The 55,476-nt window shown below is 64.3% G+C and carries 54 protein-coding genes, 1 tRNA gene and 2 pseudogenes (1 of these 57 only partly in view); 35 read left to right on the forward strand and 22 right to left on the reverse strand.

Annotated features, from left to right (window positions below):
* Nucleotides 1–482: 482 nt before the first annotated feature.
* Entirely contained in the window at nt 483–1,004 is a 522-nt protein-coding gene (locus tag E3T35_RS09325) for an HIRAN domain-containing protein (protein WP_166789898.1), read from the reverse strand.
* Between the two features lie 249 nt (nt 1,005–1,253).
* Nucleotides 1,254–1,327: transfer RNA gene (locus E3T35_RS09330), tRNA-Pro, on the reverse strand.
* Between the two features lie 180 nt (nt 1,328–1,507).
* Here E3T35_RS09330 and E3T35_RS09335 point away from each other — a divergent pair.
* Complete coding sequence (locus tag E3T35_RS09335) at nt 1,508–2,260, forward strand: MOSC domain-containing protein (protein WP_134378721.1); 753 nt, start codon at nt 1,508–1,510, stop codon at nt 2,258–2,260.
* A gap of 42 nt (nt 2,261–2,302) precedes the next feature.
* Here the strand turns inward: E3T35_RS09335 and E3T35_RS09340 are convergent, their stop codons facing one another.
* Nucleotides 2,303–3,289 (reverse strand): NYN domain-containing protein, encoded by a 987-nt coding sequence (locus E3T35_RS09340; protein ID WP_104090943.1) that lies wholly within the window; start codon nt 3,287–3,289, stop codon nt 2,303–2,305.
* A 189-nt stretch (nt 3,290–3,478) separates the two neighbouring features.
* On the opposite strand from E3T35_RS09340, the gene E3T35_RS09345 reads away from it, so the two are divergent.
* A complete protein-coding gene (locus E3T35_RS09345) occupies nt 3,479–4,177 on the forward strand; it encodes a bifunctional 2-polyprenyl-6-hydroxyphenol methylase/3-demethylubiquinol 3-O-methyltransferase UbiG (protein ID WP_134378723.1) in 699 nt (232 codons plus the stop codon).
* A gap of 162 nt (nt 4,178–4,339) precedes the next feature.
* Nucleotides 4,340–5,218, forward strand: coding sequence for a helix-turn-helix transcriptional regulator (locus tag E3T35_RS09350; protein WP_134378725.1), 879 nt, complete (start codon nt 4,340–4,342; stop codon nt 5,216–5,218).
* Nucleotides 5,219–5,222: 4 nt separating this feature from the next.
* On the opposite strand, the gene E3T35_RS09355 is transcribed toward E3T35_RS09350, so the two are convergent.
* Both E3T35_RS09355 and E3T35_RS09360 read right to left on the reverse strand, forming a co-directional pair.
* Complete coding sequence (locus E3T35_RS09355; protein WP_134378727.1) at nt 5,223–6,200, reverse strand: aldo/keto reductase; 978 nt, start codon at nt 6,198–6,200, stop codon at nt 5,223–5,225.
* A gap of 113 nt (nt 6,201–6,313) precedes the next feature.
* Nucleotides 6,314–7,381 carry an NAD(P)-dependent alcohol dehydrogenase gene (locus E3T35_RS09360; protein ID WP_134378728.1) on the reverse strand — a complete coding sequence of 356 codons (1,068 nt, stop codon included), beginning with the start codon at nt 7,379–7,381 and terminating at the stop codon, nt 6,314–6,316.
* Between the two features lie 312 nt (nt 7,382–7,693).
* Between E3T35_RS09360 and E3T35_RS09365 the strand changes: the two genes are divergently transcribed.
* From E3T35_RS09365 to E3T35_RS09435, 15 genes and pseudogenes are all read left to right on the forward strand, one after another.
* Complete coding sequence (locus E3T35_RS09365; protein WP_134378730.1) at nt 7,694–8,722, forward strand: LacI family DNA-binding transcriptional regulator; 1,029 nt, start codon at nt 7,694–7,696, stop codon at nt 8,720–8,722.
* A gap of 1 nt (nt 8,723) precedes the next feature.
* Entirely contained in the window at nt 8,724–10,238 is a 1,515-nt protein-coding gene (locus E3T35_RS09370; RefSeq protein WP_134378732.1) for a sugar ABC transporter ATP-binding protein, read from the forward strand.
* Between the two features lie 10 nt (nt 10,239–10,248).
* The gene (locus E3T35_RS09375) at nt 10,249–11,220 is read left to right on the forward strand and encodes an ABC transporter permease (protein WP_134347022.1); all 972 of its coding nucleotides are present in this window, start codon (nt 10,249–10,251) and stop codon (nt 11,218–11,220) included.
* 55 nt (nt 11,221–11,275) lie between these two features.
* Complete coding sequence (locus tag E3T35_RS09380; protein ID WP_134378734.1) at nt 11,276–12,220, forward strand: substrate-binding domain-containing protein; 945 nt, start codon at nt 11,276–11,278, stop codon at nt 12,218–12,220.
* The gene (locus E3T35_RS09385) at nt 12,217–13,161 is read left to right on the forward strand and encodes a ribokinase (RefSeq protein ID WP_134378736.1); all 945 of its coding nucleotides are present in this window, start codon (nt 12,217–12,219) and stop codon (nt 13,159–13,161) included. Before E3T35_RS09380 ends, E3T35_RS09385 begins: the two co-directional genes overlap by 4 nt.
* The gene (gene rbsD, locus E3T35_RS09390) at nt 13,158–13,541 is read left to right on the forward strand and encodes a D-ribose pyranase (protein WP_134378738.1); all 384 of its coding nucleotides are present in this window, start codon (nt 13,158–13,160) and stop codon (nt 13,539–13,541) included. Before E3T35_RS09385 ends, rbsD begins: the two co-directional genes overlap by 4 nt.
* A 208-nt stretch (nt 13,542–13,749) precedes the next feature.
* A complete protein-coding gene (locus E3T35_RS09395; protein WP_134347018.1) occupies nt 13,750–13,950 on the forward strand; it encodes a hypothetical protein in 201 nt (66 codons plus the stop codon).
* 43 nt (nt 13,951–13,993) lie between these two features.
* Nucleotides 13,994–14,932: a pseudouridine synthase gene (locus E3T35_RS09400; protein WP_134347017.1), complete on the forward strand. Its 939-nt coding sequence runs from the start codon at nt 13,994–13,996 to the stop codon at nt 14,930–14,932.
* Between the two features lie 9 nt (nt 14,933–14,941).
* Nucleotides 14,942–15,649 (forward strand): MSMEG_4193 family putative phosphomutase, encoded by a 708-nt coding sequence (locus tag E3T35_RS09405; protein ID WP_134347016.1) that lies wholly within the window; start codon nt 14,942–14,944, stop codon nt 15,647–15,649.
* A gap of 9 nt (nt 15,650–15,658) precedes the next feature.
* Nucleotides 15,659–16,195, forward strand: coding sequence for a DUF3090 domain-containing protein (locus tag E3T35_RS09410; RefSeq protein WP_134378740.1), 537 nt, complete (start codon nt 15,659–15,661; stop codon nt 16,193–16,195).
* Nucleotides 16,195–16,560, forward strand: a pseudogene (locus E3T35_RS09415) (phosphatidylinositol kinase); the annotation flags it as partial. The gene E3T35_RS09410 and the pseudogene E3T35_RS09415, both read left to right, overlap by 1 nt.
* A gap of 96 nt (nt 16,561–16,656) precedes the next feature.
* Nucleotides 16,657–17,832, forward strand: a complete 1,176-nt coding sequence (locus E3T35_RS09420; protein WP_134347013.1) for an ABC transporter substrate-binding protein — start codon at nt 16,657–16,659, stop codon at nt 17,830–17,832.
* Nucleotides 17,833–17,921: 89 nt separating this feature from the next.
* On the forward strand, nt 17,922–18,797 hold the full coding sequence (locus E3T35_RS09425) for a branched-chain amino acid ABC transporter permease (protein ID WP_134347012.1): 876 nt from the start codon (nt 17,922–17,924) through the stop codon (nt 18,795–18,797).
* 2 nt (nt 18,798–18,799) lie between these two features.
* Complete coding sequence (locus E3T35_RS09430; protein ID WP_134378742.1) at nt 18,800–20,623, forward strand: ATP-binding cassette domain-containing protein; 1,824 nt, start codon at nt 18,800–18,802, stop codon at nt 20,621–20,623.
* Entirely contained in the window at nt 20,620–21,333 is a 714-nt protein-coding gene (locus E3T35_RS09435; protein ID WP_134347010.1) for an ABC transporter ATP-binding protein, read from the forward strand. Before E3T35_RS09430 ends, E3T35_RS09435 begins: the two co-directional genes overlap by 4 nt.
* A gap of 81 nt (nt 21,334–21,414) precedes the next feature.
* Here the strand turns inward: E3T35_RS09435 and E3T35_RS09440 are convergent, their stop codons facing one another.
* On the reverse strand, nt 21,415–22,098 hold the full coding sequence (locus tag E3T35_RS09440; protein WP_134378744.1) for a hypothetical protein: 684 nt from the start codon (nt 22,096–22,098) through the stop codon (nt 21,415–21,417).
* A 201-nt stretch (nt 22,099–22,299) separates the two neighbouring features.
* Here E3T35_RS09440 and arfB point away from each other — a divergent pair, with 201 nt between their 5' ends.
* Complete coding sequence (gene arfB / locus E3T35_RS09445; RefSeq protein WP_134347008.1) at nt 22,300–22,722, forward strand: alternative ribosome rescue aminoacyl-tRNA hydrolase ArfB; 423 nt, start codon at nt 22,300–22,302, stop codon at nt 22,720–22,722.
* Nucleotides 22,723–22,758: 36 nt separating this feature from the next.
* Here the strand turns inward: arfB and E3T35_RS09450 are convergent, their stop codons facing one another.
* The gene (locus tag E3T35_RS09450; RefSeq protein ID WP_134378746.1) at nt 22,759–24,645 is read right to left on the reverse strand and encodes an FAD-binding monooxygenase; all 1,887 of its coding nucleotides are present in this window, start codon (nt 24,643–24,645) and stop codon (nt 22,759–22,761) included.
* Between the two features lie 163 nt (nt 24,646–24,808).
* Here E3T35_RS09450 and E3T35_RS09455 point away from each other — a divergent pair, with 163 nt between their 5' ends.
* A complete protein-coding gene (locus tag E3T35_RS09455; protein ID WP_370449318.1) occupies nt 24,809–25,048 on the forward strand; it encodes a hypothetical protein in 240 nt (79 codons plus the stop codon).
* Here E3T35_RS09455 and E3T35_RS09460 read toward each other — a convergent pair.
* From E3T35_RS09460 to E3T35_RS09485, 6 genes are read right to left on the reverse strand one after another with little or no spacing between them, the layout of a single operon-like run.
* Nucleotides 25,022–25,951, reverse strand: coding sequence for a cytochrome b/b6 domain-containing protein (locus E3T35_RS09460; protein WP_134378748.1), 930 nt, complete (start codon nt 25,949–25,951; stop codon nt 25,022–25,024). The genes E3T35_RS09455 and E3T35_RS09460 overlap by 27 nt on opposite strands.
* Nucleotides 25,948–26,925: an electron transfer flavoprotein subunit alpha/FixB family protein gene (locus E3T35_RS09465; RefSeq protein ID WP_134378750.1), complete on the reverse strand. Its 978-nt coding sequence runs from the start codon at nt 26,923–26,925 to the stop codon at nt 25,948–25,950. The genes E3T35_RS09460 and E3T35_RS09465 overlap by 4 nt, the downstream gene beginning before the upstream one ends.
* A 10-nt stretch (nt 26,926–26,935) precedes the next feature.
* Nucleotides 26,936–27,706, reverse strand: coding sequence for an electron transfer flavoprotein subunit beta/FixA family protein (locus tag E3T35_RS09470; protein WP_092339565.1), 771 nt, complete (start codon nt 27,704–27,706; stop codon nt 26,936–26,938).
* Between the two features lie 43 nt (nt 27,707–27,749).
* Nucleotides 27,750–28,637: a 1,4-dihydroxy-2-naphthoyl-CoA synthase gene (locus E3T35_RS09475; RefSeq protein ID WP_092339566.1), complete on the reverse strand. Its 888-nt coding sequence runs from the start codon at nt 28,635–28,637 to the stop codon at nt 27,750–27,752.
* A 9-nt stretch (nt 28,638–28,646) separates the two neighbouring features.
* The gene (mmsB, locus tag E3T35_RS09480) at nt 28,647–29,558 is read right to left on the reverse strand and encodes a 3-hydroxyisobutyrate dehydrogenase (protein WP_104090964.1); all 912 of its coding nucleotides are present in this window, start codon (nt 29,556–29,558) and stop codon (nt 28,647–28,649) included.
* Nucleotides 29,559–29,618: 60 nt separating this feature from the next.
* Complete coding sequence (locus E3T35_RS09485) at nt 29,619–30,758, reverse strand: acyl-CoA dehydrogenase family protein (protein ID WP_134347004.1); 1,140 nt, start codon at nt 30,756–30,758, stop codon at nt 29,619–29,621.
* A gap of 200 nt (nt 30,759–30,958) precedes the next feature.
* On the opposite strand from E3T35_RS09485, the gene E3T35_RS09490 reads away from it, so the two are divergent.
* Nucleotides 30,959–31,498 carry a MarR family winged helix-turn-helix transcriptional regulator gene (locus E3T35_RS09490; protein ID WP_092339569.1) on the forward strand — a complete coding sequence of 180 codons (540 nt, stop codon included), beginning with the start codon at nt 30,959–30,961 and terminating at the stop codon, nt 31,496–31,498.
* Nucleotides 31,499–31,587: 89 nt separating this feature from the next.
* On the forward strand, nt 31,588–31,875 hold the full coding sequence (locus E3T35_RS09495) for a hypothetical protein (protein ID WP_174776446.1): 288 nt from the start codon (nt 31,588–31,590) through the stop codon (nt 31,873–31,875).
* On the opposite strand, the gene E3T35_RS09500 is transcribed toward E3T35_RS09495, so the two are convergent.
* Nucleotides 31,872–32,036, reverse strand: coding sequence for a hypothetical protein (locus tag E3T35_RS09500; RefSeq protein WP_198417796.1), 165 nt, complete (start codon nt 32,034–32,036; stop codon nt 31,872–31,874). The genes E3T35_RS09495 and E3T35_RS09500 overlap by 4 nt on opposite strands.
* A 96-nt stretch (nt 32,037–32,132) precedes the next feature.
* Here E3T35_RS09500 and E3T35_RS09505 point away from each other — a divergent pair, with 96 nt between their 5' ends.
* Entirely contained in the window at nt 32,133–32,411 is a 279-nt protein-coding gene (locus E3T35_RS09505; RefSeq protein ID WP_134378752.1) for a cupin domain-containing protein, read from the forward strand.
* Nucleotides 32,412–32,419: 8 nt separating this feature from the next.
* Here E3T35_RS09505 and E3T35_RS09510 read toward each other — a convergent pair whose 3' ends face one another.
* On the reverse strand, nt 32,420–34,000 hold the full coding sequence (locus E3T35_RS09510) for a PucR family transcriptional regulator (RefSeq protein WP_241987913.1): 1,581 nt from the start codon (nt 33,998–34,000) through the stop codon (nt 32,420–32,422).
* Nucleotides 34,001–34,187: 187 nt separating this feature from the next.
* Between E3T35_RS09510 and E3T35_RS09515 the strand changes: the two genes are divergently transcribed.
* From E3T35_RS09515 to E3T35_RS09525, 3 genes are all read left to right on the forward strand, one after another.
* Nucleotides 34,188–36,224: a hydantoinase/oxoprolinase family protein gene (locus E3T35_RS09515; RefSeq protein WP_134347001.1), complete on the forward strand. Its 2,037-nt coding sequence runs from the start codon at nt 34,188–34,190 to the stop codon at nt 36,222–36,224.
* A complete protein-coding gene (locus E3T35_RS09520; protein ID WP_134378754.1) occupies nt 36,225–38,219 on the forward strand; it encodes a hydantoinase B/oxoprolinase family protein in 1,995 nt (664 codons plus the stop codon).
* A 260-nt stretch (nt 38,220–38,479) separates the two neighbouring features.
* A complete protein-coding gene (locus tag E3T35_RS09525; RefSeq protein WP_134346999.1) occupies nt 38,480–39,868 on the forward strand; it encodes a cytosine permease in 1,389 nt (462 codons plus the stop codon).
* Between the two features lie 65 nt (nt 39,869–39,933).
* Here E3T35_RS09525 and E3T35_RS09530 read toward each other — a convergent pair whose 3' ends face one another.
* A complete protein-coding gene (locus E3T35_RS09530) occupies nt 39,934–41,400 on the reverse strand; it encodes a PucR family transcriptional regulator (protein ID WP_206750658.1) in 1,467 nt (488 codons plus the stop codon).
* 98 nt (nt 41,401–41,498) lie between these two features.
* On the opposite strand from E3T35_RS09530, the gene pxpA reads away from it, so the two are divergent.
* From pxpA to E3T35_RS09560, 6 genes and pseudogenes are all read left to right on the forward strand, one after another.
* Entirely contained in the window at nt 41,499–42,236 is a 738-nt protein-coding gene (gene pxpA, locus E3T35_RS09535) for a 5-oxoprolinase subunit PxpA (protein WP_134346997.1), read from the forward strand.
* 43 nt (nt 42,237–42,279) lie between these two features.
* A complete protein-coding gene (locus E3T35_RS09540) occupies nt 42,280–42,516 on the forward strand; it encodes an acetyl-CoA carboxylase (RefSeq protein WP_134346996.1) in 237 nt (78 codons plus the stop codon).
* Between the two features lie 37 nt (nt 42,517–42,553).
* Nucleotides 42,554–43,957, forward strand: a complete 1,404-nt coding sequence (locus E3T35_RS09545) for an acetyl/propionyl/methylcrotonyl-CoA carboxylase subunit alpha (RefSeq protein ID WP_241988801.1) — start codon at nt 42,554–42,556, stop codon at nt 43,955–43,957.
* On the forward strand, nt 43,954–44,847 hold the full coding sequence (locus E3T35_RS09550; RefSeq protein WP_134346995.1) for an allophanate hydrolase subunit 1: 894 nt from the start codon (nt 43,954–43,956) through the stop codon (nt 44,845–44,847). The genes E3T35_RS09545 and E3T35_RS09550 overlap by 4 nt, the downstream gene beginning before the upstream one ends.
* Nucleotides 44,837–45,802 carry a biotin-dependent carboxyltransferase family protein gene (locus tag E3T35_RS09555; protein ID WP_134346994.1) on the forward strand — a complete coding sequence of 322 codons (966 nt, stop codon included), beginning with the start codon at nt 44,837–44,839 and terminating at the stop codon, nt 45,800–45,802. Before E3T35_RS09550 ends, E3T35_RS09555 begins: the two co-directional genes overlap by 11 nt.
* Nucleotides 45,803–45,933: 131 nt before the next feature.
* A pseudogene (locus E3T35_RS09560) lies at nt 45,934–46,939 on the forward strand (pirin family protein).
* Nucleotides 46,940–47,112: 173 nt separating this feature from the next.
* Here E3T35_RS09560 and E3T35_RS09565 read toward each other — a convergent pair.
* The 4 genes from E3T35_RS09565 to E3T35_RS09580 form a co-directional block, all read right to left on the reverse strand.
* On the reverse strand, nt 47,113–49,026 hold the full coding sequence (locus E3T35_RS09565) for an HNH endonuclease signature motif containing protein (RefSeq protein ID WP_134378756.1): 1,914 nt from the start codon (nt 49,024–49,026) through the stop codon (nt 47,113–47,115).
* A 492-nt stretch (nt 49,027–49,518) separates the two neighbouring features.
* Complete coding sequence (locus tag E3T35_RS09570; RefSeq protein WP_134346064.1) at nt 49,519–50,007, reverse strand: FBP domain-containing protein; 489 nt, start codon at nt 50,005–50,007, stop codon at nt 49,519–49,521.
* A gap of 84 nt (nt 50,008–50,091) precedes the next feature.
* Nucleotides 50,092–50,382, reverse strand: coding sequence for a hypothetical protein (locus tag E3T35_RS09575; RefSeq protein WP_134378758.1), 291 nt, complete (start codon nt 50,380–50,382; stop codon nt 50,092–50,094).
* Between the two features lie 18 nt (nt 50,383–50,400).
* On the reverse strand, nt 50,401–51,024 hold the full coding sequence (locus E3T35_RS09580; RefSeq protein ID WP_134378760.1) for a hypothetical protein: 624 nt from the start codon (nt 51,022–51,024) through the stop codon (nt 50,401–50,403).
* Nucleotides 51,025–51,270: 246 nt separating this feature from the next.
* Between E3T35_RS09580 and E3T35_RS09585 the strand changes: the two genes are divergently transcribed.
* Entirely contained in the window at nt 51,271–52,239 is a 969-nt protein-coding gene (locus tag E3T35_RS09585) for an NAD(P)-dependent alcohol dehydrogenase (protein ID WP_134378762.1), read from the forward strand.
* Here E3T35_RS09585 and E3T35_RS09590 read toward each other — a convergent pair.
* Nucleotides 52,217–52,762 (reverse strand): CGNR zinc finger domain-containing protein, encoded by a 546-nt coding sequence (locus tag E3T35_RS09590; protein WP_134378836.1) that lies wholly within the window; start codon nt 52,760–52,762, stop codon nt 52,217–52,219. The two genes, E3T35_RS09585 and E3T35_RS09590, sit on opposite strands and share 23 nt — an antisense overlap.
* 124 nt (nt 52,763–52,886) lie before the next feature.
* Here E3T35_RS09590 and E3T35_RS09595 point away from each other — a divergent pair, with 124 nt between their 5' ends.
* Nucleotides 52,887–53,906, forward strand: a complete 1,020-nt coding sequence (locus E3T35_RS09595) for a DMT family transporter (RefSeq protein ID WP_134346072.1) — start codon at nt 52,887–52,889, stop codon at nt 53,904–53,906.
* On the opposite strand, the gene E3T35_RS09600 is transcribed toward E3T35_RS09595, so the two are convergent.
* Nucleotides 53,903–54,541 carry a hypothetical protein gene (locus tag E3T35_RS09600; RefSeq protein WP_134378764.1) on the reverse strand — a complete coding sequence of 213 codons (639 nt, stop codon included), beginning with the start codon at nt 54,539–54,541 and terminating at the stop codon, nt 53,903–53,905. The two genes, E3T35_RS09595 and E3T35_RS09600, sit on opposite strands and share 4 nt — an antisense overlap.
* 570 nt (nt 54,542–55,111) lie before the next feature.
* Here E3T35_RS09600 and E3T35_RS09605 point away from each other — a divergent pair.
* Nucleotides 55,112–55,476, forward strand: partial view of a DUF1992 domain-containing protein gene (locus tag E3T35_RS09605; RefSeq protein ID WP_134378766.1) — the 5' portion only. It continues 244 nt past the right edge of the window; the window shows 365 of its 609 coding nt (coding positions 1–365); its start codon is at nt 55,112–55,114; its stop codon lies beyond the right edge, outside the window.

Below are 55,476 nucleotides of genomic sequence, written 5' to 3' on the forward strand. Positions count from 1 at the left end.
GTGTTGATCACGAGCTTTACGGCCTCGTCTTTGTACTCAGGAGTGAACTCCCTGCGTGTCTTTCCCATGTGAACATTCTCTCTTGTGAGGTGTCCACGCAACGGGGGCAAGGCCAGGGCAAGCCACGATTCGCCATGGTCACGTCCCGCTGAGTGGATGCTCCTATATGAACGATATATGCGAGATTGACAACTGCCCCGGCACACTATCCCTGACGCGGAATAATGATCGGAGCATGATCTCACCCGCCTCTGCAATGAAGTACCAGTGCAGCGCCGATCCCGCTCACGAGTTTGAAGACCCGCGCACCATGCCGGTTGACACGTCACGCTCTATCTAGAGCGCGAGACCAGCGCGGAGCGCTATGCCGACGGCCTGGTTCATCGTGCGGGCTGCGCGACCGCGCAATACCGCCACTCCCCAGGAATCCCGAGGAGGGGCGTAACTTGTCGTTTGGCAGGCTGTCTATGGCCGCAACGGGGTCACGCTTCTGTGCCTTGGGGTTCACTTTCGCCCAAGCCCGCCACGAAGAGACGGAGAGCGGCGACCTTGGGAACGTCAACCCAGAGTCGAATGGAATTACCCAAAACGGATGTTCCCCCTACCTGGAACGCATCGAAGTCGAGTCCGTCCAAGAGCTCTGCAAGTGAAGCGGCCTTTGCCGCCGAAAGGTACCCAACCTTCCGACCTTGGCCGAAGACTGCAACGGCGTTGGCGTCACTCCCGTTGTCCGGTTCGCGCTTGAGTAGGTAGTCGGTCCCGCCGTACAAGGCACGCTCATCTTCAGTCACGCAGTATGAGGAGCCGACGATGCGAAATCTCGTAGACGGAAGGTCTCGTAAGTCGAGAGCCCTCAGCGCCGTGGTGTCAATGGTGACCTTCTCCAATGCCGGAATCAGTTCCTCCGGCCCGAGTTTTGCCTCCATCTCGGCGACCCAGTCGTCGAATGTCCCGGTCCACCGATCTGTATAGCGCGTCTCGACGACTCCTCCCGGCAGCTTCACCGTATAGCTCCGACGCGGCGGACGTGCAGGCACGGTTTCAGGTGGCTTGGCAGGCGTGATAACTGCAGGTTTAGACGGCCTGCGTCCGAATAGTCGTGCGAGAATCCCCATTCTCGGAGTCTAGGTGCTGGTTACCGAGCTCTGAGTCCAAAGCTAATTGGCGTAACCGTTGGCGTAACTGCCCGATAGACGCAGAAAAGGCCAGCCCCGCGAAGTGCGGAACTGGCCTCTGACCTGCTATTTCATCTGTCGGGCTGACAGGATTCGAACCTGCGACCCCTTGACCCCCAGTCAAGTGCGCTACCAAGCTGCGCCACAGCCCGCCGCTTCCACAACGCGATTTCAACGATCAAAACCTGCGGAAGACAACTGTAAGAGCTTACCGCCTTATGAGCGGTCGCATGAACACAACGGCACCGGCTCGAGATCGTGCCGGGTTCAGCGGATGACCGGGCCGGCTCGCCCCGTGCGGCCCACGGCTCCTCGCTAGGGTAGACAGCATCATGCATATTCGAGACATCGGCGTGTCAACGCTGAAAAGCTGCCGGCACCAGCCGCGGGACGGCATCCGTCTCACCGCAGACGGACCGGTCGGGGATCGAGACTTCGCCGTCGTCGATCTGAACAACGGACAGATCCTGAGAACGGTCGAGAACCCCGCGCTGGTGGCGTGCGAGGCCGACTGGGTTGATGGGGTGCTCTCGGCGACGATCGACGGACATCGAGTCGCGGCGGTTCCCATGCCGAGCGGCGGCACCGTCGACTTCGACTATTGGGGTCGCCAGACGCCCATGCAGGTGCTCGACGGCCCGTGGGCGAGCGAATTCTCCCGCCTGCTGGGCCGGAGCGTCGTGCTCGCCCGCAGTCTCGTCACCGGGGGAGCGGTCTACGCCGATTCGGTGACAATCGTCACGACGAGCTCGCTCGACCGGCTCGCGCGCGAGAGCGGAATCGAGGTTGACACGCGGCGCTTTCGCTCCACCTTCACCCTCGACAGCGGCGATACCCCGGCGCACCTTGAGGACGAGTGGGCCGGCCGCGAGCTTCAAGTGGGCGGAGTCCGCCTGCTCGTGAAGGGCGGCATTCCTCGGTGTGCGGTCATCGACATCGACCCCGACACGGGTGAGCGTGGAACGAATTTGCTGAAAACCCTCGGCGGATATCGGCTGCACGGCAGCGACATCATGTTCGGCGTCTATGCCGAGGTCATCAGCCCCGGTTTCGTGTCGGTCGGCGACGACGTCGCGCTGGTCTAGCTCAAGACCGGGCGAGTCCTACAGCGCAGGCTCGTGCCGGAACTAAGGCCGCAGCCGGATGAGTCGCTGCGGGCCATCCTCTTTCAGCTCGGCCTGGTCGCTGCGCGACGCGAGAAAATCGGTGAAGGAACGAAAGCCGAGCGGCTTCTCATTGAACGAGGGGTCCATGCGGCGCATCTGGTTCTTGATCGTGCCGGTGTTGAGCCACTCGTCGGCATCGCCCTTGGCGTGACCGATCTGCAGCGCCCGAACCAACAGCTCCGTGGCGAGGGTCTGCGGGTCGATGTCCTCGGCCTCCGGCTCGTCGAATTGCGCATCCTCGGTGTGCGAGAACATGGGAATCGTGGTGAGCAGACGAGCGCGGCTGGGAGCTGCCTCGGGCACAGCGGCGACGGGTTCGGCCGCCTTCCTGCTCGCCTTCGGTGCCTCGACGACGGCGATCGCGGCGGCCTTGCCGATTCCGGGCAGCGAGTCGTAGTCCTCGAACTCGTCGCAGGCTGCCGCCAGCGAGGTGCTCGTCGAGCCCGCTACCCCGATGCCGACCACGAAACGACCCAGCCGCTTCGACTTCTGGGCGAGCGCGATGTAGTCGGAGTCGCCGGCGATGATGATCACGTGGGTGAGGTCGGGCAGGCGAAAGAGGTCTTCGACCACGTCGACGGCCAAACGGATGTCCGCGCCATTTTTGGTTCCGCGGGTAGTCGTGGTGAATAGCTGGGTCAGGTCCACCGCGCGCGACATCAGCTGCCGCTGGTAGCTCGCGTTGACCGGAACCGACCAGTCGGCGTAGGCACGGTTCACCACCAGGGTGCCAAAGGACGCGGCAAAGTCGATGATGGCGTTGAAATCTACGGTCGCGGAGGCGAGCCGTGCGGCGATCTCGGGGTCGGCATCCGGGCTCTTTTTATTGAAATCGCGGATGCCGTCGCGCTGAAAGGCGTTGCGCCCGTGCAGCTGCTGGTAGCGCGAGATGACGATGTTGTCGAAGTCGATATAGAGGCCGACGCGAGCATCGTTCGGTTCAGTCATGGTGAGCTCCTTAGCCACAGGCGGAAGACTCAGTCGCGATCCGGTAGGTCTAGTTTGCGCCGTGCGATGCGGCCGAGGCAACTCAGCCGGCTCTATGCACGCTGTCGTGCGCTGCCTTCGGGCTGCGGGGGGTGCACATCGGGGTCCGCAGCATTTGTCGTGCAGTCGCGAAAGTCGGATGCTTGAACCATGGAGCACACGCACGAGAACTCACACGCCCAGTCCGATGCCGCCCCCGGGGCTGGGGAGGCAGCATCCGCTGAACATGCGCCGCGCGATCCGGGCGCGGTCGAGGAATTCTGGGACGACCGCTACGCCGACATGTCGCAGCTGTGGAGCGGGCAGGCCAATGCCACGCTGGTGACCGAGGTGCAGGATCTCCCCGCCGGGCGCGCGCTGGACGTCGGCTGCGGCGAGGGAGCGGATGCCCTCTGGCTGGCGGAACGCGGGTGGGATGTCACGGCGCTGGACGTGTCGCGGGTGGCCCTGGATCGAGCTGCCGCCCAGGCTGAGCTTCGCGGAGTGAGCGTGCACTGGCTGCATGCCGGCCTGGTAGAGGCGGCGCTGCCGGCGGCATCCTTCGATCTCGTCTCGGCGCAATACCCCGCACTGCTGCGCACCGCCGAGAATGTTGCCGAGCACGCGCTATTGTCAGCGGTCGCCCCGGGCGGCGTGCTTGTGATCGTGCACCACCCGGCTCCGACGACGGATGAGGCCAAGTCCCACGGGTGCAATCCCGACGACTACGTGAGTCCGGCCCGGGTCGCTGCCCTGCTGGACGACGGCTGGCAGATCGAGGTGGACGAGACGAGGCCGCGCTACGTGGCGACCGGCGCCGGGGCGCACCACACCCACGACGTCGTGGTGCGGGCGCGACGCTTGCGCTGAGCGCTGACGGCACGTGGTTGGGAAGTTAGCCCGTGTTGCAACCAGTGCCAGCTTCCCAAACACGTGCGGCGAGGCCCGACCGGTGCCTCAGTTGGTGACGCTGCATGTCGCTGTCGGTGGCGGCCCACCTGCGAAGGCGCCTCGTCGGGCGATACTGGAGGGATGGACGATAAAGATACCCTCGCTGATTTTTTGCGCTCAGCCCGGGCCCGCCTGACGCCAGCCGATATCGGCCTGCCGGTAAACCCGCACGCGGCCGCCCGGCGGGTACCCGGACTGCGCCGTGACGAAGTAGCCGGGCTGGCCGGTGTGAGCGTGGACTACTACGCGCGGATGGAACAGGGCCGAGTGACGCAGGCATCCGATGCCGTTGTCAACGCGCTCGCCGGGGTACTGCACCTGAATGAGGCGGAGCGAAGCTACCTGTTCTCGCTGTTATCTGCCTCGACCGGCGGCCGCAACCAGCAGCGGCGGCGCACCCACGCCGTTCGGCCGTCGGTGCGCACCATCATGGATTCCTTCACCGTGCAGCCCGCGTTCGTGCTCGGCGTCGGCATGGACGTGCTGGCCATGAACGACCTCGCCAAGCTGCTGCTGAAGGACTTCACGAAGGGCTCGGGACTCGGGCGCAGCATGGCCAGATGGACCTTCCTCGACCCGTCGGCGCGCACGCTGTACCTGGACTGGGACATTGTGGCGTGCGACGTGGCGGCCATGCTCCGCCACGACGCGCGATCCCACCCCAACGATCGGGCGCTCAACGAGCTGATCGGCGAACTGACCGTCAAGAGCGACGAATTTCGCGCCTGGTGGAGCCAGCACCGGGTGTGGGAGTGCACGTTCGGTGTGAAGCGCTTCGTGCACCCGATCGTGGGGCGCGTTGACGTGGACTACGAGACCTTCCCGGTTCCGGGCGAACCAGACCAGCAACTCTTCGTCTACAGCACCCAACCGGCGTCGGCCTCAAACGACGCGCTACGCATTCTGGCCTCCTGGCGCACAGATCAGACGGATGCCGCCGCGCTCGAGTCCTTGCGCTGACGCTCTAGAACCCTTCAGGCAGACGCGGAACGTACGATGCCTCAAGCCACCCGCGCTCGTCGGCGCTGAGCTCAAGGTCGAGCGAGGCGATGGCATCGCTGAGGTGCTGCGGCTTCGTTGCGCCCACGATCGGCGCCGTCACAGCGGGGTTGCCCGACACCCAAGCCAGGGCTACCTGAGCGCGCGGAACTTCGCGTTCAGCGGCAATGTCAGCGACAACTGCAGCAACAGCGCGATCGCCGTCCTCCGCCTGTGCGTACAAGGCCTGGCTGACCAGATCCGTCTCGGTGCGGGCGGTCGTCTGGTCCCAGTCCCGGGTCAGCTTTCCACGCGCGAGGGGGCTCCACGGGGTGAGACCGATGCCGGCGTCGGCGGCGAGGGGGAACATTTCACGCTCCTCTTCCCGGCTGATCAGGTTGTACTGGCTCTGCATCGAAACGAACGGCGTCCAGCCGTTCACCTGTTGCAGGCGCAAGGCCTTCGCAAACTGCCAGGCAAACATTGAGGAGGCGCCCAGGTAGCGGGCCTTGCCCGAGCGCACCACATCGTGCAGGGCTTCAAGCGTCTCCTCGAGAGGAGTGAATGGGTCGAAGCGGTGCACGATGTAGAGGTCCACGTAGTCGAGGTCGAGGCGACGCAGGCTGTTGTCGATTTCCTGCAGCACCGCCTTGCGTGAGAGGCCGCGCTGGTTGGGACCTTCACCGACCGGTGAGTAGACCTTGGTGGCCACAACGATCTCGTCGCGGTTGGTGTACTCCGCGAGTGCGCGGCCGAGGATCTCCTCGCTCGACCCGGCCGAGTAAGCATTTGCGGTGTCGAAGAAGTTGATGCCGGCCTCAACGGCTTGCCGGATGAAGGGCCGACTGGTGGCCTCGGTCAGTGTCCAGGCGTGGTTTCCACGCTCCGGCTCGCCGTAGCTCATGCAGCCCAGGGCGAGCGCCGAGACATCCAGACCGGTGGTTCCGAGCTTCACGTACTTCATGGGACTCCTTTAATGACGGATGCCCCGGGCCGCGTTGAAATCTGCGGCCCGGGGCGGTTCGTGCCTGGGTTTATTATCGACCTGGGCGGTGTCTATAGCGCCGGTCGGGGCGCCTACGCGTCGGCGCGGGTCTCGTTGGCAAACGTGGTCACGTCGATAACGAAACGGTAGCGCACGTCGCTGCGGATAACACGCTCGTACGCCTCGTTCACCTGATCGACCGAGATGATCTCAATGTCGGCGCCGATTCCGTGAGCGGCACAGAAGTCGAGCATTTCCTGGGTCTGGCGGATGCCACCGATCTTCGAGGCGGCGATGGAGCGACGCTGGGCGGCGAGCCAGAACATCTTCACGCTGTCAGGCTCGGTGGGGATTCCAACGTGCACGAGCGTGCCGTTGAGGGCGAGCAGCTTGAGGTAGCCCTCCAGGTCGAGGTTCGCAGCCACGGTGTTCACGATGAGGTCGAAGTGGTTCTCGAGCTCGGTGAAGGTAGTCGGGTCGCTGGTGGCGTAGTAGTGGTCTGCGCCGAATCGCAGGCCGTCTTCCTTCTTGCTGAGGGTCTGGCTGAGCACGGTGACCTCGGCGCCGAGCGCGTGGGCGATCTTCACACCCATGTGGCCGAGGCCGCCCATGCCCAGGATGGCAACCTTCTTGCCGGGGCCGGCTTCCCAGTTCACGAGAGGGGAGTAGAGCGTGATGCCGGCGCAGAGCAGGGGAGCGGCCTCGGAGAGCTCGATGCCGTCGGGAATGCCGAGCACGTAGTTCTCGTCGACGACGATCGCGGTGCTGTAGCCGCCGTTGGTGGGGGTGCCATCGTGGTTACGGTCGTTGTAGGTGCCGACCTCGCCTTTCAGGCAGTACTGCTCTTCGCCGGCGAGGCAGTTGGCGCACTCGCGGCAAGAGTCGACAAAGCAGCCAACGCCGACGCGGTCGCCCACCTGGTAACGGGAGACGTCGCTGCCGACGGCGGAGACGATGCCGGCAATCTCGTGGCCGGGAACCATCGGGAACAATCCCACACCCCACTCGTCGCGAGCCTGGTGGATGTCGGAGTGGCAGATGCCGGCGAACTTGATATCGATCGCCACGTCGTGGGCGCCGGGAGTGCGCAACTCGATTGTGGTGCGAACGAGGGGCTGGGTGGCCGCGGGGGCGGCGAGGGCAGGAACGGTGGTCGTCATAGAAAAATCTTTCTGTGCCGGTGGTGGAATGCGGGGGAACCCCGTGCCGTGGCACGTGTCGACGGTGACATCCGCTCACGCAACGTTACGCCGTGCCACGGATCTGGTCGAGGCTGGAACGTGGCACTGTCTGACCTACCCACGGCATCCGCTGATCTCGCGGCCAGGAGCCGGGCGGGTGCAGGTGCGATCCGAAGCCCGGTGCAGGCGTGAGTCCCCGTTACCGGGGCGCATTGACACACGTTCACTTCACGACCTAGTATGGAATCGATTCCATGGAATCGATTCCATGACCACGATGAGGTGAAGAAGATGGCGGACATCACAATCAAGGACGTAGCCGCACTGGCTGGCGTTTCGGCGGCCACCGCTTCCCGCGTTCTCTCTGGCAACCCGGCCACCTCCCCCCAGTCGCGGGACAAGGTCGCCGCGGCAGTCATCGAGCTTGACTATCGGCCCAACGCCCAAGCCAGGGCCCTGCGCTCGACCCGCAGTGATTCCATCGGCCTGCTGGTACCCGACGTACGTAACCCGTTCTTCGCCGATCTCGCCCATACCATCGAGCAAGCAGCCCTGTCCGAGGGCTATGTCACCCTGCTCGGCAACGCCAACGAGCAGAAGGAACAGCAGGACCGGTACCTGGATACGCTGATCTCTCGGCGGGTAGACGGCATCATCGTGGCGCCACTTGGCGACGGTGGCGGCAGCATCCGTTCCCTGATCGAGCGCGAGATTCCAACGGTCTTCGTGGACCGCACCATCGACGGTATCGACGTGCCGAGCGTGACCACCGATAGTGAGGTCGGCATCCGTCAGACTGTCCAACACCTCGCCGCCCTCGGGCACACCCGGATCGGCTACATCTCCGGCCCGCAGGCGACCTCAACCGGCCGCGACCGGTTTGCAGCCTTCACGGCGGCCGTGGCCGACGCCGGTCTCAGCCAGGACCCCGACCTGGTGTACTTCGGAGACTTCCAGGCGGCGAGTGGCTCGGCCGGCCTGCACGCCTTGCTCGAGTTGCACGACCCGCCGACAGCCTTGCTCGCCGCGGACAGCCTGATGGCCGTCGGCGCGATTGCCATTCTGCACAAGTTGGGTCTGCGCATCGGAACGGACCTCGCGCTGGTCGCCTTCGACGATATCGAATGGTTTGCCCTGCTCGACCCGGCACTCAGCGTCATCTCCCACAGCGTTGAGGACATGGGCCGGATCGCCGTCGAAATGCTGCTTGAGGTCATCGCTGGCAACTCACCCCAATCGGTGGTGCTGCCCAGCGAACTCGTCATCCGTGGCTCATCGTCGTTGCCCATCCTGCCCGCATCCAGCCGAAGGAAGAACTGACATGACTCAACAACCACTGCTGACCCTGCAGAATGTGGGGAAGGTCTTTGGACCGGTCACGGTCATCCACGACGTCACGGTCAGTGTCTACCCCGGCCAGGTTCAGGTATTGCTCGGGGAAAACGGTGCCGGAAAGTCCACGCTGATCAAGATGATGGCGGGTGTCTACCAGCCGGACTCGGGCCATATCGTCGTTGATGGCAGAACGGTCACCCTGCCAAACACCCGCGCGGCTGAGGCGCTGGGTATCGCCACGATCCACCAGGAACTGAACCTGGTGGCCACCATGAGCATTGCCGAGAACGTCATGCTCGGGCGGATGCCGACCAGGCACGGTCTCGTAGACCGTCGCGCCCTGCGCCAGCACGCCCGAGCCGCGCTGGCCTTGATCGGCCTGGATATCGACGTCGACATTCTGGTGGGTGAGCTGGGCATCGCCCGGCAGCAGCTGGTCGAGATCGCCAAGGCGCTGAGTATCAACGCCCGCATTCTCATCCTCGACGAGCCCACCGCAGCGCTGACCCGCCACGAAACCGAAAACCTGTTCGCGGTCATGGCCGACCTGCGCCAGCGTGGCGTCGGCATGCTCTTCATCAGCCACCACCTCGACGAGATCGCCGAGGTCGGTGACACCGTCACCGTGCTGCGCGACGGCGAATTCATCGGGGAAGTTCCGGCCTCCACCTCCGAAGACGAACTCGTGAAGCTGATGGTTGGCCGCGGCATTGAGGACCAGTTTCCCCGGGTGCCTGAAAACCTGAGTCAGGCCGCGGAGGTGCTCATCGTGGAGAATCTCACGTCGACCGGGCTGTTCAGTGACATCAGCTTCACCGTCAAGGCGGGCGAAGTGCTCGGCATCGCGGGCCTGGTTGGCGCGGGGCGCACAGAACTTATCCGGGCCATCGCTGGCGCCGACCGATACGCCTCCGGCACGGTCGCCGTGCGCGGCCAGCATCTGCCGAAGGGCAGCATCAAGGCCGCGATCGCGGCGGGTATCGGGCACGTGCCGGAGGACCGCAAGGGACAGGGGCTGGTGCTCGACGCATCCGTCAATAACAACCTCGGCTACGCCACCCTTGCGTCCACCGCGAAGCTGGGACTGGTCGACTTTGCCGGCCAGCGCAGCCGGGCATCCGCGGTCGCGAAGAGACTGCGCATTCGCATGCACACCATCGACCAGCCGATCGGCGCACTCTCCGGCGGTAACCAGCAGAAGGCCGTCTTCGGCCGCTGGATCATCGCCGCCTCGACGATCTTGCTGCTCGACGAGCCAACGCGCGGTGTGGACGTGGGTGCCAAAGTCGAGATCTACGAACTGATGAACACGATCACGGCGGCCGGGGGAGCGATTCTCATGGTGTCCAGTGAACTGCCCGAGATCCTCGGCATGAGCGACCGCATCCTGGTGATGCGCGACGGCCGTATCGCCGGCGAGCTCAGCGCCGCCGAGGCAACCCAAGACGCAGTCATGACACTCGCTGCCCGCGATGTCGACGAGACGCACGAACAGAGATAGGGAAACCATCATGTCCACCACCACCCTGCCGACGCCGCGCCGCGGTATCGACTACAAGAAGTTTCTCGCCAACAACGGCGCCCTGGTCGGTCTCGTCGTTCTCTGCCTCGCCCTGTTCATCGCAACCCCGGACTTTCTGACCGGACCAAACCTGCTCAACATCGGTATCCAGGTATCCACCGTGGCCGTGCTGGCCTTCGGGATGACCTTCGTCATCGTGGCTGGCGGGATCGACCTTTCCGTCGGCAGCGTGGCGGCACTGTCGGCCATGTCCTCCGGCTGGATGTTCGCCAGTGCCGGCCTCCCCGGCTGGCTCGCCCTCGTGGGCGGTCTGGTAGTCGGAGCGCTCGCCGGAGTTATCAACGGTTTGGCCAATGCCTACGGAAAGCTGCCGTCCTTCATCGCCACCCTCGCCATGCTCAGCGTGGCCCGCGGGCTGACCCTGGTGATCTCCGACGGCCGGCCGATTAAGACGGCGCCCGAGGTCTCCTTTCTCGGCGGCAACCTCGGACCGGTGCCGATGCCGATCGTCATTCTCGTGATCGCCGCCCTGGCCGCCTCGTTTGTGCTCAACCGCACGGTGATTGGCCGTTCGATGTATGCCGTCGGCGGCAATGCAGAAGCGGCCCGGCTCTCGGGTCTGCCGGTCAAGCGCATCCTCGTCACCGTCTTCGCCTTGGCCGGCCTGTTCGCCGCACTCGCCGGGCTGCTGCTCGCGGGGCGTCTCGATTCAGCGCAGCCCCAGGCCGCGGCCGGCTACGAACTCGATGCCATTGCGGCTGTCGTGATCGGCGGTGCCTCGCTCTCCGGAGGCCTCGGCAGAATTTCGGGCACCCTCGTGGGAGCCCTGGTTTTGGTCGTCATTCGCAACGGCCTGAACCTGCTCAACGTCACCTCGTTCTGGCAGCAGGTCGTGATCGGCCTCGTGATCGCCCTGGCCGTTGGTATCGACGTGCTGCGCCGCAAGTCCCGCAACAGCTGACCCACCAGCTGTCAGCAAACTTTCCCCTCCATCCGCCTCATCCAAAGGAAAACCAATGAAGTCATCCTCGTTCCTCAAAATCGCGGCAGTGACCGCAACAGCAGCCTTGATCCTGGCGGGAACCACCGCCTGTGGCCGCGGCGGCGGCGCTGAGGCCTCCGGCGATAAAATCGTGATGGCCATTTCCACCCTGAACAACCCGTTCTTCGTGGAACTGCGCGACGGCGCGGAGGCTGCAGCCAAGGAAGCCGGAGTGCAGCTGAGCATCGTTGATGCCCAGAACGACTCGGCTACGCAGGCCAACCAGCTCGCCACTGCTGCCTCGAGCGGTGCCAAGGCCGTCATCGTGAATCCGGTGGACTCGGATGCCGCCGCCTCGGCAGTGGATGCCTTGATCACCGCCGGAATTCCGGTCATCGGAGTCGACCGCACCGTCACCGACGTTGACCTCGCGTCGCTCGTCGCCAGCGACAACGTCGCCGGCGGGCGTCAGGCAGCCGACGAACTGGCCAAGTCCATGGGCGAAACGGGCACCGTCATCCACTTGCAGGGCGTAGCGGGAACGTCAGCCAGCCGGGAGCGCGGCGCCGGCTTCGACGAGGGCCTGAAGGCCTACCCCGACATCACAGTTGTCGCCACGCAGACGGCCAACTTCGACCGCGCCGCCGCGCTGGATGTCACGACCAACCTGCTGCAGGCCAACCCGGGCGTCACTGGTCTCTTCGCTGAAAACGATGAAATGGCCCTCGGCGCCATCCAGGCGCTGGGCGACAAGGCCGGCTCCGAGGTCTTCGTTGTCGGCTTCGACGGCACGACCGACGGACTCGACGCCATCAAGGCGGGCACCATGGTCGCGACCATCGCGCAGCAGCCGGCCGAACTCGGCAAGCTTGCCGTCGAATTCGCCATCAAGGCCATCAAGGGCGAGACGATCGCGAAGACCGTTCCGGTCGAGGTCGTCTCCGTCACCAAGACGAATGTCGGCGACTTCGCCAAGTGAGTCACCTCGTCAATACGGCCCTCACCACGCCCGGTTCGGTCGTTGTCGTGGGATCCATCAACGTCGATCAGCTGATCCGCGTGCAACGCCACCCGAAGCCGGGCGAGACCCTCATCGGAACATCGATGGAGTTCTTGCCCGGCGGTAAGGGGGCCAACCAGGCCGTCGCGGCGGCCCAGCTCGGTGCCAGCGTGCGCCTGGTCGGTGCGGTCGGTCGGGATTCGCAGGCCACTGTCGCCAGTGCGATCCTGACCAGCGCCGGTGTCGACCAGTCGGCCGTGCGAACGGTCGACGAACCCACTGGGCTGGCCCTGGTCAGCGTGGATGATCACGGTGAGAACACGATCGTGGTCATCCCCGGTGCCAATGCACTCATGGGCGCCGAGGCCGTTCAGGCCAGCGCGGGCATCATCGCCGCCGCTGCTGTAGTGGTTTTGCAGGGTGAGATTCCGGCCGACGGAATCGCCGAGGCGGCGCGGCGGGCCACGGGACGGGTGGTACTGAATCTGGCTCCGGTGATCGAACTGGATGCTGACACGATCCGGCGAGCCGACCCGCTGGTCGTCAACGAGCACGAGGCGGCCCTCGTGCTCGCACAACTGGCACCCCACCGCGGTGTCCCCACCGAGGATGCCGAGTTGGTGAGCCGGCTGCTGGAGGTGGGCGTCGCATCCCTTGTTCTGACGCTCGGCGCGAAGGGTGCCATCTGCGCCGACCTGGATGGCACCAACACCGTGGCCTCGCCGACGGTCGTCGCCGTGGACAGCGCCGGCGCTGGCGATGCATTCGTGGGCGCGCTGAGCGCGCAGCTGGCCGCAGGCGTGAGCCTGCTTCAGGCCGTTCGCCTGGCCGTGCGGGTCGGGGCGTTCGCGGTGCAGAGCCGCGGAACGCAGACCTCGTATCCGACACTGGTGGACGTGCTGCCGACGGTGAACGCATGAAGAGGAGGGGCATCCTGAACGCTGAGCTGGCGGGGGCGCTGGCCCGGCTCGGTCACACGGATGTCATTCTGCTCGCGGACTGCGGCATGCCGATTCCGCCTGGGGTTCCCGTGGTCGACCTAGCCTTGGTGCACGGAATTCCGCGGTTCGAACAGGTTCTCGACGCCCTGCTCGATGAGATGGTGTTCCAGGGATGCGTGGCGGCGAAGGAAGCAAAGACCGCTCCCGCTGGGGCATGGCTGTCGGACCGCTTCACCGACATCGAGTACATCAGCCACGCGGAGTTGAAGGCCATCTCCGCGTCGGCGAAGCTCTTCATTCGCACGGGGGAGGCGACGCCGTTCGCCAACGCGGCGCTGGTCTGCGGAGTCTCGTTCTGAGGACCTGCGCCTGCGGAGCCGGCACCGCGCCGGCGGCTCTACGCCGTGCGGGCGCGATCGATGACGCCGCGTGATCCGCCGGGGTGAATCCGGAGCTTTCACACCGGACGCTCGGGGAATCTCCCGCGCGCAGCACTCGTCGTCACCGTTCTGCGGGGCTACTCTCGTGCGTAGCGAGGCACGACGACCTTAAGAAGCGGAGGACCCAATGACCAGGGACAGTCGAGCGCGGGTGATCGTGCGGGAAGGCCCGCTGGGATTCGTCTTCTTCCTGGCCTATCTCGGAGCGGCCATCTATTTCGTCTCGGAATCCAACGGCACATTCTGGGGCGTCATCCTGGGCCTGCTGCAGGCGATCGTTTGGCCCGTCTACGTCATCTATCACGTGCTGCTGTCGATGGGCGCGTGATTGCTGCAGGTCAGTGCGCGGCTGGGCGACGTACCATCAGTGGATGCCCCCGCGTTCGCCACTCCCGCAACGTCACGGGCTCGATGCCGCGTGGGTGTGCACGCCGGAACGGTCGAAGCATCCGCTTTGGGAGACCATGGGTGCCTGGCTCGATGAGCGCCTGTCGGAGTTTGTGGACGTGGTCGGCCTTCTGGCCCAGGGACGTTTTGTCTATGCGACGGGCACCGTCGTCGGCGGCCGCGACCCGTACCGGCCGTACACGTTTGTGTGGTTCCACCGCGATCTGGCCGTGGAGACGTTCGTTCCCGGGCCCATTCATCTGATCTATCGCGACGATCGCATCGTGGTGATCGACAAGCCCGCCTTCCTGTCGACCATTCCCCGCGGGCGCCACGTCGTGCAGAGCGTGGTGGTGCGGCTGCGCGCCGAGCTCGCGCTTCCGGAGCTCTCACCCCTGCATCGGCTGGACCGGGTGACGTCGGGGCTGCTGGTCCTCGCGACTGAGCGGCGCTGGCGCGGGGCGTACCAATCGATGTTCCAGCGCCAGGAGGTCGCGAAGACCTATCGGGCGCTCGCGCCGTTGCTTCCGGGCCTCGACTTGCCCGTGACGGTGCGCAACCACCTCGTGACCCGCCGCGGCCAGTGGCAGGCCGAAGTGCTGCCGGGCGCGCCGGCCAACTCCGAGTCCCTGATCGAACTCGACTCCCCGATCGACGGGCTCGGCAGCTACACGCTGACGCCCCGCACCGGTCGTACCCACCAGTTGCGCCTGCACATGCTCGGCCTTGGCGTTCCGATCAGTGACGACCCGATCTACCCGGTCGTGCGAGAAATCGCTATCGACGATTTCACCCGACCCTTGCAGTTGCTGGCGAACGAGGTGCGCTTCACCGACCCGATCGACGGTCGCCTGCGGGAGTTCGCCAGTTTGCGCACGCTGCCATTGCGCAGCGAGGTCAAGGCTCGTCGAACGGATGCCTAGGCTGGTCCCATGGCTACAGTCATCCTTGTGCGGCACGGCCGCACCACCGCAAATGCCACCGGACTCCTGGCCGGACGGGCCAGAGGCATCCACTTGGATCAGATCGGACAGGACCAGGCAGCGCTGACGGGTCTTCGCCTGGCGGTCGTGCCGCTGGTCGGCGTGGTCTCCAGCCCGCTGGAACGCTGCCAGCAGACCTCCCGGCTGATCCTCGACCACCAGACCGGATCCCCGGTCACCCTGGTCGACGACGATCTGACCGAGTGTGACTACGGCGACTGGCAGGGCAGAAACCTCAGCGAACTGGCCCAGGAGAAACTGTGGTCGGTCGTGCAGAACCAGCCCTCAGCGGTGGTTTTTCCCAGCGGCGAATCGATGGCGGCGATGCAGGCTCGCGCGGTGGCCGCGATTCGACGCCAGGACGCCGCCTTCGAGGCGCAGCACGGGCCAGGTGCGGTGTGGGCGGCGGTGAGCCACGGCGACGTCATCAAGTCGATTCTGGCTGACGCCTTCGGTATACACCTCGACCTGTTCCAACGCATCAGTGTCGGCCCGGCGTCGGCGTCGATCGTGCGGTACGGCTCCGGCCGACCGAGCGTGCACGCCACCAACACCGACGGCGGCGACCTGGCCTGGCTGGCCGACAGCACCCTCTCGGACGACGCGCCGGTGGGCGGCGGAGTGGGGCCTCAGCCACTGCGCACCCGGCACGCCTAGAGTATTTGTATGCCCACAATCGTTCATGAGTTCGACTGGCCGGATCGGGTCGTCGTCGGCACAATCGGCCCGCCCGGGTCGCGTTCGTTCTATCTGCAGGTACGCAGTGGTAGCCGTATCGTGAGTATCGCGCTGGAGAAAGAACAGTCAGCGCTGCTCGCCGAAAATATCGACGAGATTCTCGACCAGCTGATCACTCTCGAGGGCAACCCGTTCAGTATTCCGACTACGACGCCGATCGAGATCGTCGACAACGACCCGCTCGAGCAGCCCGTGGCGGCAGAATTTCGCACCGGTTCGATGAGTCTGGGGTGGGATCCGACCACGGTTCAATTCGTGATCGAGGCCTACCCGGTTGACGAAGACGACGATGTGCGCGATCCGGCGGAAAAGTCCGAGATGCTTCTCGTGCGCATCTCCGTGGGGACCGCGAGGGCTTTCGCGAAGCGCACCCGCGAAATCGTCGGCGCCGGGCGTCCCATGTGTCCCCTCTGTGGTTATCCCGTCGACGCCGACGGGCACACCTGCACCCTGCCCGATGTCTGATGCCAGCCCCCGACCTGGTCAACGGTGAGCTGAAGCTGACCGGCCGAATCAAGACGGCTTCGAACGCGACCTTCCTCGGCAGCATCGGCGGCGCGGTGGTGGTCTATAAACCGGTCGCGGGGGAGCATCCGCTCTGGGATTTTCCCGACGGAAACCTGGCCAATCGTGAGGTGGCCGCCTACCTGGTGTCCCAGGTTTTCGGCTGGAACATCGTGCCGCGCACCTGGCTGCGCGACGGCCCGATGGGTGAGGGCATGGTGCAACTGTGGCAGGAGCCTGACCCGGCGCAGAGCGCCGTCGACCTGGTGGCAGCGGACGCCGTGCCGGCCACGGGGTGGCGACGAGTTCTCGATGGGCGAGACGATCGGCGTGATGGTTCGTGCGGGAAAGATAGGATCGTCCACACGGACCCCGCCTAGCTGGCGGGCACGTTCAGTCGTTTTGGCCATGGAGGTCCACACATGAGAAGAAAACTGCTCTCTACCGCTGTAGTCGGTTCCGCCCTGCTGCTCGCCGTGACAGGCTGCAGCACCCCCGCCGAAACCGATACGACCGCCGGTGGCGGCCTGACCGGAACCGGAACCGGCGCTGACTGCGTTATCGAATCAGCCGTACCCATCGCTGCGGCCTTCAGTCTCACGGGCGCTGCGGCGCAGTACGGTGCGGGACAGAAGAACGCGCTGGAACTCGCAGTTGAGGACCTGAACGCGGTTGGCGGGGTCACCTACGAGCTCACCGTCGAGGACGACGCGACCGACCCGAAGCAGGCCATTCAGGTGTTCGACACCTTCATCGCTTCCGGCGCCAGCATCATCATCGGCCCGACCCTGTCCAACACCGCGAAGCAGACCGACCCGATCGCGCAGGACGCGCAGGTTCCCGTGCTCGGCGTGTCGAACACCGCGGCCGGCATCACCGAAATCGGGGACTACGTCTTTCGCGATTCCCTCACCGAGGATGCCGTGATTCCGCAGACCGTCAAAGCCGCCGTCGACAAGCTCGGCGTGAAGAAGGTCGTTGTCATGTACAGCAATGACGACGCCTTCACCGAGTCGGGTTACCAGGCCTTCGCCGCTGCGCTGGAGGACCAGAATGTGGAAGTGGTCGACACCCTCACCTTCTCCAAGGCGGACACTGACTTTCGCGCCCTGCTCAACAAGGCCAAGCAGTCCGACGCCGACGCCATCGTCGTCTCCGGCCTGATCGACGCGGCCGTGCCGCTCGTCACCCAGGCCCGCGAAATCGGCATTGACACGCCGATCATCGGCGGCAACGGCTTCAACTCACCTGCTCTGCTCACCGGCGCCGGCGCGGCAGCCGAGGGCGTCATCGTGGGTGCCGCATGGAACTCCGCCTCCGACAACGAACAGAACGTGAAGTTCATCGAGGACTACACGGCCGCGTACACCTCGGCTCCCGATCAGTTCTCCGCGCAGGCATACGCCGGCATGCAGATCATCGACCACGCCGTTCGGTCCGGTTGCTCGGCCGAACGCGAGGACATCAAGACGGGCCTCGGCGACATCACCGACGTGCCGACGGTCCTGGGCGATGTCAGCCTGAATGAGAACCGCGACGCCGTGCACGACGCCCTCGTGCAGATCGTTCAGGACGGCAAGTTCGCCATTCTGAAGTAGCGTCACCGCACCAACACACCGCGCCACTCACACCACGCCGGCCGCGTTTCGCCTTGGGCGGTACGCGGCCAAAAACAGGGACATCACCAATGCAGCTCTTCCTGGACGGAATTTTTCTCGGCTCGATCTACGCGCTCTTCGCCATCGGTTTCACCCTCGTGTTCGGTATCCTCGACCGGTTGAACCTGGCTCACGCGGCCGTTTTCACCGCCGGCGCCCTGGTCGGGATCGAGATCGTGACCAGGTTCGGCGTGCCGATCTGGCTGCTCATTCCCCTGGTGCTGGTCTTCGGCGCGGTGCTGGGAATCCTGATTGAACGCGTGGCCTTCCGGCCGCTCGCCGGGCGGCACGATGCGCACTTCGCGGGCCTGATCTCATCGATCGCCTTCGGGGCGATCCTTTTGTCGCTGCTTCAGGCGCTGTATGGCGCCGATACCCGGCGGTTTCCCGCGGACGTGTTCCCGCCCACCCGGGTGGAAATTCTCGGTGCGACCGTCTCGCTCCTGCAGGTCATCATCCTGATCGTCAGCGTGTCGCTGATGGTCATTCTGACCTGGCTCGTGGCCAAGTCGAAGCTCGGCCGAGGCATGCGTACCATCGCCGAAAACCCGCACGCAGCTTCGGTTCTGGGCCTGAACGTCGGCCGGATCAGCAGCACCACCTTCGCTCTCTCCTCGGCGCTGGGCGCTGTGGCCGGCGTGCTGTTCACCCTGAACGTCAACGCCGCCTCCCTCGGTATCGGTCACGCCGTGGAACTCAAGGCCCTCGCCGTGATCGTCGTCGGCGGGATGGGATCGCTTCCGGGCGCCCTGATCGGCGGCCTGATCCTGGGCGTCGCCGAAGTTCTGGCCGTGAATTACATCGGCAGTTCCTGGCGGGACATGGTGGCGTTCGGACTGCTGTTCCTCATCCTCATCCTTCGCCCGCAGGGCCTGTTCGGCGCACGCAAGACGCGGGAGGTCTGAGCATGTTGGCGGAATACTCCTCTCTCATCACGCTGATCGCCCTGACGGCGATCCTCGCCTTCAGCTTCTATGCCGTGCTGATTGCCGGACAGCTGAGCCTGGCCCAGCTCGGGCTGGCCTCCCTGGCGGCCTTCAGTTCCGCGCTCGTTGTTCCCGCCGAGCCGCTGTTCGGCTTCATTCCTCCGCTGGCCGTCGGCATCGTCTTCGGCATGGTCGTTGGCATTATTGCCGCATTCATTCTGGGCCTGCCCGTCATCCGCTTACGCGGTGTTTTTCTGGCCATCGCCACCCTGGCGTTCGGCGAAATGGTGCGCATCTTTTTGATCAACCAGAGTTGGACCAATGGCGCGCAGGGGCTGGGCTTTCCCAAGCTCGTCGGCCTCGAGGTCGCCTGGGTCGCGCTAATCGTGGTGGCCTTCTGGTTCTGGCGTCTCTCCGGCTCCCGGCTGGGACGAGCCTTCGCTGCGATTCGTGAAGACGAATTGGCTGCCACGACCATGGGTATCGACGTTCCTCGCTACCGGATGGCTTCCTTCGTCATCGCGGGCGCCATTGCCGGCCTCTACGGCGTGCTGCTGGCATACTTCTCGCGGTTCGCCGACCCGAACGAGTTCTCGTTCACGGCCGCGGTGGACGGCCTGGTCACGGCCGTTGTCGGCGGGGTCACCCTGTTCGTCGGCCCGATCCTCGGTTCGGCATTCCTCACGGTGCTCCCCGAACTGCAGCGTGTCCTCGGCGTCGACGCCGGCTGGATCCGTCCAACAGTTTCCGGCGTGCTGCTCCTCGTCGTCATCCTCTTTCTGCCCGGTGGGCTGTCCGGTCTCATTCCGCGCAGAAAGTCCGCCAAACGCCTGATTTCCGATCCTGCGCTGCGGCCCACCCTTCCGGCTTTGCCGACGCCGGGCACCGAGCTCGTACGCCTGACCGGGCTCGGCAAGTCCTACGGGGGAGTGCACGCCGTGCGCGCGGTGGACCTCACCGTGAACGCCGGCGAGATTCTTGGCCTGATCGGCCCTAACGGTGCCGGCAAGACCACCCTCGTGAACATGGTGACGGCATTGACGCCCCCGAGCACCGGCGCCGGCAGCGTGCTCGGCGTTCCCCTGGCGGCCACCACAAAGGCGCACCGCCTGGCCCAGGCCGGAGTGGCCCGTACCTTTCAGCAGATCAAGCTGTTCAACCGGCTCTCGGCCCTGGAGAACGTGCTCGTCGGTGGGTACCGCATCACCCACGACACGCTGCTCCGACGGCTGTTCTTCCTTCCTTCGGCCCGTCGGTGGGAACGCGAAGCCGTGGCGATGGCATCCGCGCAACTGATCCGCGTCGGCCTCGGTGACAAGGCGGCTAACGCCGCGGGCGACCTGTCTTACGGCGACCAGCGGCGGCTGGAGATCGCCCGCGCGCTGGCCTCGCATCCGTCCCTTTTGGTCCTGGACGAGCCCGCGGCCGGAATGAACCAGGTGGAGGCCGCACGGTTGTCAGACCTGATTCGCTCGCTTGCCGCCGACGGCATCGCCGTGCTCGTGATCGAGCACAACGTGCGAATGATGCTGGCCACCTGTGACCGGATCATGGTGCTGAACTTCGGAGAGGTCATCGCGGCCGGTCTGCCCTCCGACATCGCCAGGGACCCCAAGGTGCTCGAGGCCTACCTCGGGTCGGTCGGCTCCGACGCTGACGCCGACGCGGCATCCGTGCTGGCCGCCGAGAATCTCGCCCGTATCGCCGCCGACCCGGACAGTGAAGCCCACGGGTACCACGCCGACCCCGCCCAGGGCGGCGCAACAAAGCCCAACGGCACGACGGCCCCGGAGGAGAACCGATGAGCGATCCGATCCTGAGCGTGGAGGGCCTGCAGGTCAATTACGGCCGCGTGGAGGCCGTGCGCAACGTATCCTTCGAGGTGGCGGAGGGGGCACTGGTCACCCTGGTCGGGGCCAACGGCGCCGGTAAGACATCCGTGTTGAACGCCGTATCCGGCCTGCTCCGACCCCGCCAGGGCATCATCAAATTCAAGGGCCAGGACATCACCAGATGGCCGGCGCACCGGCTGGTAAAGGCCGGACTCGTGCAGGTTCCCGAGGGACGCGAGATCCTCGGCACGCTGACCGTTGCCGAGAACCTCAGCCTCGGCGGCTGGCACCGCGGCAGCACCATGCACAAGAACGTGGCCAAGGTCTACGAACGGTTCCCGGTGCTGTTTGAGCGACGCAAGCTTCAGGCCGGTGCGTTGTCCGGCGGCGAGCAGCAAATGCTGTCGATCGCCCGCGCCCTGATCGCCGAGCCGCAGATTCTTCTGCTCGACGAACCCTCGATGGGGTTGGCGCCCAAGATCGTGGACGAGGTGTTTGCGGTGATCGAGGAAATTCGCCAGACCGGGACCACGGTGGTGCTGGTTGAACAGAATGCCCGGCGGGCCCTTGCGGCTGCCGATTTCGGCTATGTATTCGAGACCGGGGAGATATCGCATTCCGGGCCGGCCCACGACTTGCTCTCCGATGAGAAGGTCATCGAGGCCTACCTGGGATTGGACTAGTGGTGTCTTGACTACAGTTGAAGCCGAGGTCCAGGGCTCTGTGCGTGCCCTGGACCTCAGCTTCAATCAAATGACTTGCAGTTAGTCCAGCACTCCGCAGGCGGCCGGGTCAGTGGCCTCGGCGGGGAGGGTCCCGTCAAGCTCGCTGTTACCCGCTTCGAAGTCGTACATCCCGTTGCCGTTGTAGTCGACTCCGTGGATCACGACGACGCCTTCACCGTCGCGGATGGCCTCGGCGATGTCAGCAGCGGTACCGTTGCCTCCATCGTCGCCGGTTCCGGCAACGTCCGTGAAGCGGATGTTGGTCCGGAGATAGCTATAGGAGCCGTTCTTCGAGACGGGGAACCGGGTAACGTCCAGGAAGCTGGCCGGCGTGGTGTCTCCGCTGGTGTTCAGGGACACCACAACGGGCCCGTAGGCCGGGATACCCTCGACGGTGTTCAGGCGTTGGTCACCGTTGGTGTCCAACGCGAGCGTGGGGCACTCGTTCATTGCCTCTTCGCCGTAGTGGATGTGCTGGGCGTGCGGAGCATTGGCGGACAAACCCGTCGCGCGGATCTCGATGGCCCGAATCGTCTCGCCGCGAACGACAGCGATCGCCTTGCCCGAAGCCCCCGAGTCGTTAAGCTCGGTGAGGTTGGCGGTCAGTACCACGTTACCGCGCACCGATTTCGGGACATGCGCTGATGCCGGGGCGGCGCCAATCGACACGGCGATCAGCGCGGCTGCCCCCGCTCCGAGTACCAGTTTAATGTTCTTCTTCACGTTTCACTCCTATGTGACCTCGCCCATCGAGACGATCCCGACGGTTGGATGCGACCGCGTTGGTTCGTAGCCCTCTGCCAAAAGGACTGGCATTTTTTGGGGTTACGACGCAGAGGGTATCCACATATCGAGGATCCTGAAAGTGCTGGCTGCCGATCTGCTCGTTTCTCGACTGGGCCGAGATCGTGCCAGGCTAGGGGCATGGATCTTGAGGTGTCGCCGACGCTCACCATTCCCGAGCGTGAACTGGGCTGGCGATTTTCGCGGTCGTCCGGCCCCGGCGGCCAGCACGTCAACACCTCCGACAGTCGCGTCGAGCTGTCCTGGAATATTGCCGAGTCAAGCGTACTCTCCGACGACGAGCGGATGCTGCTGCTCACCCGGCTCGGGCACCGTCTCGTTTCCGGCGTGGTCACCATCGCAGCCAGCGAGCAGCGCTCCCAGCTGCGCAATCGCGAGATCGCGCTGCGTAAGCTCGCCGACCTGGTGATCGCGGGGCTGGCCGCGGAACCGGCCGTGCGTCGCGCGACCAGACCCACCAAGGGATCGGCCCGGCGGCACCTCGCCGTCAAACAACAGCGCTCGGCCACGAAACGCAACCGGCAGCGTCCCGCGGCCGAATAGCCCAAAGGCTAGCCGGCATCCGTTTAATGGAAGCGGCTACCGAACCAGCAGCATCCGTCGAAAGTAGGCGGCCAGTTCTGCTGTCGCGGGCAGCGGCAGAACATTCGCGACGTACTGGTCCGGTCGAACCACGACCACGGCGCCGTCGCGGCTGATGCCGCGCAGGTCGAAGATGTCCTCGTCGGGGTCGGCGGCGTATACCTTCTCGTAGTCGATGAGTCCGAACGGGCCGGTTCTTGGCAGAAAGGCCTCGTCGACCTGGCCGAGATCCACCTCGGTGTGCGCCTCCTGGTAGATCACCTTCACGTCGAAGACGCTGTCAATGTCGGTGCCGGCCGGAGTGTGGGCGAGCAGGGGGGAATCGTCAGCGGTGCGCATCCACTCGGCCCAGGCGGTGAGCGCGGAGCTGTTGGCGGCGTCAGCGAACGCGTAGAGGCGCCAGCGGCCGTCGGCGCGGTGGTGGTGGCCGAGCTCGACCGGGTTGGCGTCGGCGACGCGCACCACCGGAGCTGACTTGAAACGCTTTCCGATGGGAAAACCGGTGGCGAGCGCCTGATGGGTTGCTTCACCAATCAGCATCGACGGCGGGTATTGGGTCATGAACCCGGCCGGAAATTCCGCCGTCTGGGTGTAGAAGTCCTCGAGCGGCACCTTGAGGTCTTCGGGCTTGGCGGCCATCAGTGAAGACCACTCCTTGTCGAAGTCGATCAGGTTCTTGGCGATGACCTGGCGCTCCGCGGAATACGTGCTGAGAAGTGTCTCGGGGCTGCGACCGTCGAGCACGTAGCCGAGCTTCCAACCGAGGTTGAAACCGTCCTGCATGGAGACGTTCATGCCCTGGCCCGCCTTGGCGCTGTGCGTGTGGCAGGCGTCACCCATGATGAAGACGCGCGGCGAGCGGATGCCGATCTCCTCGGGCAGTACGTCGTCGAAGCGGTCGGTGAGGCGGTGGGCGACCTCGTAGACGCTGTGCCAGGCCACGTTTTTCACGTCGAGTGTGTACGGGTGCAGAATCTCGTTCGCCTTCAGGATGATCTCGTCGATCGTCGTCGTGCGCACGGCGCCGTTGTCATCGGGGGCGACTTCGCCGAGGTCGACGTACATGCGGAACAGATAGCCGCCCTCGCGCGGAATGTGCAGGATGCTTCCGTTAGCCCCCTGGATGGCGCACTTGGTGCGAATGTCGGGAAAGTCGGTGACGGCCAGCACATCCATGACTCCCCAGGCGTGGAAGGCCTGGTCGCCGGCGAGGGTGCAGCCGATCGAATCGCGCACGCCGCTGCGGGCACCGTCGGCGCCGACCACATACTTGGCGTGAACGATGCGCTCCTGGCCCTTCTTGAGGCCGGTGGTGTGTACGAGCGTCACCGCGACGGGGTAGTCGCTCACGCTGTTGGTTTCACGCGTGGTGTTGGTCAGGCTGACAAACTCGTAGCCGAAGTCCGGCACCATGCGGGTAGGCGAATTCGCCATGACCTCGGCGAAGTAGTCGAGCACGCGCGCCTGGTTGACGATGAGGTGCGGAAACTCGCTGATGCCGGTGGGATCATCGATGGCGCGGGCCGTGCGAATGATGTTAGCCGGGTTGGTGGCGTCTGGTTTCCAGAACGCCATCTCGGTGATGCGGTACGCCTCGGCGATGATGCGCTCGGCAAAGCCGAACGCCTGAAAAGTCTCGACGCTGCGGGCCTGGATCCCGTCGGCCTGCCCGATTGCGAGACGCTCACCGCGGCGCTCCACGATGCGGGTCGTGATACCGGGAAACTGGGAGAGCTGGGCGGCGGTTATCATGCCGGCCGGGCCCGTTCCCACAATGAGAACGTCGACGCTGTCAGGGATTTCATCGGGGCGATCGATGCCGACTCCGGCCGCATCCTGAGTGCGCGGATCGGTGGACACGTATCCGTGGTGGTGAAACTGCACGGCTTCCTCACTTCTCTGTGTGGTTAAAACTTCTGTGTGGTTAAAACGAGTGCGGCTTCTGATCTGATGTTCGATAATAGAACGACGTGTTCTATTATTGTTTCTCAAATCATATACGTTCTAAGCGGCTGCGCAATGCGATAATGCGGGTAACGTGCTGACAATGAAGACCGACCCGAAACTTCTCGAGTCGACGCTTGACTCCGACCCGGCCCTGCGCTGGCGGTTTGAACGGCACCTCGTCGGTGCACCGACCGAAGTCTGGCAGGCCACCAGGGCGCGGGTGAACACGGAGGGATTCGGGGCGCGACTGCTGGCCCTGCACGACGCCGATGGCCGATGGGTGGGCGGCGCGAAGCGTCAGATTATGGCCGGCTCAGCGCGACACGGTGCCGGTGAGTGAGGCGATCGCTCGCAGCACGAACGGCTGGGCGGCGAACGAGGCCGCGATCATCAGGGCGAGGGCGCCGGCGAAAATCCAGAACCCGAGCCATCCGTCAGCGTTTTGCGCGGCATACATGTGGTTCAGGTTGCGCAGCGCACCGGTTGCGAACACGAGAATCACGTGCACCGCGATGAAGGCCACGAAGAAGATCATCACCGGAAAGTGCACTGCACGGGCCAGTGCAATGGGGTAGAGCTTGCTCAGTCGCTTCGAGGTCCACGAGGGCGACATGCGCAGCCCGGTGGCCAGGGCCAGGGGTGCCGCGACGAACACGACGAGAAAATAGCTGATGGTTTGCAGGGCGTTGTAGTTGACCCAGCCGTCTTCGACCGGCCAATTCAGCGACGCGTATTGAAGGCCTGCGGAGAGGGCGTTCGGAAAGATTTCCCAGGTCACCGGGATCAGCCGAAGCCACTGCCCGGTCGCAACGAGCAGAACGTAGAACAGAACCCCGTTCACGACCCACAGGGTGTCAAAGGTGATGTGCAGCCAGAGATTCAGGCTGATCTTGATCGGCGGGGTCTTGGTGCGGATGAGCCCGGTGTTGTTACGTTTCCAGAACATGGTGGGACGCTTGGTGGTGCGGATCTGCCAGCCCGAGCGGATGATGAACAGAATGAAGAAGGCATTCAGACCGTGTTGCCAGGCGAGCCAGGCCGGAATCCCCACCGGGGCGGAGTCGGGCAGGGTCGTCGTTCCTGGATACTCGGTGAGGAAGGACTGCACGTCGGGCAGCGAACGGATGCCCCTGGCTGCGAGCACGATCACGGCCAGCACCACGATGGCCGCCGGAATGATCCAGACCAGCTTGAACCACCGGTTTTCGGCGAGGGTGGCGAGGCGGCTGCCCGATGAGGTCACTGCGCGCTGCTTCGTTTGCCGATCGCGTCGATGAGCTGGGGAACGACGGTGAAGACGTCCCCGACGATTCCGAAGTCGGCAATGTCGAAGATGGGGGCGTCAGCGTCGGTGTTGATGGCGACGATGGTCTTGGCGGTCTGCATGCCGGCCCGGTGCTGGATGGCACCGGAGATTCCCAGCGCGATGTAGAGCTGCGGGGAGACGGTCACACCGGTCTGGCCGACCTGCGAGGTCTGAGCTACGAACCCGGCATCGACGGCCGCGCGGGAGGCGCCGACCGCGGCGCCGAGGGCATCCGCGAGCTGCTCCACCAGCACGAATTTCTCCTGCGACTGCAAACCGCGACCGCCAGACACCACGGTTTTGGCGCCGCGCAGGTCGGGCCGGTCCGCGGCCACCGGGGTGGCCTCGGCGCTGTCGATCAGGGTCGATCGGGAGGTGTCGAGGTCGAGCGTGACGCGCATGACGGTCGCCGTTTTCGCCTCGGCACGGTCGTCGATCGCGCCCTGCCGCACAGTGATGACGGCGGGGCCACCCTGTACCGTCGAATCGACGGTGTACGCGCCGCCGAAGACGGAGTGCGAGGCGACGATCGCGTCGCCGTCCCGGTGCAGGTCCACGGCATCCGTCAGCAGGGCGCCCTGGGTGCGGAGCGCGACATGGGCGGCAATCTCGCGGCCATCGATGGAGTGAGCCACGAGAACGGCGGCCGGTTCGAGCGCGGTGAAGGCGGCGACGAGGGCTTCAACCTGCGGGGTGAGCAGCACGGCCGTGGTCTGGTCGGTTTCGCCGACGTAGACCTGTTCGGCTCCGAGAGCACCGAGCTGTTCGGCGAGGATGGCCGAGATGCCGGGCGCCGCGGCGACGACGGCGACCGGTGTACCCAGACGAGCTGCGGCGGCGAGCAGCATCGCTGCGGTGTTGGCGATGGCGCCGTCGGGCGAGACTTCAATGAGGGCGAGAATATTCGACATCTGTACCTTCCTAGATCAGACGTCCGGCGGCGAGAAACTCCGCGAGTTCAACGCCCGCGTTGCCGTGGTCGACGATCTTGGTGCCGGCCACGCGGGCCGGACGGGGGCTGGTCTGGGTGATCACGGAATGAGCGGATGCCGAGGTCGCTTCCAGCCCGAGGTCGGCCAGAGACCAGACCGTGACGGGCTTTTTCTTGGCGCGCATGATGCCCTTGAAGTTGGGGAACCGGGGTTCGGCGGACTGCTCGGTCACCGATACGACGGCGGGAAGCTGGGCGTGCACGGTCATCGACCCGTTTTCGGTGGCGCGGTGGCCGCTGACGGCATCCGTTGTTATGACGACGGAGTCGAGGTAGGTGGCCTGCGCCACGCCCAGCCGACCGGCGATGAGCGAGGGGAGCGTGCCGCCGCGGCCGTCGGTGGATTCGTTGCCGGCGATGATCAGATCGAACCCGGCCTTGGTGGCTGCGGCGGCAATGACCTCGGAGGTGCGCAGCAGGTCGGCTCCGGCCAGGCCGCCGTCGAGCAGGTGGATGGCTGAGTCGGCTCCCATCGCTAGTGCCTTGCGCAGCATGTCTTTGGCCGAGTCGGGCCCCATAGTGAGCGCGACGACCTCAGCGTCATTGCTGTCCTGATAGCTCAGCGCCACCTCGAGGGCACGCTCATTGATCTCGTCAATGACGCAGTCGCTCGAGACTCGATCGAGCCACCCCGTCCTGAGGTCGAGGGTGCGGTCGCCCCAGGTGTCGGGTACCTGCTTGACCAGAACAATGATTTTCATGATCTACTTCCTGCGAGCGTGTTGGTCTCGCCTGTTGTGCCGGCTAGAACTGCCAGGGAAACGGAGACCAGTCGGGTTCGCGGTGTTCGAGGAACGCTTCTTTGCCTTCGACGGCTTCGTCGGTGCCGTAGGCGAGGCGGGTGGCTTCACCGGCGAAGAGCTGCTGGCCGACCAGTCCGTCATCGATAGCGTTGAAGGAGTACTTGAGCATGCGGATCGCGGTTGGCGACTTCGTGAGGATGGTGTTGGCCCAGTCCAGCGCGGTCGTCTCCAGTTCCGCGTGCGGCACCACCGCGTTGACGGCGCCCATTTCGTAGGCGCGCTGCGCGTCGTACGGGCGGGCGAGAAAGAACACTTCCCTGGCGAACTTCTGCCCAACGTGCTGGGCAAAGTAGGCGCTGCCGTAGCCGCCGTCGAACGACCCGACGTCGGCATCCGTTTGTTTGAACATGCCGTGTTCCTTGCTGGCGATCGACAGGTCGCAGACCGAGTGCAGGGAGTGGCCGCCGCCGGCCGCCCAGCCGGGAATGACGGCTATGACGACCTTCGGCATGAAGCGGATGAGTCGCTGCACCTCGAGAATATGCAACCGGCCGGTGCTCACGGTTCCGTCGCGGTACTGGTAGCCGTCGCGGCCGCGGATTCTCTGGTCGCCACCGGAGCAGAATGCCCAGCCGCCGTCTTTGGGGCTTGGTCCGTTGCCGGTGAGGAGCACGACGCCGATTTTGGTGTTCTGCATGGCGTCGTCGAGCACCCGGTAGAGCTCATCGACCGACTGCGGGCGGAAGGCGTTGCGCACCTCCGGCCGGTTGAAGGCGACGCGGGCGACCCGGCCGGCGTTGTCGTGGTGGTACGTGATGTCGGCCAGCGCGGAGAAGCCGTCGACCGGCTTCCACAGGGACGGATCGAAAATTTCGGAAACCTGAGTCATGGTTTCAGCTTAGGTGTGCTCGGAGTTGGCACGGATCTCGGTGATGATGCCGGAGAAGTCCCGGCCACCGCCATCCGCGTCGGCGAAGCGGCGGTAGATCTGGGCGGCGAGCGGGGCGAGTTCGGCGGCGACGCCGGTGGCTTCGAGGGCGTTCACGGCCAGGCCGAGGTCTTTCGCCATGAGCGCTCCGGCAAAGCCCGGCTGGTAGTCCCGGTTGGCCGGGCTGGTCGGAACCGGTCCGGGCACCGGGCAGTTGGTGGTGAGGGCCCAGCACTGGCCGGAGGCTGCGGAGGCCACGTCGAACAGGGCCTGGTGGCTGAGGCCGAGCTTCTCGCCGAGCACGAATGCCTCGCTCACGGCGATCATGGAGATTCCGAGGATCATGTTGTTGCAGACCTTGGCCGCCTGCCCGGCACCGGACTCGCCGCAGTGCACGATCTTGCCGCCCATAACCTGCAGCACCGGCAGTGCCGACTCGAAGTCCGCGGCGTCGGCCCCGACCATGAAGGTGAGCGTGCCGGCCGTGGCGCCGCCCACTCCGCCGGAGACCGGGGCGTCCAGGCCGCGGTGCCCGGCCGCCACGAGGAGGTCGCGCGCCGCGCGGGCATCGCTCACGTCGATCGTGGAGCATTCGAGAAAGAGCGTGTTCGGCCCAGCGGATGCGATAAGTCCGGCAGCAGACCCGTCGCCCTGGTAGGCGCCGAGCACGTGCCGACCGCTGGGGAGCATGGTGATCACAATCTCGGCGTCGGCCACCGCGGCCGCCGCCGACTCAGCGACGGTGACCCCGTTCGCGGTCGCCTCCAGAAGAGCGGCGGGCACCAGGTCGTAGCCGATGACGGTGTGACCGGCCGCGACCAAGTTGGCGGCCATCGGGCCGCCCATGTGGCCCAGGCCGATGAAGGCGATTCGGTTGCTCATCTGTTTTCCTTCTTCAGGGTGTGGTGGTCAGGACCATCGTCAAACGGTGCGTCGGGCAGGTCAGTGGGCATCCGCCAGGGTACGCCCGATGATGAGGCGCATGATCTCGTTGCTGCCCTCGAGGATCTGGTGCACGCGCAGGTCGCGCACGACCTTTTCGACGCCGTATTCGCTGAGGTAACCGTAGCCGCCGTGCAGTTGGATGGCGCGGTTCGCCACCGAGAATCCGGCGTCGGTGGCGACGCGTTTGGCCATCGCGCAGAGTTTCACGCGGTCGGGGGCGCCGCGGTCCAGGGCATCCGCTGCCCGCCAGATCATGGTGCGGGCGGTTTCGAGCTCGGTGTCCATGTCGGCGAGTTCGAACAAGAGGGCTTGCTGGTCGATCAGCGGTTTGCCGAAGGCTTTGCGTTCTTTGAGGTAGGCCACGGTCTGGTCGAGCGCCCACTGGGCGCCGCCGAGGGAGCAGGCGCCCATGTTGATGCGGCCCCCGTTGAGTCCCTTCATGGCGATGCCGAAGCCGTCGCCCTCGGCGCCGAGCAGGTTGCCCACCGGCACGCGCACGTTGTCGAAGATCACCTGGGCGGTGGGCATGGCGTTCCAGCCCATCTTCTTCTCGTTCGGGCCGAAGGAGAGCCCGGGCGTTTCGGCCGGTACCACGAACGCGGAGATGCCCTGGTTGCCGGTGTCGCTCGTTCGCGCCATGACGACATAGACGCTCGAGGATCCCGCTCCGGAGATGAACTGTTTCACGCCGTTGAGCACGTAGCCATCGCCGTCGCGCACGGCCTTGGTGCGGAGCGCACCCGCGTCGGAGCCGGCATCCGGTTCGGTGAGGCAATAACTGCCGAGTGACGTCATGGCGGCCAGGCTGGGAACCCATTTTTTGCGCTGTTCCGTGTTGCCGAAACTGTCGATCATCCAGGCGACCATGTTGTGAATGGAGATGTAAGCGGCGATGGTGGGGTCGCCCTTGGCGAGTTCCTCGAAGATGTGCGCGGCATCGCTGCGGGTGAGGCCCGAGCCGCCCACATCTTCTTTCACGTAGATGCCGCCCATGCCCAGGCTGCCGGCCTCCTCGAGCACGTCGATCGGAAAATGTTTGGTCTGGTCCCACTCCACGGCGTGCGGGGCGAGCGCGGAGGTCGCGAAATCGCGCACCATTGCCACCAGGTCGCGTTGGTCATCGCTCAGCTGGAACATGCTCTGAACCTGCTTCCCTTGCGACGCTCTCTGTGCGCGACGCGGTAGTTGATCGACGCTGTAGTCGTCTCCGGCCAAGATACTAGGAAGCCCTAGTAATTGCTAGGGCTTCCTAGTATTTTTTGTTGTGGGCCATTTCGGCGCCGCGCTGGCGCGTGAGAACATAGCCGTGGGCATCCGCTCGCCAGTCAGGAGGACCGATGTCGTCAATACCCCCGTTGCAGACCGATCCCATCATCGAGGCGCGCCGCCACTGGGTCGAGCACGGCTGGGAAGACGCAGCCGACGGGATGGCCGCGGTCACCTCGATCATGCGCACCCAGCAGATCATGCTCGCCCGCATCGATACGGTTCTCAAACCGCTCAGCCTCACCTTTGCCCGCTATGAATTGCTCGCGCTGCTGAGTTTCACCCGCAGCAAGGCGCTGCCGATGGCCAAGGCCAGCGCGAGACTGCAAGTGCATCCCACCAGCGTGACCAACACGGTCGACCGGCTTGAAACGGCCGGACTCGTGCGCCGGGTGGCGCACCCGACCGATGGGCGAGCCACGCTGATCGAGCTCACGCCGCTGGGCCAGACCAGCGTGCTCGCCGCCACCGACGAGCTCAACGCTCGAGTGTTCACGCAGCCGGGCCTGGGTGCCGGTGAGGTTCAGAACCTGATCAGCGTGCTGACCGGTTTTCGCCGTGACGCCGGCGATTTCGTGGACCCCGACGTGGATGGTCACCTGCGGGACTGAACTTGTCACTTGAGAGCCTGCGTGTTTGAACAACTATGTTGACAGGACCGTAGGTCGACGGATCGCCTTCGACCGACATAGGAGCCAGCGTGGTTACCAGCATCTTCGTCAACCTCTCCACGAGTGACCTGGACCGGTCGACGACTTTTTTCGAGGCCCTCGGCTGGCACATCAACCCGGTGTTCACCGATGAGAATGCCGCCTGCATCGTGATCGAGGAGAACCTCTACCTCATGGTGCTCACCCGGGACTTCTTCGCCACTTTCACCGACAAGCCCATCGCCGATCCTCGTACGTCTGTGATGACGCTGACCGCTCGCACCGAAACGGCCGGACCCAATGTGGGCCCGGCCGCTACCTTCGCCGTTCAGGTTTAGAGGGAGGCGTCCAAGAGGCGCGGGGTAGCAGCATCCGTCATACCGGCCGTGATCGGGGAGGGCTTGAAGCCCTTCACGACCAGGTAGACGCCCAGCAAGAACTCCCACAGAGCGATCGGAATGACGGTGAGGCCGGACCAGGTCGACTGGGTCGGCATCACGAGCGGATGCCGCCGCTGGCGCCGCGTAGCCCTCGTCGTTCCCGTCTTACCCTGAGTAGGATCGTCGTACTGTCCGCTACACGAGCAAGGGAACTCATGGCCACCGGTGAGACGCAAATCGACAACGGTATTTTTCGCGTGACCAAGTGGACGATTGAACCCGGCGATGCCATTCCCATGCACGTGCACGAATACGAATATGTGGTCGTGCCCCTCGTGAGCGAAACCATGCACGTGATCAACGCCGACGGCTCAGAGATCGTCGCGGAAATTCGCAACGGTCAGAGCTACACGCGGCCACCCGGTGCCGAACACACCGTCGAGAACCGCGGCGCGCGCACCATCGAATTCGTCGAGTGTGAAAAACTCGCCTGACACAGCACCTACTCGGCTTGGTATTCAATCTGGTCCTGCAAGGCCAGCACATCGTCCTGGAACGCCAGGTAGAGGTTGGCAATGGTGGCGGTGCTGCTGATCGACGCGCCCAGAGACTCCTCACATTTGCGTAGCCGGTACCGAACCGTATTGGCGTGCACGTACAGGTGCCGAGCGCTTCGTCCGACATCCTGCTCCAAGGCCAGATAAACGATCAGGGTTTCAACCAGGTCGCTGTCCAGGTTGAGGGTCGCGACAAACTTGCGCAGTTTGTCCTCCAGCTGAGGTGCTTCGCGCCGTGCCAGCAGCCAACTGGCCAGGTCGACTTCGTCTAGTCGCACCACGGTGCGCTGCGCGCCGGGGTGACGGCCCGCCTGGGTGGCGCGGCGTCGCGCTATCTCCAGCGCCGTCTCGGCCTCGCGGAACGCCATCGGGGTGCTGGCCAGTTCGCTGAACGGCTCCGAGGTGCCGACGACGAGTTCGGTTCCGGCCAGGGTCAGCCAATCCACCAGCACGGCAGAGTCAGCGACCAGGGCATGAATGCTCGCCATCGTGCGGGAACCCCCGCCATTCTCATCCAGGAGCAGGCCCAGGCCGCCTAGGGCAGCTTCTTGCAGCAGTCCCTCGATCAGGTGCTTACCGGCAGGATCTCCGGACAGCGTGGAGATGGCGACAGCGCGCAGCGGCTCGTAAGCGGTGAAGCGGAACGGATTCATGCGATTCCAGTAGCGATGTTCGCGGGAGGGCGAGATTCCGTCTTGCAGGGCAACCAGCAGTTGTGCGTTTTCGTAGAGCTCGCGGGAGAGCCCAATCTGGGTGATCCCGTTGATGGCGCCGAGGAGGCGCTGAGTTGTTTGCAGCAGCACATCGCCGAGGTCATTCAGCATCGTGGAATTCCGACTGGCGAGCACGAGCCGGTAGGTCTTTCCGCGCAGGATGAGGGACTTTCCGATCGCATCCCACCGCCCAACGGTAAACCGTTCCTGAGCACCCCCGGATCGCTGCATTTCGGTCCACATGAGGCGGATGGGTCCTTCGCCGGCTGAAGCGACAACGCGACCGGAGTCTTCGTAGAGCACCGCCGATCCGCGGCAGGAGGAGGCCAGCTTGGCGATGAGCGCATCGATCGGCTGGTCGGCTGACATGCTCTGCAGAAGTTCATTCATGAACCAGGCCGCGCGTTTGAGCAGGTAGGCGTCAGCCGACAGTTTGGACTGGTTGACGAAGTTTTCGATGGCATAAAACGGAACGTCGGCGGCCACGGTGTACAGCGGAAATTTCTCCGATCGTGCCGCCGCAACCAGCGCCGTCGGAACCTCCTCGAAGTGCACGCCGACACCGAAGAACATCGCGGTGGTCTGCGCGGCTCGCATGTCCGTGATCAACGCCAGCGCCTGAGCGTCATCTCTTTCGTGGCCGATGAACAGGAGCCCGGTCGTCAGCATGATCGTCCTCGGCTCGACCCAGCGCCCCGGGTCGCCGAGTTCGCTCGTTCGTGCGGCCAGGACGATGCCGTGCGGATCGCCAGCGACCACCGATGTCAGACCCAAGGCCTTCTCGTTGACGACATCCCCGAGTGTTAAAGACAAGGAAACTCCCGATTTCAGGCGGCTCATCGTGTAAACATCCTGTTTCCTGGCGGCGGAAACGGGCGAAAGTCGCGCGTGTTTTGGAGTTTATCCAAAAAACGACGATCAGCGTTGCACACTATCCAGTGACAGGGTCGGAGGCCGTACGCATACTTGACCACAACCTGAACAGTCCGGAGGACACCCCATGTCGCAAGTCCGAGTCGCCGTTGATGTCGGCGGTACTTTTACCGACGTTTGTATTTTTGACGAGGAATCGCACAAAATCCGGGTCACCAAAGTTCCGTCGACGCCGCATGACCCTCTCGTCGCGGTCATGAACGGTGTGGCCCGCGCGAATATCGACCTCGAAGATGTCACGCTCTTCTCGCACGGCACGACCGTGGCCACGAATGCGTTGATCACCCGTAACTTTCCGCCGGCAGCGATGGTGACGACCCGAGGGTTTCGGGACGTCATTGAAATTCGTGACGGAACCAAGGACGACCTGTGGGACGCGTACAAGGATGTCTCCGGACCGTACATTCGCCGACGCGATCGCTTTGAAGTCACTGAGCGCATCGACTACGCGGGCAACACGGTCATGCCCCTCGACGAAGCGGATGCCCGCCGGGTCGCGCAGCTCCTGCGCAAGCGCAACGTCAACACCGTCGCCGTGTGCTTCATGAATTCCTACGCGAATCCGCAGAACGAAATTCGCATGCGGGAAATCCTCGAGGAAGAACTGCCCAACGCGACGGTATCAACCTCGGCCGAAATTCTTCCCGAAATTTTCGAACACGACCGGTTCAACACGACCGTCGCCAACGCCGTTCTCGCTCCGCTGGTGTCTGGGTACGTCAACCGTCTTTCCGACCAGCTCAAGGCCGGCGGCTACAAGGGAGACCTGCTGGTGCTGCACTCGGGCGGAGGGTCGATGACGCCCCGAATGGTCGAGCGCTATCCGGTTCGCCTGGCAGCGTCGGGGATCGCGGCTGGCGCGATCGCAGCCAAGCATGTCGCCCAGCAGTGCGGTTACGAAAACGCGGTGGGCCTCGACATGGGCGGAACCTCCACGGACATCGCGTTGGTCAGCGGAGGCGAACTGCGCATCACCAAGGAATGGCAGGTTGAATACGGGCACCCGATCATCTTTCCCAGCATTGATGTGCTGACGATTGGGGCCGGTGGTGGCTCGCTCGCCTATATCGACATTGCCGGATCCCTGCGGAACGGTCCCCAGTCCGCTGGCGCCGATCCCGGCCCGGCGTGCTACGACACCGGCGGCGACCAGCCGACGAACTCCGACGCCAACGTGGTGCTGAACCGTCTGGGCACGTCGCTCGCGGGAGGCGCGAAGAATCTGAACAAGGCACTCGCGACCGAGGCGATCAAGAAGGTCATCGGAGACCCGCTCAACATGCCGATCGCTGAAGCCGCCCATGCGGTAATCCAGGTTGCCAACGCCAACATGGCCGATGCTGTGCGCTTGGTTTCCATCCGCCGAGGGCACGACCCCCGCGACTTCGCGCTCGTCGCCTTTGGCGGAGCAGGCGCCCTGCACGGGGCAGAGGTGGCTCGTGAATTGAACATACCAACGGTCATCATCCCGCCGAACCCGGGCGTCGCATCCGCTCTGGGCTGTTTGCTCGTGGATATTCGTCACGACCTGTCCAGCATGTTCACCGGAATTGCAGCGGATGCCGACACCGAAGCGCTCGAGGGTATGTACGTCTCGCTCGAGTCCGAAGCGATGGCCCGCTTGCGTCAGGAACGCGTTGCGGACGAGAACGCCCTGCTGCAGCGGCAGATCTCCATGCGCTACCTGGGCCAGTGGCGTTCACTTTCGGTCAGCATCGGCTCGGGGGTGGGCGCCCTCGCCGAGGCGGTCGAAACGTTCCACGAACAGCACGAGCGTGAGTTCGCATTCAGCCAGAAAGATCAGCCGGTCGAGGTCTACCAGCTGCACCTGACTGCCATAGGAAAAACTCCAAAGCCGTCCTTCAAGCCGGCCGTGGAACTTAACGCAGATCCCGGAAGTCCGCGCGAAATTCGCCCCGTGTACTTCGGAGAACTGGGCTGGGTGGACACCCCGGTGTTCGATCGAGACGATATGCCGGCCGGCGCCATGTTCAGCGGCCCCGCCGTCATCGACCAGTTCGACTCCACCACCGTTATTCCGCCGAATACGACCGCAGTTATAGACGAGTGGATGAATATTCTCATCCACCTGGAGGAGATCTAAATGTCTGGAACGATCGCGGTACCGCTCGCGCCCACCACCGCGCTGGATCCGGTGACCTTTGAGGTGCTCAAGAACGCCTTCGCCACCAGCGTCGACCTGATGAGCGAGCAGATTCTGCGTACCTGCTACTCCTTCGTGATCTACTCCCGGGATTTTTCATCGGCACTGTGTGATGCCGCTGGGAACACGGTGATGCAGGGCAGCGGGGATATCGCCGTGCACGTGGGCACCCTGCATTTTCAGTGCAAGGCCGTGCTTGAGGAGTTCGGGACCGATATCAATCCCGGTGACGTCTTCGCGATCAACGATCCGTATCGAGGCGGAACCCACTTCAACGACGTGAGCTTTATCCGCCCGATCTTCTCGGGTGGTGAGGTCATCGCTTTCGCCCAGAACAAGGGCCACTGGGCCGATATCGGCGGCAACGTGCCCGGATCATTCGACGTGAACGCTAAGGAGCACTTCGGTGAGGGGCTGCGAATCACTCCCGTACGCATCTGGAGCCGTGGTGTGTTCCTGCACGACGTCGCCCAGTTGCTCGTCTCAAACACCCGTGCACCGCGCCAGGCGATGGGCGATCTTCATGCCCAGTCCGAAGCGACGGCCGTGTGCGAACGGGAGATACTGCGTCTCGTCGACCGGTATTCCCAGGCCACAGTGCAGCACGCTATGCAGGAAACCCAGGACTATGTGGAACGCACCGTTCGCCGCCGCCTGGAGGGCCTGCCTCACGGGGTTTGGGAGACCACGGACTACATGGACAACGACCCGGGCAAGGAGGAAGGGCTGGTACCGATCAAAATCAAGCTGACCATCGATGCCAACGGCATTCACTACGACCTGGCCGGATCGGCCCCGGTCGTGGCGACGTTTTTGAACTCCGGTTACGGCACGACATTTTCGGCAATTTACGCCGGAACGAAAACGTTCTTTCCGGATGTCCCGTTGAACTCTGGCTTCTATGCAGCCGTCACGGCTGACATCGGCCCGGAGGGAACGGTCGTCAACGCGGGCTGGCCGAACGCCGTGACCGGCTTCTGCTCCGGACCGTACGAGAAACTCATGAACGGCATCTTCGAGATCTGGTCCAAGATCATGCCGGAGCGGGCCATGGCCTGCGCGTTCAACCTGGAGTATCTGCTCGTCGGCGGAAAGGACGGCCGAACCGAGGACAGCCCCTACTTCATGTGGTACGACTGGATGGCCGGCGGTTGGGGTGGCCGGGCCAGCAAGGACGGCAGCGGCGCAACGGCGCCGGTCTTCGGAGCCGGCCTCGCCGTTCAGCCGGTCGAGGGTCAGGAACGCCTCTCGCCGGTGCTGACCTCGATGCACCAGATCGGCATGGATTCGGGCGGCCCAGGACGCTTTCGCGGCGGTGTCGGCATTGAGAAGGGTGGCATGCTCACCGACGCTCAGAATGCGGTCATGAGCTATTGCTGCGACCGGGCACGCTCCATCACCTGGGGGATCGAGGGCGGGCTCCCGTCGATTCCGCACGGGGTCTGGCTGAACAAGGGCACCGAGGGCGAACGCTTCCTCGGCTCCAACTTTTCCTCCGTTCCGGTGCAATCCGGCGACTCGTTCGTGCGGCCGTCGGCCGGCGGAGGCGGCTACGGTGACCCACTCGAGCGCACCTATCTGGAGGTGCTCGACGATGTCATCGACGGCTACGTATCCGTCGGGCGAGCAGCCAAAGACTACGGCGTGGTCATTACGGCCGTCGATCCCGATTTGGACGCCTACGAGGTCGACGAAGCGGCGAGCGTGGAGCTTCGACACGACATCGCTGCGCACCGTCTCGGGTGGCTGGCCGAAGACCCAGCAACGGTGTCCGCCCGATACATCAGCGGCGACATCGACATGCTCGACGTCATCCGTCGCTACGGCGTCATTCTCGACTGGGGTACCGGCGAGCTCTTCGCTACGACGACTCGGGAGCACCGGGCGCTGATGGAACGCCGATCCTCGTCGCACTGGCCGATCGTGCAGGCCTAGCCGCCGTCGGGTGGCACTCGAGTACTAGTCCGTAAGCAATTTGTGCATTTGCACACGCATCGCACGATCTCTCTTGCATTTGCCTACTGGTCTGGATCCACAGGGCATTCACATACTTGCAGAAGGGCCATGAGTCACGGGCCCCGTCGGCAGAGACGACGACGGAGCTCATGACTTTTGCTGCACCTGGAATTTCGTATTTTGCAGGACCAATCACGAAACATTTTGCCAGCCGTCACCGGCCCTAATGGAGGTACCTAGTGAACGTGAATTTGACCGGCAGTAACAGCACTGTTGAGGCGACGGATGCCCTCTATCGCGAGGGCAACGACGACGATCAGATGACTAAAGGGTCACTGTCAATGGCATGGTACGGCGTCGCCAGTGCTATGTTCTTCGTCTATATCGGTGCCGCCCTGGCCATGGCCTACGGCACCAAAGACGCACTGATTGGACTGGCGCTCACCATCGTGGCGTACGGCCTGATCAACCGCGTCCTTGCGAAGTACGCCATCAATAACCGCACCACGGTCGCGCTCTTCTCCCGCACAATCCTCGGCACTGCGGGGTCAGCGATCGCGACCATCATCTTCGCTCTCGTCGCCATTTACTACGCCGTGTTCGAAGGCTCGATCGTCGCCTACGCCTTCCAGGTGGCATTCGGCGGTGAGATGTGGATGTGGTACCTGATTGTCGTGGCGTACTCCACACCGCTGATTCTCGGTGGTGCCCGCCGATTCCTCGACAAGCTCAACGGATGGCTCTTGCCGATCTACGTCGGCGGGCTCATCGCAGCCGTCGTATGGGCCGGTGTGCAGTACGGCTTCAGCAGCACCTGGCTCACCCAGCAGCCTGAATCGGGACTGGCCGTGACGATGGGTGGTCCGGGCTGGCTCGCCACCTTTGCCGCCTACATGGGTGTGTGGATCATGATGATGTTCACCATTGATTACGCCGCTCTCGGCAAGCGCCAGGATACGAAATTTCACCAGCGCTGGAGCTTCGGTTGGGCGTTCTACATTCTCGCCTACGGTTTCAGCGCCTGCGTCGGCATCTTTCTCACCTTCACCATCCCCGGACTTGAGGCGTCGGAGACGGGAATCGCCGGCGGCATCGTTTCAATGATGGGGATTCTGGGACTCATCGTCGTTTTCGTCTCCCAGACCCGCATCAATACCGCCAACTACTACCTGGGCGCTGCCAACCTCAAGTCCTTTGGCGAACGGGTCTTTCGGATCAAGCTGCCCAACCTGGTGTGGGTGCTGACCTCATCGGTGATCATCTTTCTCCTGATGCTCCTGCCCATCGTGAAGTACATCCTGCTGGCGTTGGCCTGGCAGGGCGTGCTGGTCACAGCCTGGGTCGCGATCGCCGTGACCCACATTCTGATCACCCGCGGACTCGGCCAGGAACACGGAATGCTTGACGACGTGCACTACCGCAAGTTCAACAACTCGGGACTCATCGCCTGGGTTATCGCGACCGTGACCGGCATCATCATGCTGCAGTTGGGCCTGCTCAACCCCGACCTGGCCGGTGTCGGCGCCACGTGGGGCCCCATCTTGACGGCCGTTGTGGCATCCGCTGTCTATGCCTTGCTGTGGAACACCACGACGGCCAAGTCCGCGCTGGTGACGACGGTCGCCTAGCAGCAGCACCGTCTGCTTGCGCTGCCGACCGGCGGGGGAACGCCCTTGGGCGTTCCCCCGCCGGTTTATTTTTCGCCCAGATCAACCAACCGCAGAGCGATGAGGCACGTCGCCTGGCCCTCGACGGAGCCCAGGTTCAGGCGCAGCAGGGTCTCGATCTTTCGCAGTCGGTAGTTCAGCGAGTTGCGGTGAATGAACAGGGCGCTGCAGGTCTTGGACGGCTGCGCGTCATTGTCGAGATAAGCGCGCAGAGTCTCGACCAACGGGCCGGCACGTTTCAGATCGTGTTCCCAGAGCGGTGCCAGAAACTTGCGTGCCGCTTCTTTCGCTCCGCGCCCAGCGGTGGCGGTGACGACGGCGCTGAGGCCCAGCTCCGGGGCGAGCTGGGGGCGGTCGATCCCTTGCACGAGCTGGAGTGCGTGCACAACAGACAGTCGAAGCTCAAACAGACTCAGTGTCGGCCCCTTCACAACCAGCGGTTGCCGGTCGTGAATGTGCAACAGCCGCTCGACGGCCTCGTCGAAGTCCATGCGTGGGTTCTGCGCAAAGGCGACCAATCGGTCGCCGAACTCGGTAACTCGAAGCGTCTGAAACTTCTCGTGCAGGGCAACTCGCAACTGCCAGGACGTCGACGCCAGCTCCCCACTCATATCCGCGACCAGAACGGATGTTGCCACTCGCGCATCCAGGCCGATGTCGACAAACGCTCGCCTCACGTCAAGGTGGGTAGCTTCCTCCCAGGACTCGCACGCGATCACAAAGTTCTTGATTTCGTGCTGACGGCTGGCATCGACGATCACGGACCTGTTGAGCTGCAGCGCGATGATGGAGGCGACCGGACCCAGGAGGGAGGCGAGCTGACTCTCGCTGTCCTTCTCTCTAATGGCCAGACGGCAGGGATTATTGAGACCCATCGGCAGGGGAATGCTCAGCACCCCCACTTGAGGCTTCGTCCTGATTCCGGTCGTCCAGGTTGCGAGCGCCGGATACTGGGCGATGACCGTGCCGTAGGCGTCGTACACGGCCAGGGGTGACTGGATCACGTTGAAGACGGTGGCCAGCAGGGTGACAACCTCGGCATCCTGGTTAGCCAGACGGGCGCACTCGTCGGCGAGGGTCCAGCCCCGATTGACCACGGCCAGACGCTCCGCTTGCATGAGGCTCTCGATGAAGCGATTCACCTGCAGCGGAGGAACCGCCGCTGGAACCTCCAGCAGCGGGACATCATGCTTGGTGCAGGCGCCGATGAGGCCGGGCGGCAGGGCACGATGGGCCATCCCGGTAGCGAAGACGATGGCCGAGACGGGCACCTCGGCGAGGCGTTCCACGAAAGCATCCCAGGTGCGTTCGTCGGAAAAGTTCATACCGATTCCGCTGGTGAGCAGGAGTGAGTGTGGATCCAGGAACGGTGTGGGATCCATGAGTTCGGTCGGTGCGCATCCGCTGAGCTCGGTGGCCAGGCGCAGTTCCGACGACGGCGTCTGCAACAAGAGCTGCAGGGATCGCTCCAGGAGCAGGTCGACCACGCGCATCTCGAGTTCCATTCTCTAGGCGGTTTGCACAAAGTTTTTCGCAAGCTTAGTGCAGATGCCTACTGGGCCGTGCTGTCTCGGGCCCGTAGCGTGGAGTTATGGACGACGTGAACAGCAACTCGAACATCACCCTGAATTCCGATATGGGGGAATCTCTCGGCATTCACAGCTTTGGCAATGACGAAGCTCTTATGCGGCTGGTCGACGTGGCGAACGTTGCGTGCGGCTTTCATTCCGGAGACCCGGACGCGATGGAAGCCACCGTTCGGCTCGCCAAGGAGCACGGCGTGCGCGTCGGAGCGCACCCTGGGCTGCCCGACCTGGTCGGCTTCGGACGGCGCGAGATGAAGCTCATGCCCTCCGAAGTGGAATCCATGATTCGATACCAGGTTGGCGCGCTCGTCGGTTTTCTGCACAAGTACGACCTGCCCCTCAACCACATCAAGCCGCACGGTTCCCTGTACGGAATGCTTGCCCGTGACGAAGCGCTCATGCAGGGAGCGGTCGCTGTCGCCCAGTCATACGGCGTGCCCATCTTCGGTTTGGCCGGAAGTGCCCATCAGGCGGTAGCCGAGCGGGAGGGCGTCGAATTCGTCGCCGAACTCTACGTGGACCTTGACTACAACGCCGAGGGAGGGCTGATCATTCAGCGGCGCCCCGAGAATACCGACCCACAGAAGGCAGCGGCCCGCGTGCGCCGGGTACTCGAGGACGGCAAGGTGCTCGCTAACGATGAAACGATCCTCGAAATCCCCTTCGGCTCCATTTGTATTCATTCGGACACCTCAAATTCACCGGCTGTTGCCCAGGCCGTGCGCGAGGCGCTCGGCCGGTAAATCCGCGCACCCCACCCCACCCCAGCCCGACGAAAGTGAACCCATGAGCCACCAGATCATCTCCCCCCTTCCCGGCATCTTCTACCGGAAGCCGGGCCCTGGCAAGGAACCCTACGTCAATGAAGGCGACACGGTCTCGGCCGGCCAGACCATTGGCCTCGTCGAGATCATGAAGCAATTCAGTGAGGTTCGCGCCGAATTCGACGGTGTCCTCGAAAAATTCGAACTTGAAGACTTCGGGGTCGTCAACCCCGGTGACGTTATCGCCATTACGTCTTGACTGCCTCCGGGGTGGCGCTGCGGCACCCTCCTTACCTTTGAACGTTTCCCTCGACTCACTGGAAGAGCCAATGAAGAAACTCCTCATCGCCAATCGCGGCGAAATTGCCGTTCGAATCATTCGCACCGCCCGAGAAATGGGCATCGTGACCGTTGCCGTCGTGAGCGAAGCTGACAAGACATCCCTAGCCGCTGATCTCGCGGATGAGGCGATCGTGGTCGGGCCGGCTCCCGCCGGCCTCAGCTATCTCAACCACGACGCCGTGCTCAAAGCAGCCCTCGACAGCGGCGCTGATGCCGTCCATCCCGGCTACGGCTTTCTATCGGAAAATGCTGAATTCGCTCGCAAGGTGATTGCTGCCGGGCTGACGTGGGTTGGCCCATCTCCGGAGTCGATCGAACTGATGGGTGACAAGTCTCGCGCACGCCGAGCCGCAATCGACGCCGGTGTGCCGACCCTTCCAGGCACGGAAACGGCGCTTCGCGACGATGACGACCTTGAAGCGATCGCGGCACGAATCGGTTACCCCCTCGTGGTCAAGGCCTCCGCTGGCGGCGGGGGGCGCGGCATCCGGTTGGTTGAAGACCCAGCACAGTTGCGCGGGACCGTCGAGATCGCGCAGGCCGAGGCGCTGGGCGCTTTCAACTCGGCTGACGTCTACTTCGAAAAATTTGTCACCAGGGCACGCCACGTCGAAGTGCAGATATTGGGGGACGGTGAGACCTTCGTGCATCTTGGAGACCGAGACTGCTCGATGCAGCGCCGGCAGCAGAAAATTCTTGAGGAAGCACCCGCGCCCGGGCTACCAGACGAGGTTCGCGAACGGATGCGAGACTCCTCGGTTGAGCTGGCGCGCAAGGCGAATTACGTCGGCGTGGGTACGGTGGAATTTCTTTATGATCCGTTCAGCCATGAGGTCGCCTTCATCGAGATGAACACCCGTATCCAGGTCGAACACACCATCACAGAGGCCATTACGGGCATGGACCTGGTTCGTGAACAACTGCGAATTGCCGCGGGGGAGAAGCTCGATATTACCCAAAGTGACGTGACGTTCTCTGGCCACGCGCTCGAATTCCGCATCAATGCGGAGGACCCAGACAACAACTTCATGCCCAGCCCCGGCCTCATCAAGACCATGAACCTGCCCGGGGGAGCCGGCGTGAGGGCCGATTTCGGCTTTATCTCCGGCAAGACCGTGGCTCCGTTCTACGACTCCCTCCTGGGCAAGATCATTGTCTGGGCGCCAACCCGTGAATTGGCCATCGCTCGGTCGGCGCGCGCCTTGGACGAAGCACACATTGACGGAGTCAAATCGACGATTGGGCTGCTCAGTTCCCTCGTGACGCTGCCCGATTTCGCGGACGTCAAACACCACACCAAGTACATCGAATCGTTTCTGGACTCAACGATTCCGGACTCAACGGGAGATGCCGAATGACGCAGCAGACCACAGCCCGATACACATGGGGCGGCGATGAGTTTCTCTTCATTGAAATCGCTGAGGGCATGTCGCTCGAAGCAAACTTCATCTCAAACAGCATCGCCAATGCTTTGGAAGCGCGCGAGCTCGCGGGGATCGTGGATATCTGCCCGGCCAACGCCTCGCTACTGGTGCGGTTCGACCCGGATATTCTGCCCTGGCAGGAGCTCGAAAACGTGGTGCACACGCTCGAGGACGAGGTGCGGGCCTCGACCGACAAGGTACTCGAAACACGCATCATCGAGATTCCGGTCTGGTATAACGACCCGTACACGAATGAAACCGGGGCCCGATTCCGTGAGGGTTATCACCAGCGGCCCGAGGGCAACGACCTCGACTATGCCGCCGAGGTCAATGGACTGGCCAATGCCGAGGAGTTCATCAAGCGGCATCACGAATCACCCTGGTTGGTTTCCATGGTGGGTTTTGTCGCCGGTCTCCCTTTTCTCTTCCAGCTAGCCCCGCGCGAGCAACAACTCGAGGTGCCCAAATATCTGAGCCCCCGTACGGACACGCCAGCGCTGACCGTGGGCTATGGCGGCTGCTTCAGCTGCATCTACTCGGTGCGCGGCGCCGGCGGCTACCAGATGTTCGGGATAGCGGCCGCTCCGATCTTTGACCCGTCCCAAACGTTGGGCGATTTCTCCGACTTTATGATTTTCTTCAAACCGGGGGACATCGTGAAATTCAAGCCAATCGACGAAACGGAGTATCGGCGCATCCGCGCCGAGGTCGGCGCCGGAACCTTCCGGTATCGCCAGGCACCAATCGCGTTCGACCTGGGTGAGGCCTTGACCGACCCCGACGGTTACAAGTCGTCACTCTTGGAGGCACTCAATGGCATTTGACATTCTCGAACCCGGCCTCTCCACCACCGTCCAAGACCAGGGACGAATCGGTTACTACCGGTTTGGCATCCCGCAGGGTGGTTCGATGGATCAGTATTCGGCCACCTTGGCCAACCGGCTCGTCGGCAATACGGCGCGCGAGGCAGTGCTTGAGTGCACCTATATCGGCCCCAAACTGATTTCCACGACCGATGCCATCATTGCCGTGACCGGTGCGCCGGTGGACGTCTTCGTCAATGGGGAACTCGTACCCGAATACGAACGACTCGAGCTTCTCGCCGGTAATGAACTGAAGTTCGGTGTGATCAAGGGCGGCACGAAGTATTTCATCGCCGTGCACGGCGGAATCGATGTTCCCGAAGTGCTCGGTTCGCGGTCGACCTATCCGATCGGAGCGATCGGTGGGGTTGACGGGCGTGCGCTCGCCGCGGGTGACCTCGTTCCGGTCGGCGCAGCGATCGACAACGGCTTGCCCGCGCTGCAGTTCATTGAAATCAAGGACCGTCCGGCCTTCTCCAAGGACGTGACTGTGCGGGTTATGCTCGGACTGTACGACCACCTGCTCTCTCACACGGGACTGGACAGCTTGCTAAATAGCGAATGGGTGCTCACTCCGGTGGCCGACCGCATGGGTCTTCGCTACAGCGGACCCGGTGTGGAATGGAAGGACCGCGAACAACCGTTTGGTGCCGGTCAGGACCCGTCCAACATCGTTGACGCCGGGTACGCCGTCGGCTCCATCCAGATTCCCGGAGGCACCCAGCCCATCATTCTGCATCGGGACGCCGTCTCCGGCGGGGGCTACGCCATGGTCGCCACGGTTATCTCCGCGGACATGGACCTGGTGGCCCGCTGTTCTCCAGGCACGAAGACCCACTTTGTGGCCGTGACGATGGAGCAGGCGCTCGCTGCACGGGCGGCAAACACTGTCCGGGCTGCCAGGATCTGGTCCTAGCGGCCCACCGTGAGCTGGGCGCCGGCTGGGTAGCTGGGGGCATGCTCGATCGTGCGCCCGGTTGCGGAACCGGCGCCCGCCCAGGTTCGGCGCGACTTCTGAGGCGATGCCTGCTCGATTAGGCTGACCCCCTGAGCAATTCAGAGGCCAATCCCGACGAGATGCTGTGCGAGTCCGCCGCTCCCAGCGGCAGCGTCGAGATCCTGGCACCACGCGACGTTCCCCTCGGCGGGCTGCGCGCCATGAACGTGCGGCGCACCCTTCCCCAGCGCCAACGTTCCCTGATCGGCGCGTGGTGTTTTCTCGACCATTACGGTCCCGACCCGGGTCAGCGAGATGGGTGGAATGCGCGTGCCGCGGCATCCGCATACCGGCTTGCAGACCGTCAGCTGGTGGTTCACCGGAGAAATCGAGCATCGCGATTCGGTCGGCTTTCACGCAATCGTTCGCCCCGGAGAACTCAATCTGATGACGGCCGGCCGCGGGATCAGCCACTCCGAGTTCTCCACCCCCGACACCACCGTTTTGCACGGTGCCCAATTGTGGGTGGCGCTGCCCAAGGGCGCCCGCCAGATGGAGCCCACCCTCGAGCATTTTCGCCCCGAACCCGCGCACGGCGAGGGCTGGACCATGCGGGTCTTCCTCGGTTCACTGGGCGGCAGCACGTCGCCGGTCGTCACGCACACTCCGCTGCTCGGGGCCGAGATTCTGCTCCAAGCGGATGCCCGCCTCACCCTGCAGACCGACCCGTCGTTTGAGCACGGTGTGCTCGTTGACATGGGAGAGCTCACCGTCGACGGCACTCCGGTAGCGAAGGACCACCTCGTGTACGCCGGCGTCGGTCGGTCGACACTGACGCTGGTCGCTGGCGCCGAGCCTGTGCGCGTTCTGCTCATTGGCGGCGCGCCCCTGGGCGAGCAGATTCTGATGTGGTGGAACTTCGTGGGTCGCAGCCACGAGGAGATCGTCGCCTACCGCGCCCAGTGGCAGACGGAGATCAGCGCTGCTGACGGCGCGGTCGTCGGTCCTGATTGTGGTGGGGCCGCCGAGCCGCGCTTTGGCAGTTTTCCCGCCGGACAACCCGACCCGATTCCGGCCCCGCCTCTTCCCACGGTGCGCCTGCGCCCGCGCGGCTAGCCGGATCGGCCCCCAATACCACCATGCTAGAAGCGGATGCCGCAGCCCCGGCCCTGTGAGTGGACGCACGGTCCTGCGGAGGGGAAACCTCGCATGTCTGCATTGATCTGGTTGCGCTCATCTGGTTGCGCTCATCTGGTTGCGCTCATCCGGGTGCGGTCTCGACGTCGGCGTTACTTCTTCCAGTTGGGTTTCTCGGCGGGGATGGCGGCACGGTTCTGTCCGGTGGGGCGCCAGGTTTGGGTGGGGTCGAACAGGAGCGGGCCGCGTATCCAGGGTCGGCCGTCTCGCATGTCGATGTCCCAGCCGGAGGTGTCGATGCTGGAGTGGCTGGCGTTGCAGAGAAGGACTGCGTTGTCGATATCGGTCGGGCCGCCTTTCTGCCAGGGGACGACGTGGTGCGCCTGTGCGAGGTGGGGTGGCACGGTGCAGCCGGGGATGACGCAGCCGCCATCGCGGGCGGCGAGGGCTCGGCGCTGTTGGGCGCTGAAGAATCGGTTGCTGGTGCCCAAGTGCAGGATCGTGCCGGTGTGGCCGAACAGGATGGGTTGGTAGCCGCCGGCGCAGATGAGTTCGTCGACTTGGTTGGGGGTGAGGGGGCCGTCGATGCCGTCGATCCAGCCGGCGCCGCGGCCGTCGAGGAGGTCGTTGATGTTGATGTGCACGAGCACGGTCGGGGCGGCTCCGCCCATGGTGGGGGTGTCGGGGTGCCGGGCGGCGGCTTCGAACACGGCGCGGAGGATGCTGGCTTGTTTTTCGCTGCGGGAGCGGGTGTCGTCGGGGTGCTGCGGGCACGGACCGTGCGGGTCGGGGCTGAACTCGTCGGGACTGTGCGGGTCGGGGCTGAACTCGTCGGGACTGTGCGGGTCGGGGCTGTGCGGGTCGGGGCTGTGCGGGTCGGGTGGGTCGGCGCCGAGCGTGTCGCTGGCCTCCATTTTCGCACCCGCCTCGCCCGCCTGGCCAATTTCGGTGGCTTGGCCCGCCGCGGTGGCGTTCCGCGCCTCGCCGGTCGCTTCTTGTGCCGCTTCGTTGTCGTCTGCGTGGGCGAGGTCGGTCTCCCGGAACGCGACCCGGGCACGTGGAGGGGCGTCGGAGACTCGGGCCGTGCCGGACGTCGTGCCGGACGTCGGGGTTTCGGGGGCTCCGGGAACCGGGTTGGCCGCGGCGGCGGACAGGTACGCATCACTCAGTTGACCGGCACAGACGTTGCCGATGATGGCGCGGTCGAGGGTGGTGAACCAGCCGTTGAGGCTGTAGCCGCCGTTGCTGAGAGTGCCGAAGGTGAGCCAGCTGCGCCGCTCCGGCGCAGTCTCGCCGGGCGCAGTGCCGTCGGGGGCGAGGCGAGCTTTCCACTGGATGCCCTGCTGCCGCAGCAACTCCGGCGCAAACGCTATGCCGGCACCGGGCAGCCCCTCCGTTTCGGGAGTGATCGCCCCGGAGCCGCTGGCCACCAGAGAGCGTTCGACCCGGTCGAGGTCGGAGGCCAGCACCTCGGAGCGTAGGCCGTCGAGTACCTGCATGATCACCCGGGCCTGTTCCAGGCCGAGCTCCCCGCCCTGCAGGGCCTTCCCGAGCACCGGGTAGGTGGGGGCCAGCGGGCGGCCGAGCAGCATCCGCTGGCCCGCTTTCTCGCCGAGCACGACCCGCTGACGTACTTCGCTGCGAGAGAGGCGGGCGAGGGTGCAGACCAGTTCGACGCCGCTGCGGCAGCCGAGCCGACGGGCCAGCGTCGGCGCGGCCAGAGTCGCCGCCGCACCCGCCACGCTCGGAGTGGCCGCAGCACCCTCCGGTGCCACGGAGTCCGGTGCCACGGCCTGCGCTTCAGCATCGCTCTCAGCTGCACTCCGGTCGGCACTCTGGGCAGACGACGCCTGGGCAACCGCAGTCTCGGCGGCGCTCTTTGCGGCGGCAGCATCGAAATATTCGGAACGGCGCAGCACATCGGTCGTGGAGAGCACCCGGGCTCCGTCGACGACCCGGCCCACACTCTCCACCGCCAGCAGCAGGGTCAGTGATTCTTCATCGCCCAGCAACCCGAACGACACCCCGCCCAACGCCGCCAACAACGCATCCCGAGCCTGCTCCACCGCCGCAACGACGGGGTTCGAACCGGCCTAACTCGGGTTTTCCATGAACATGGGCGCCATTGCCTCCTTGACACCCATTCTACCGCCAATCGAACACAAAAGCGAGAGAACCTCAAAAATAATCCCCGCGAGAAATTGGGCCGCCGGATCCGAATTTATCGACGCTGGTACCACTGCTAAGGCACAAGACTTGATAGCAGCTCGTATTTCATCGCCGCAGCGATTTAGTTCCGACGTGGTGGTGTAGAAGTAATGAGCGATTTCTCGTCACAAATACGTACCGAAAGTTCGCGCATGTCCCACGTCACCGCCCATCAGCATTGCTGCCGTTCCGCGTCGCCGATGCCCGAGTGCGATGTTCGACCGCGGCGGTCGACTTTGCTGAGTTGACTCGTGGCCAACCCGCCGGAACTCCGACGACTCGGCTCAGCCTGCACTCATACCCGGCCAGTACGACAAGCTCAATGTCAGCTCGGAGGACTCCGCACCTCACTAGCCGTCGCGCACGTCCTGCAGAAAGTTTCGTACGTGCTCGCCCAGCGCTTCGATGCGCTGCTGCCGTGCGGCCTCAACGTCGAAGCCGATGTAGGCGACCGAGGGAAGCTTGCGAACGTTCACCGAACACTCGAAATTGGCACAGGCCAGAATGCCGATGGTGTCGCCGTTTCGCCCGGCCTGCCCCGCGCGTTTGGTACTGAAGAACGCCACATCATTGGGCAGCTGCACGTCATTGCACCACGAGCACTGCGGTCGCGTAGTCATCTTTCCCCTGCGCTCGCGCAGCAGTAGCCCGACCGGGTCGTCATCGAGCAGGGCGATGATGTAGCCGATGCCGGGAGCCTTGGGGTCACGCCAGCCGAGATAGTCGAGCTTGTCCCAGGCGAGCGTTGCCAGGTTCGACGGCAGGGTCACCGCCTTGCGCTCACTCAAGGAAGCGTTGATGAACGCGGCCCGGATATCCGTTTCGGTGAGCGGGAGCATGTGAAGCCTTGTCTGTCGGGTGCGCGTTTGGGCAGTTTGTCCAGACTACGCTTGCGGTCGCCACGCGTGCAGCGGTGACTCGAGTCAAGGGCCGCTGACCAGCGTGACGACGAGGATCAGGCATTGGATCAGGGCGAAACCCCAGACGGCGGAAACGAAGGCCCACCAGAAGTGACGGTTGCGTACCGCGAAAACCGCACCGCTCAGGCCCAAAACGATGGGAACCACAAAAAGCCAGAGGGGTCTGTTGGCTCCCGATTCGGTCCAGTCCGGTATGAGTGCCACGACGATGAGCGCCAAAACCATGAGCGACCAGGTGACAACGGGCCGGTTGGTCTCATTCGAATTGCGGCCGGATGTTTGGGCGGTGGACATAATGCGAATTCTCCCGTCTTAAGCGAACGGATTACACAGACAATAGGTGAAGTAGGTGCTGACGGCAGCGGCCATAACACGCTCTCCGGACGTCATACGATAAATGTTATTGCGAATGTCGAGAACAATTTGGCGGTCACACGAGCAAGCGAAATAGCCGCGTGCAGCGTAGCAATAGTCATGGGTCTGGCAGATGGAGTCGAGCACGTCAACAGCGTTACCGCCACCGTGGCCCGGACCGCACCAATTGCCCCAGATCGGAACGCTCAGCATGGTGGTCATTTGGTTCTCGCCCGCTCCGCGTTGCGAGACCGCGAGCTGATTGATCAGGCTACCGATCTCACGAGTGGCAGCGGATGCCCCGGCTTCTTCTGCAGCAGCCATGTCGAAGTACGTGGACTCGTCTGCGGCCGTGCGCATGTACTGCAGGGCCAGATTGAGCTGCTCGTCGAATTGGCTCCTGAGCGCGTCGTTGTCTGCCGTTCCATCCCCGGGGGAAGGCAAGGCGTGCGACGGTGGCCCCGGCGGTAAAGCCTGTGCTGTGGGAGACGACGAAAAGCCCAGTATTGCTACCAGGGCCAGGGCCAGTGCCAGCCATGCCCAGACTGGTCGGACAGCGCGCCCTTTAGCTAAACCAATCACGATTGAACCCCCCAATGTTTCACGTACCCTATTCACCTAGCTATGTATTCGCATATCACGTTAGGCCTAACCCTCAAATGGGTCAAGGATTGGCACGGGAATTCGGTATGGTTTATCGGCGAGATTCGCGTAATTCCTTCTGAAAGCAATTAAAAGACTAACGGAATCTTGTCCCTAACGGATGTGCCTGCGTCGCTCCCGCGGTCGATCGAGAGCGATTTGTCGTTCGAGAGTACGCTGTGCCGCATGAAAGCCGCCGTGTACCGCCATTACGGACCCCCGAGCTTCGTGCACGTCGAGGAGGCGTCGCCTCCGGTGCCGAATGCAGGAGACCTGCTCGTGCGGGTCTTTGCCAGCACGGTCAATCGCACGGACTGCGGGTTTCTCAGCGGCAAGCCCCTCGTGGTGCGGCTGTTCAGTGGACTGCGAGTGCCCAGGGCGACGATTCTGGGCTGCGAATTCGCTGGCGAGATCATGGGCGTCGGTGCCGGCGTCAGCGCATTCGCAGTCGGTCAGCGGGTGTTCGGCTACAACGGCGTGAAATTCGGCGGCCATGCCGAGTATCTGACCATCGCCGAGACCGGGCTCGTTGCAGAGATCCCGGCCGGGACATCGTATGAGCAGGCAGCGCCGATCATCGAGGGCGCCCACTACGCGCTCAACATGATTCGGGCGGCCCGGGTCGCGGCCGGGCAGAATGTGCTGGTCAACGGCGGTACGGGAGGTATCGGGTCGGCCGCCGTGCAACTTCTGGTGCAACTCGGCGCCCGTGTCACGGCGGTCTGTGCCACCGCCCATGTGGCCCGGGTGGAATCGCTCGGCGCCGAACGAGTCGTGGATTACCGCCGGGAGGACTTCACCGGCCTCGACAATGAATTCAACGTGGTGCTCGATGCTGTCGGCAAGAGCTCCTTCGGACGGTGCCGGAGCCTTCTTGTTCCGGGCGGAATCTATGTTTCATCGGAGCTCGGCACCCTGTGGCAGAACCCGGTTCTGGCGCTCATAACGCCCCTGCTGCGCCGGAAGCGAGTGCTGTTTCCCATTCCCCGGGACACGCGCGAGGACGCCCTATTTCTGCGGGGGCTGGTCGCCTCGGGTGAATTTCGGCCGGTGATCGATCGAAGCTACCCGCTCGAGCAGATTCGTGAAGCCTACGAGTACGTGGCGGCCGGCCAAAAGATCGGTAACGTCGTCATTCGCATGCGCGAGGAGTGACCGCAGCAGTAGTTCCGACGGCCTGACGCTCGCGGAACGCGATCATGTTCATGCGGTTACCGCAGCGCACGCTGCAGAAACGTTTGGACCCGTTGCGGGAGAGGTCGAGAACCAGGCCGGTGCAGTCATCCGCTTCGCAGATTCGCAGGCGCCGCATTTCGTCGCTGCGAATCACGTCGATCAGTGCCAGGGCAGCCTCCACGCGCATCCGCTCGCCGAGGGGTGCCTCGGGCACCGTCGCGTGCAGGTGCCAGTCCGACACGTCGTGGCGGGCGAGCTGGGGGAGGGCCCTGGCCTCGCGCAGGATGCGGTTGACCTCGGTGACCGCATCATCGCGGTCGAGGGTCCAGACCCGGCGAAGCAGCGCGCGGGTCTGCCGCACGTCGAGCAGTTCGGCATCGTTGCCGTCGATGCGGCCGGTGAACGGAATCGGCGCGAGCAGCGCGGCGAGGTCGGCAACCGTTTCGAGTTCGTCACGGCCACTGCGCGAAGCGCCCGGATCGGTGTCGCCCAGCAGAACCATAAATTCGAGAGCCTCCTCGGTGTCAGGGGCAAAATGCAAGTTGACTCCTTAACAAATCGGTTCTACTGTCAGTGGCGTAGGCCAGTTTAGACCATGACGGGCCCCTGTCGTCCGAAGGAGAAGCATGAAGATCTCGTCCCTGCCGGGAGGCCTGATCGTCGCTGCCCTTGCCGCCATCTCGTTTGGAACATCGGGCGCTCTGGTCAAGCCGATGCTCGAGGCTGGCTGGTCACCGACGGCGGCAGTGACAGCCCGTGCGTTGACCGCCGGGCTCGTGCTGCTGCCGCTCGCGCTGTATTCGCTGCGCGGGCGTTGGGCTGCCCTGTGGCTGGGCCGCTGGCGGGTGCTCGGAATGGGCATCGTCGGTGTCGCGTGCACGCAACTGGCCTATTTTGCCGCGCTGCAGACCATTCCGGTCACGACCGCGCTGCTCATTGAATTTCTCGCACCGCTGATTCTGGTCGGCTTTGTCTGGGTGACGACCAAGCGGATGCCGCGCCGCACGGTTTTGCTCGGCTCGGCTCTCGCCGTAGGCGGGCTGCTGCTCGTGATCGGGCCCGGCGCCATTCGGGCCGTCGATCCGGTGGGAGTGCTGTTCGCCTTCGGCGCGGCCATCGCCTGCGCCGTGTTCTTCGTGGTGGCCGCCCGCCCGGCCCAAGGCTTGCCGCCGATCGCGCTGGCGGCGTTCGGGCTGCTGGTCGGGGGTGGTGTGCTGGGTTTGCTCGGCCTGACCGGTCTGCTCCCGTTCACCGCATCGCTTCGTGACCTGTCCCTGCTCGGCACGGTCGTGCCGTGGTGGGTGCCGCTGCTCGCCCTGGCGACTATCAGCACCGCGATCGCCTATGCGGCCGGCATCACGGCGGCGGGAATTCTCGGGTCGAGGCTCGCCTCGTTCGTGGGCCTGCTCGAGGTTATCTTCGCGTCGCTCTTCGCCTGGCTGCTGCTGGGCGAGGTGCTGACGCCGCTGCAGCTGCTCGGTGGGGTCCTGATTCTGGGTGGCATCGCAGCCGTGGGGGAGGAACGCGTCGAGCTGGCCGCCGAGGCGCTGCCGCCCGACGAGCCGGAACTGCCGCACGCGCACGGGGACGCGCATAGCGACGAGGCCGCCGCCTCCGATGCGGCGAAAGCCGACGCATCCGCTTAGGCGATCAGCACCGGGGCCGGATCGTCGATGGTCGGCGGGTTCAGCACGACCTCGAGGGCGTCGGCACGGCCGAGCGAACCGGGATAGTTGTAGCGGGCAAAGCGCCCGGTAGGGTCATTCGGGGTCTGCGGAACGGCAATCGACGACCGGCGGATGATCTCCGCAACGATGTCGGTCACCGCGGTCGGCAGCGTCTGTGCGGTGCGACCGCGCAGGCGAACGGATGCCCGTGGCCCGCCCTCCGCGCCGAACCGCAGCGTGAGCATGCGGGTGTGGGCGCGCTTTCGGTCGAACATTTCGAGTCGGGCCCACACGATGTCAGCCAGTGGCACGACTCGGCGGCCGGCCCGCAGTTCGTTCCTGTCGAAGTTCACCCAGGCCTGCGGGTAGCGCAGTCGCTGCACCAGGTAGAGCACCAGGAACACCGGCACGATGGCTCCGAGGGCCATCAGGAAACCCCACCAGATCGAGATATCGAAACTTCGAGCGGTCGTGGTTCCGAGATTGATCGGCACGATGCCGAGCATGATGCCGTTCAGCGGGGTTACCGCGAAGGTGCCCCACCAACCGGCCCGGTCCAGTCGCAGCCAGCCTGCAGGCAGCGGCTCTGGAGTCGGCGCGGTGGATTCGCTCATGCCTGCAACGTACCAGGCACCTCGTTCTGCGGCACAATGCGAGACGCCCGTTACCCACGCGAAGGCGCGAGTTTAGTCATCCGTTGGGGGTGCCGATCCGAACCGCATGCTCGCGGCATCGGGCGACAGTTCTCGAGAGGCTCGGCGAAGGTAACGGGCCACGACCGCTTGCTCGTCGTCGGTGAACTCGGTGGTGATGGCGTCGAGAGAGTCGAAGAGCGGCCCCAGCTCACCGAGAATGTGAGCGACCGCCGCCTCCTGCGGACACTCGCCTTCGGTCCGTGTTGTCGCGGCTGGCGATCTTCGGACTGGCGCACTGCTGCAGGTGTTCTGGTGGAGGAGCGTTCAACTCCTGTTCGGCATGCTGGCGCTCGCCATCATCGTGCCCGGGTTCCGGTGCCGGAGGCTTTCGCCCTCGGCCTCAGTGCCTCGATGTGGGTCGCCGCCATCGTGCTCGTCGTGGCCGCGGTCGTCACGGCCTGTGTAGCACCACGCACCGGGCCGCGAACATTGAAGCGATGGGTCGGTCGCGGAACAACTCTGACACCCCGGCGACCTAGGCTGGCAGCCATGACCGGTAAGAAGGACCGCCCCGACTCGCGACTCAACGCCGCTCGATACCAGGTCGAGCGGATGTCGCCGCCGGCGCCAGCAGATTCCGCGGCGGCTGACGACACGGACACGAACTCCGCCGGGCAGTCCATGATGGAAGCCCGCGCCCAGTACGTGGAAATGGCCATTCAGCAGGCCATTCGTCGCGGGGAGTTCGACAACCTGCCGGGTGCGGGCAAACCGCTGGCCAATCTCGACCGCGGGTATGACCCGGACTGGTGGATTCGGCAGAAGATCGAGAGCGAGAAGATCACCGGGCTCGGGCCGCCGGCCCTCACCCTGCGCACCGAAAACGCCGAGCTTGACGCCCGGCTGGACAGCGC

Origin of the sequence: Cryobacterium sp. TMT1-2-2 (assembly GCF_004403505.1) — a bacterium.
Taxonomy (GTDB): Bacteria; Actinomycetota; Actinomycetes; order Actinomycetales; family Microbacteriaceae; genus Cryobacterium; species Cryobacterium flavum.

Bases quoted from the DNA above. Each gene is read 5' to 3' on its own strand.
- E3T35_RS09335 (WP_134378721.1), top strand. From the start codon at position 1,508: ATGCATATTCGAGACATCGGCGTGTCAACGCTGAAAAGCTGCCGGCAC.
- E3T35_RS09340 (WP_104090943.1), bottom strand. From the start codon at position 3,289: ATGACTGAACCGAACGATGCTCGCGTCGGCCTCTATATCGACTTCGAC.
- E3T35_RS09345 (WP_134378723.1), top strand. From the start codon at position 3,479: ATGGAGCACACGCACGAGAACTCACACGCCCAGTCCGATGCCGCCCCC.
- E3T35_RS09350 (WP_134378725.1), top strand. From the start codon at position 4,340: ATGGACGATAAAGATACCCTCGCTGATTTTTTGCGCTCAGCCCGGGCC.
- E3T35_RS09355 (WP_134378727.1), bottom strand. From the start codon at position 6,200: ATGAAGTACGTGAAGCTCGGAACCACCGGTCTGGATGTCTCGGCGCTC.
- E3T35_RS09360 (WP_134378728.1), bottom strand. From the start codon at position 7,381: ATGACGACCACCGTTCCTGCCCTCGCCGCCCCCGCGGCCACCCAGCCC.
- E3T35_RS09365 (WP_134378730.1), top strand. From the start codon at position 7,694: ATGGCGGACATCACAATCAAGGACGTAGCCGCACTGGCTGGCGTTTCG.
- E3T35_RS09370 (WP_134378732.1), top strand. From the start codon at position 8,724: ATGACTCAACAACCACTGCTGACCCTGCAGAATGTGGGGAAGGTCTTT.
- E3T35_RS09375 (WP_134347022.1), top strand. From the start codon at position 10,249: ATGTCCACCACCACCCTGCCGACGCCGCGCCGCGGTATCGACTACAAG.
- E3T35_RS09380 (WP_134378734.1), top strand. From the start codon at position 11,276: ATGAAGTCATCCTCGTTCCTCAAAATCGCGGCAGTGACCGCAACAGCA.
- rbsD (WP_134378738.1), top strand. From the start codon at position 13,158: ATGAAGAGGAGGGGCATCCTGAACGCTGAGCTGGCGGGGGCGCTGGCC.
- E3T35_RS09395 (WP_134347018.1), top strand. From the start codon at position 13,750: ATGACCAGGGACAGTCGAGCGCGGGTGATCGTGCGGGAAGGCCCGCTG.
- E3T35_RS09400 (WP_134347017.1), top strand. From the start codon at position 13,994: ATGCCCCCGCGTTCGCCACTCCCGCAACGTCACGGGCTCGATGCCGCG.
- E3T35_RS09405 (WP_134347016.1), top strand. From the start codon at position 14,942: ATGGCTACAGTCATCCTTGTGCGGCACGGCCGCACCACCGCAAATGCC.
- E3T35_RS09410 (WP_134378740.1), top strand. From the start codon at position 15,659: ATGCCCACAATCGTTCATGAGTTCGACTGGCCGGATCGGGTCGTCGTC.
- E3T35_RS09420 (WP_134347013.1), top strand. From the start codon at position 16,657: ATGAGAAGAAAACTGCTCTCTACCGCTGTAGTCGGTTCCGCCCTGCTG.
- E3T35_RS09425 (WP_134347012.1), top strand. From the start codon at position 17,922: ATGCAGCTCTTCCTGGACGGAATTTTTCTCGGCTCGATCTACGCGCTC.
- E3T35_RS09430 (WP_134378742.1), top strand. From the start codon at position 18,800: ATGTTGGCGGAATACTCCTCTCTCATCACGCTGATCGCCCTGACGGCG.
- E3T35_RS09435 (WP_134347010.1), top strand. From the start codon at position 20,620: ATGAGCGATCCGATCCTGAGCGTGGAGGGCCTGCAGGTCAATTACGGC.
- arfB (WP_134347008.1), top strand. From the start codon at position 22,300: ATGGATCTTGAGGTGTCGCCGACGCTCACCATTCCCGAGCGTGAACTG.
- E3T35_RS09455 (WP_370449318.1), top strand. From the start codon at position 24,809: ATGAAGACCGACCCGAAACTTCTCGAGTCGACGCTTGACTCCGACCCG.
- E3T35_RS09465 (WP_134378750.1), bottom strand. From the start codon at position 26,925: ATGTCGAATATTCTCGCCCTCATTGAAGTCTCGCCCGACGGCGCCATC.
- E3T35_RS09470 (WP_092339565.1), bottom strand. From the start codon at position 27,706: ATGAAAATCATTGTTCTGGTCAAGCAGGTACCCGACACCTGGGGCGAC.
- E3T35_RS09475 (WP_092339566.1), bottom strand. From the start codon at position 28,637: ATGACTCAGGTTTCCGAAATTTTCGATCCGTCCCTGTGGAAGCCGGTC.
- mmsB (WP_104090964.1), bottom strand. From the start codon at position 29,558: ATGAGCAACCGAATCGCCTTCATCGGCCTGGGCCACATGGGCGGCCCG.
- E3T35_RS09485 (WP_134347004.1), bottom strand. From the start codon at position 30,758: ATGTTCCAGCTGAGCGATGACCAACGCGACCTGGTGGCAATGGTGCGC.
- E3T35_RS09490 (WP_092339569.1), top strand. From the start codon at position 30,959: ATGTCGTCAATACCCCCGTTGCAGACCGATCCCATCATCGAGGCGCGC.
- E3T35_RS09505 (WP_134378752.1), top strand. From the start codon at position 32,133: ATGGCCACCGGTGAGACGCAAATCGACAACGGTATTTTTCGCGTGACC.
- E3T35_RS09515 (WP_134347001.1), top strand. From the start codon at position 34,188: ATGTCGCAAGTCCGAGTCGCCGTTGATGTCGGCGGTACTTTTACCGAC.
- E3T35_RS09520 (WP_134378754.1), top strand. From the start codon at position 36,225: ATGTCTGGAACGATCGCGGTACCGCTCGCGCCCACCACCGCGCTGGAT.
- E3T35_RS09530 (WP_206750658.1), bottom strand. From the start codon at position 41,400: ATGCGCGTGGTCGACCTGCTCCTGGAGCGATCCCTGCAGCTCTTGTTG.
- pxpA (WP_134346997.1), top strand. From the start codon at position 41,499: ATGGACGACGTGAACAGCAACTCGAACATCACCCTGAATTCCGATATG.
- E3T35_RS09540 (WP_134346996.1), top strand. From the start codon at position 42,280: ATGAGCCACCAGATCATCTCCCCCCTTCCCGGCATCTTCTACCGGAAG.
- E3T35_RS09550 (WP_134346995.1), top strand. From the start codon at position 43,954: ATGACGCAGCAGACCACAGCCCGATACACATGGGGCGGCGATGAGTTT.
- E3T35_RS09555 (WP_134346994.1), top strand. From the start codon at position 44,837: ATGGCATTTGACATTCTCGAACCCGGCCTCTCCACCACCGTCCAAGAC.
- E3T35_RS09570 (WP_134346064.1), bottom strand. From the start codon at position 50,007: ATGCTCCCGCTCACCGAAACGGATATCCGGGCCGCGTTCATCAACGCT.
- E3T35_RS09575 (WP_134378758.1), bottom strand. From the start codon at position 50,382: ATGTCCACCGCCCAAACATCCGGCCGCAATTCGAATGAGACCAACCGG.
- E3T35_RS09585 (WP_134378762.1), top strand. From the start codon at position 51,271: ATGAAAGCCGCCGTGTACCGCCATTACGGACCCCCGAGCTTCGTGCAC.
- E3T35_RS09590 (WP_134378836.1), bottom strand. From the start codon at position 52,762: ATGGTTCTGCTGGGCGACACCGATCCGGGCGCTTCGCGCAGTGGCCGT.
- E3T35_RS09595 (WP_134346072.1), top strand. From the start codon at position 52,887: ATGAAGATCTCGTCCCTGCCGGGAGGCCTGATCGTCGCTGCCCTTGCC.
- E3T35_RS09600 (WP_134378764.1), bottom strand. From the start codon at position 54,541: ATGAGCGAATCCACCGCGCCGACTCCAGAGCCGCTGCCTGCAGGCTGG.